Here is a 56124-nt window from a genome sequence, read left to right on the forward strand (position 1 = left end):
GACAAATGAAAACAGATGTAAGCAAAGGCCCCGTGGATATGGGACTTTGTGGTTTTCGCTTACATGTCGGCTTCTTTAAGTGGTTTCCTTAACTCCGCCCGAATGTTGTCCATCGCGGAGTAGAAATCCTTCATCATCACGAGGCCGAGAAGCTTGCCCTTATCGGTCACGATAAAGCGGTCATGATCTTCCGGATTTTCTTTAATTGCCCCCGCCAGTTTCAAAGCAAGGACTTCCTTAAATAACGCGCGGTCCAAATCCACACCGTGAACCTCTTTGAAGTACTTGCGGCTGATTCGGCCGGCAAACAGCTGCAGCAGCAGACGGTACTGAAGAATGCTGCGTTTGCCGAAGACCTTTCTTCTTTCGACACCGTTGTTGCCGGAGCCGATTCGTTCGTTATAGCGGCGCAGAGAGAAGGTGTTGACGTAGAGCGAGTCACCTAAGAAGCTGAAAGCTCCCGAGCCGACGCCCAAATACTCATCGTTGTCGATGACGTACTCGTCAAAGCCTTCATTGTTGGATTTCCCGAAGGCCCACGCCGACAGCTGGGTATAGTCCTCTGTCAGCATATCGAGAATCATACGGTACTGACCGGCCATGATGTCGTGAGGTGCCGCAATGGAATCTTTAACACTGCGCTTCGTCTGGCTCGTCACCATCAGCGGATAGGTCGTGATCTGACGGGGAGAGAGCTTCAGCAGCGTTTCCAAGTCGCGGTGAAGAATCTCATCGGTCTGTCCTCGGAATCCGAAAATCATGTCGACGTTGCAGATCGGGAAAAGTTCCTGTGCTTTTGCAATGTTTTCAAAAACTTCCTGCCCTGTGCCGAACTTATCGCGCTCGGTCATTTTCAGAATGCCGTCATCGAAGCTCTGGACCCCGATAGACATACGGTCTACGAGGCCCTCGAGCATATGGATCTGCGGATCACCCATGATCTGAGGATCGGTCTCAACAGACACTTCCTTGATAGACGGAAACAGCTTTTTAGCCAGCTCCAGCGTTTTGGCGAGCTCGTCCATCAGCACGGTCGTTGTACCGCCGCCGACATACATCGACGTGAAGTCATATCCCATGGCACGAACGGCTTCCATTTCTTTGCGCAGATTCACAAAGTATTCGCGAGCCTTGTGCTCCTTGAAAAGGAATCGGTGGAAAGTACAGTAAGAACACAGCGTCTTGCAGAAGGGAATATGCGCGTAAAGCATATATTTGTGTCCCTCCTGAGGGAGCGGGAACTTCTCAAGTACGCAGCGGTCAAGCGTTAAATCTCGGTCGAGGTAGTACTGCATCACCGCTTCGGTACTCTGCAGAACCCACTTCGGCGCAATCGCTTCCGACTTTCCATGCTTGACGTTGCCTTTGTAGGCATTGCGAATTGTTTCGGTGGAACGTTCTTCCATTGTTTCTACCAGTGTTATTTTGCAGACAGACGGTCGATTATACGGAGGTCTCTTTTAGATACGGCTCTTCTTTGCGCCTTTATACATTTCTTCAATGAGATGTCCGTACCTTGCCTGCATCGGAGAACGCTTGAGTTTCAAGGTGGGAGTCAGCAGTCCGTTATCAATCGTCCACTCATCCAAAGTGAGCGCAATGTTTTTGGGTACAGCGTAGGCCGGGAATGTGCGGCACGCTTTCTTGACCATTTCCAGCGCCTTTTTGCGCACGGCAGGGGCATGAATAGATTCCGGATCCTTCGGATCAACACCCTGCTCTGCAGCAAATTTTTTCCACAAAGTCGGATCTAAAGAAATCAGCACAGCAATGTAAGGCATTCCGTCGCCGACCGCATAGGTCTGGCGGAAAAGCGGTATCGTTTCCAATGCACTTTCAATATCGACAGGAGAAATTTTTTCGCCCGTTGAAGTCACAATGATCTCTTTGATTCTGCCGACAATCTTCAGTCGGCCCTCCCCGTCGTAGGCCCCCTGGTCTCCCGTCTTCAACCAGCCGTCTTCAGTAAAGGCATTCTTCGTATCCTTTTCCCGATCCCAGTACCCTTTCATGACCAGGTCACCCTTGATCTGGATTTCTTCCCGCTCACCCAGTCGGATCGACACATCTTTCAGAGCACGGCCGACAGTGGCCGGATCGTTATCAGTCACGTTATTCCCGCTGATGATCGGGGAAGTCTCGGTCATGCCGTAGCCTTGAATCACCGGAAGACCCAGTCCGCAGAAAACCTTAGCCGCCTCAGGGTTAAGAGAAGCACCGCCGCTGATGGCCACGCGCAGCCTTCCGCCGAATTGAGACTTCAGTTTTTCCGAGATCTTCTTACCGACCGTCGCATTGACCAAGCCGCCAAACATTAAACCCTGAGACCCGGCCGTTTTTATCGAATTTTTTTTGCAGAAATTCTGCCATCCGGCGTTAACGGCCATATGGAACAACGCCGCCTGAATTTTGCCTTTCTTGGCAAGCGCGTCATTCAGCTTGGCGTAGATACGCTCATAGACTCTCGGGACAGAAATCAAAACATTGGGCTTCGCAATCTTGAAGTCTTCTGCAAGGTATTGGAGAGAGCGGTTAAATACAATTGTCGAACCTGTTGCCAGCGCCAAGTAGTAACCTGCCGTTCTTTCAAACATATGAGAAAGCGGAAGGAACGAAAGGAATATGTCGCCGATCTCCGGCTTAACATGAGCGAGAGTTGAACGGACGTTGCTTGTGATGTTTTTATGGGTGAGCATCACGCCTTTGGGCCTACCGGTCGTTCCCGACGTATAAACAATACAGGCCAAATCGTCGACTGTGGGCTGCTCCGGCAAAGGAATGTCCTTAGGAGCTCCTTTGAGCCAATCCTTTAATCCTTGAATGAGCTCGGACGCTTCTGTCAGCTCTTCTGTAATGATGACCTTTTTAATCGCAGAAAGGTCAAACCCGGCTTCCTGGATCTTTTCCCATTTGGACTTCTTGTCAGTCACCAAAACGGATGCACCGCTGTCTTGGAGAATGAAAGCGCTCGAGGCAGGAGTGTCAATCGCGTGAAGAGGAACCGGCACGAGAGAGTTGGCCATAGCCGCCTGATCGAAACATACGGCGTTCACACCGTTGGGCAGAAGCATCGCAACACGGTCTCCCCTGTTAAGCCCCAAATCAGCAAACGCTCTCTGCCAATTTTTTACTTTCTCGCCAAGCTCTTTGTACGTGACTGAGACCCACTCTTTTGTTGCCCGATTAAATTCTCTCAGTGCTTCGTCCGACGGTCCTTTCAGAACACGATTCTGAAAGAAATCACAAAGTGTGCTTAAGCTGTTGAGTGCCTCAGCTCGTTGTTCTTTCGTTTCAGTCAACTCTCTCTCCACACAAATATCCCATAGTACTTTCAGCGTAAAGCTGAAATTCTATTGAAAACGATCGAAATTTTAGGTGTTTTCACCAATAAAAAAGCCCTCGCCGATTAGGAACGAAGGCTTTGAACTTCCGCGATTAAATTAAGGCATAACGCGGGCTTCCCAGCCGCTGGTACACTCCGTCACGTAAGGATAAAAATTCTTACTAGCCTGGCACCAGTACATCGTTTTACCCGGAATCGTTGCTGCGGTGACGACAGGAGCCGTCACAACCGGGGCTGCGACTACAGGCGCGGTGACAACCGGCGCCGTCACCGCAGGGGCGGTAACAACCGGAGCTGAAACCACGGGAGCTGTCACGACAGGCGCGGTATAAGTCGGAAGCGTATAGGTCGGTGCGGCGTATGTCGGCGCTACATAGGAAGGCGCCACATATGTCGGAGCTGTATAGGTCGGAGTCGTGGCGTTTGTAATCGCATTGGCCAATCCCAAGCCTAAACCGAGCACCAGCGTCCCTCCGAGGACGTCTCTTCCGAAATCGTGCCATCGATTATGATGATGACGCGGCGGCGGAGGCGGTCCGCCCCAGCCGGGTCCCCGGAAACCGGGCCCGGGTCCGAATCCGGGACCTCCGGGAGGAGGTCCGGGAGGACGAGCGTCAACAGCCGTACAAACAGCCAGACCTAAAGCTGCTAAGCAGGCTGCAGTTCTTATTAATTTCATTCTCATCGCAAGAACCTCTTAATTGTGTTCTTACGTTTATTTTGACTGCTTAGAAAGCCTTTTGGAAGACTTTTAATCGCCCAAAAATACTAATTTGCAAGCGATTGTTTTTCTTCCAGCTCTTCCCACAAGGCGTACTTTTCTTCGAGCTCTTTAGCAATTTTCTGCATCTCATCTCCGTCAGCCCGAATTTGCTCGGGCGCTTTGCTGCCGTAGGACGGCTGCTGCATGAGCTCTACAAGTTCATTCTGACGATTCTCCAACGCCTCTATCTGCCCGGGGAGCTCCTGAAGAAGTTTGTTTTCTTTGTAGCTGAGCCCCGGCTTTGCGTTCCGGCGTCTCGTCTTCTGCGATTTATCGGCTTGAGCTGCAGCCTCCGCGGCTTTCTGCTCTTCTTTTTCTCTCTTGTCCCGCCACTTGAGCCATTCTTCATAGCCTCCGACATAAGAAGTCCAAACACCGTCTTTATCCGGAGCAATCGTTAGCGTCGCGACGTTATCCATAAAAGACCGGTCGTGTGTCACCAATAAAACCGTTCCCGGATATTCCGCCAGAGTCGCCTCAAGCATCTCGATAGATTCGATATCCAAGTCGTTGGTGGGCTCGTCCATGACCAGGAGGTTAGCCGGCTTTGCAAAAAGTTTTGCCAGCAGCAGGCGATTTCTCTCGCCGCCGGAAAGGCTGGAAACTTTGACATTGACGCGATGCGGCGGGAACAGGAATTCGCCAAGGTATCCGATCACGTGCTTTCGGACGCCGCCGACTTCAACCCAGTCAGAGCCGGGAGAAACGGTTTCCTGCAGTGTCTTCGTAGGATCAAGCTCGCTGCGCAGCTGATCGAAATAGGCAATTTGCAGATTCGTCCCCAATTTCACGGTACCGGAGTCCGGTTGCATCTGCCCCAAAATAATTTTAATCAGCGTGCTCTTACCGACGCCGTTAGGACCGAGCAAGCCCAGCTTGTCACCGCGCATCACGCGAAGCGTTAAATCTTTAATCAGGCAGCGGTCGCCGAAACTCTTACTGACACCCTCGAGCTCAGCCACGACTTTGCCGCTTCTCTCTCCAGCGTCCAAGTTAAGATCGAGTGTGCCGATCCGATCCCGTCTTTGCTCACGTTCAATACGCATTTGCTCCAGACGTCTGACGCGACCCTCGTTTCGTGTGCGTCGCGCTTCGATGCCGCGGCGAATCCAAGCTTCTTCCTGAGTCCAAACCTTATCGAAATCAGCCCTTGCCTTGTCTTCCGCCGCTAACTCCTCTTCTTTTCTCCGCTGATAGGCTTCAAAAGAGCCCGGATAGCTGCGAACTACGCCGCGATCCAGTTCCCAAATCGTATCGACGATCCGATTAAGAAACGCACGGTCATGAGTAATCGTCACGAAAGAGCGAGACTTTTTGAATTCATTCAGGATGATATTTTCAAGCTGACGAATCGCGTCAATGTCCAAATGGTTTGTCGGCTCGTCCAGCAAAAGGAGATCTGCATCTAAGGCGAAAGCAAGTGCCAGGGCTGCTTTTTTCTTTTCGCCGCCGGAAGCCTTCTTCAAGTCAAGGTTTTCATCCAGGTCGAACTTATGAAGAAACTCCGACAAGCGGCTTTGAATCTGCCAGCGCATTTTTTCGTCCGGCAGTTCATCCAGCTTCCCTCTAAGCACCAAAGAGTCCATGACGGTCGGTGCTTCCGGAAAGTAAGGCTCCTGTTCTACATAGACAGCATGCAGGCCGTTCTGTGTATGCAGCTCCCCGCCGTCGAGTTTTTCAATACCCGCAAGAACTTTAAGTAAAGAGCTCTTGCCGGTACCGTTGCGGCCGATCAAACCGATTCTCTGACCTGCTTCGACCGTAAGGTCGGCGTTATCGAGAAGCGGCTTATCGCCCCAGGCCAGATGGCCTTCCATCATCGTCACAAAACTCATAAGCCGGCCTCTTCCGCGCTTTCCGTAAACTGAACTAAATCCTCTTCAGAGGCCTTCCCTGTCTTATTTGGGCTAACGACCGTTTTTACAAGCTCTCGCTTCACTTTGCTTCCGCTGTCTTTATCGAAGCTCAGACGTCCGGTCAGTCCATCGGGAACTTCAATGCGTCGTGCCCAGTCAATCCACTTGGTACCTAAGGTCCAGGCATCTACTCCGACAGAAAACATTTGCAGCTCTTCCAGAGATAAATTCTCTCTTTCTCCCTTGTACTGAGCTACCAAAGTGCTTGTGTTCTCCTCGGCCGGAATCTCTAACGTGATCATTCCGTTCAAATCGTTGGACTGAGTTTTGGCCAGCATGGAGTCTTTCTGATGCATCGGATTGCTGTAACTTGTCCCGAAAACCGGAAGCTCAGGCGGCAAATACGGACGAAGCAGGCTGGCATTTTGAGCATTCATGGCAAAAAAAGCGCCTCTGAAGGCCTTTCCTCGCATTTCCTGACGAAGGTAGGCAATCTGATCGGAGGAAATATGACGTCTTTCTGCACCGGCCCCGGCTTTCACCAAAGCGGCTTCCATGGCTCTTGCCAGACGCTCGTCATACGGATCCTGAGTCGTAAGGATTACAAAATTATTCGCTGCCAGATCTGCCTTTTGAGCGGTGTTTTCCACTGCAATCTTCGCAAGCTGCTCGACTTCGCTCTCTGCAGAAATATCGATACTTAAAAATAATTCCGGCGCCGTTTCTCCGGACGGACGATTGATTGCTACGACCGGCAGCGGAAGATAGGGCATTTCCGATATCGTCTGTACGGCGTCTCGCGAAACAGGTCCGATGGCCAGTACTGCCCCGTCGTCGGCTGCTTTCTTTAATACCGCACCGGCATCCTGCGGATTGCTCAGTTCATACTGAACCAACTCACAGGCACCCGAGGCCGTCGCCTCGCGGCTGGCCGCGAGGATTCCCTGCTGAATAGGAGCCGCGGCTTCGGACAGAACGGATCCTTTAGGGGATACAATCAGAGCGATTTTAGTTTTGTTCTGCGATTGAACCTGCGCATCCGTTGTCGGTCCGATCTCGGATTGCTGAGCCGCAGCAGTCGTTACTGCAGCTGCCGTAATAAGGCTCAGAGATACGCGACACAAAATTCTGTTTACCAACGAGGTCAAGATGGACTCCCGAAAATTCCTCTACGACAATAATGAACTGTTCCAAAGCATCTCGCTCCCCTCTCAGGATCTGCCTGCCCCCGCACTTTACGTCGTGGGTCTTCCGATCGGAAATCTCGGCGATATTACCCTCAGAGCGCTTTTGGTCCTCAGCAAGGCAGACTGTATTGCCGCTGAAGACACCCGGGAAACAAGAAAACTTTTGGAGAAGTTTAATATAGAGTCGCACTTGTTCCCTGTCCATCAGCATAACGAGCACAAGGGTGCAGAAAAGGTTTTAACTTATTTGGCCGAAGGCAAGCGGGTTGCGCTCGTCACGGACGCCGGAACGCCTGCGGTTTCCGACCCCGGAACAAAAGTCGTCGCCCAAGTCAGAGGACAAGGTTATCGCGTCATTCCGATCCCCGGCGCCAGCGCTTCAGTAACCGCAGTCTCTGCGGCGGGAATGGCGCCGGAGGGCTTTACATTCCACGGCTTTTTAAACGGCGGAAAAAAGGAGCGCGCAGGTGAACTTCAAAAGTTAATAAACAGCGGCCGCACTTTTATTCTGTACGAAGCGCCCCATCGCTTAGAGAAATTAATTGATGAACTAAGCGAATCCGTCCCGGCAGATCGAAAAATCACAATTGCCCGAGAACTCACGAAAAAATTCGAACAAATCGACAGCCTCTACGCTCCTGATTTACGCGAATGGCTATCCCGCAATCCTCCTAAGGGAGAATACGTCATCGTCGTCGACGCGGCTTCAACCTCAGCGGAGGAGACGTTAAAAGAAGAAGATAAACAATGGATTGACGAGTTAATCCCGCTCCTTCCGGCTGGACAGTTGTCGGCAATCGCAAGTAAAATTTCCCGCTTTCCCAAAAAAATCATTTACAACTACATAGTCAGCAAGAAGAATTCACTAACGACTATGGATTAATAATTTACCCAATCGTGAGTACTAACGTGTCAAACAGCAAAAAACAGAAAGATCACAGCGAACTGGTCGATGAGAAGGTAGAAGTCAGCACCGTCTCCGAGTCCGACGTAGCCGCCTCAAAAGAAGAGGATCCGTTCCACACCGCAGTGGAATCTATTACCTCCTCTCCGGTCACTTCTGAAAAGGAAGCCGAAGAGTACGTCTCCAATCAAACTTTCGCCGCTGCCAACGAGCATGAGATGCAGGCTTTGATCTCCATTCTCGAGGGCGAGGCCCCGGCTGACCGCAAAGCCATCCTGAAGGCTTTGGTGCAGCGTGAAAAATTAAAAGAAGGCGCCAGCAAGAAGACCGAAGTTAATGAAAACGAATTAAACGAAGACTGGAAGCACGGCGGTTATCCCTACAAGAACCGCATGAGCCGCAAGATCTACGAAAAAGAAAAATATCTTCTTCAGGTCGAGCTTCTGAAACTTCAGAACTGGGTCAAGGAGACTGGACAGAAAGTCGTTATTCTGTTCGAAGGCCGCGACGCAGCCGGAAAGGGCGGCACCATCCGTCGCTTCATGGAGCATCTCAATCCCCGCGGAGCACGCGTCGTTGCTTTGGAAAAACCGACTCAGCGTGAGCTCGGTGAATGGTACTTCCAGCGTTACGTAAAACATCTGCCGACTGCCGGTGAAATCGTATTGTTTGACCGCTCCTGGTATAACCGTGCCGGTGTCGAACGCGTCATGGGTTTCTGCACTGATGACCAGTATCTCGAATTCATGCGCGAGTGCCCTGAATTCGAGCGCTTTCTGACCCGCAGCAGAATCTACCTGATCAAGTTCTGGTTCTCCGTCAGTCGCAAGGAACAGAGAAGACGCTTCAAAGAGCGTCAGGTTCATCCGCTCAAGCGCTGGAAACTTTCTCCGATCGATATGGCCTCTCTCGACAAATGGGATGACTACACCAAGGCTAAAGAAGCCATGTTCCTTAATACGGATACCGTGGCCGCCCCCTGGACCGTCATTAAGAGCGACGACAAGAAACGCGCCCGCCTGAACGCCATGCGTTATGTTCTTCAGTCTCTGCCCTACACCGGCAAAGATATGAATGCTATCGGCGCGATTGACCCGCTGATCTTAGGCCGCGCCAACACGATCTATGAAAAGGGCGAACACAGCGACATTCTTCTTCAGCTGAGTACTCATCTCGCCGAAAAGAATACTGAAACAAAGAAAAAATCAAAATAAATCCGGCGCCGCTTAAAGCGGTGTAGAGACACCAAAGGCCGCAGTCGCGGCCTTTTGGTTTTTCTGAAGACGGAACGTCTAGAACTGAAGTTTGTAGGTTCCCATGGTCTCGGCCATCTGAACGACACGCCCGTCAATGGCGTTAAACACATCCTTAAGCTCAGGCGGTTCGTTAAAGCTCAGGACCGTATCAACCGCAAACACCTTGAAGAAGTAACGGTGAGTTCCGATCGGAGGCTTCGGTCCGATGTAGCCCACGGTGCCTCTGCCGTTTACGCCCTCGCAGGAGCCGGGAAAAAGGTTCTCGAGATCAGCGCCTTCCGGAATGGAAAGATCCTGAGCCGGGAGGTTATAGGCGACCCAGTGAACAAAGGTCAGCTTAGGAGCCTCAGGATCCGGCGCATCCGGATCAACACACACCAGCACTAGAGACTGCGTGCCTTTGGGGATATTGGTGATCTCCAGCGGAGGAGACATGTCGCTCCCCTGCTGAGTATATTCTTTCGGGATCGGTGCCCCCGTCGCAAATGCCGGAGACTGAATTTCAAGTTTCTCCATCCCTCAGTTCCTTCTTAGGGTCTCACAGACTGTTCACGGGTCTTGGAGGACTTGATGGCGCGAACAATGCTGTCGAGCTGCTCGGAAATTTCTTCGACAATATTGTTTGCGGTAACAATGCCGCACAGCTTGTCATCTTTGTCGACAACCGGCAGTCTGCGAATGCCCTGCTCGCGCATTCTTGCTAAAGCATCGACGACGGTTTCGTCGGCGCTTGCGGTGCAAACGGGCGCAGACATGACATCTTCAACTTTTAATCCTTTCGGATCTTTCTCTAATGCCACGACTTCAATGCAAATATCACGGTCAGTGATCATTCCGACCGGCTGTCTGTCGTCATTGATGACAACCAGACTTCCTACATGAAGAGCTCGCATGGCTTTAGAACAATCCAAAACAGAAGTTCCCAGTGGAATTGTGGCAACTGTATGTACTGACAAATCGATAATTTTGATAGAACGAGCTCTCATCTATACCTCTTGCTAAAACCTATTGCCCTTACGCTATGTATTTGATCTTTATAAGGGTTCGGGCACTCACCCTCAACACGGTATCATACCAAACCAAAACGGCTCTAAAGCCATGCGGGACCGCTCGAAAACACGGATCTCCGCGCTAAACCTCCTCCGAAGTTTCAGGAGTGATGCGTTCTTTTTCCAGGTCCTTAAAATCAAATAATGACTGATCCAGCAGATGCGACGGAGCAACTCGGGTCAAACTGCGGAAAATGTTCTCCACTCGTCCCGGCGTCTCTCGATCCATCCTTTGGATAATTTCTTTCATTTCACGTCGGCAGACGTCATCGGCTCCGCATAATTTGGGAATGACATCGTAGCCTTTGATGCGGCACCAGCGAGCCAAATCTTTCTCGCGCAGGTACACGAGCGGACGAATCACAATATGCTCCTTTGCGTCGCTTAACAGCTTGGGAGGCATGGACTTAAGGCGTCCGCCATAAAACATGTTCAGCATCAGCGTGCTGACAACATCGTCCAAATGGTGTCCCAGCGCAATCTTCGTGCACTTCTGCTCTCTTGCCACACGATAGATAATGCCTCTTCTCAAACGCGAGCAAAGCGAGCAGAGATTTCGATTATCCGAATACTTCGACTTCACGATGGAAAAAGTGTCCTGATCCTCAATGTGATACGGAACGCCGATCTTCTCCAGGTGCGCAATAAGTCGGTCCAAAGGAAAGTCGGGAAGATGCTGGTTCAGACAAAATGCCAGCAGCTCGAAGCGGATCGGGGCACGTCCCTGCAGACGCACGAGCGCATCAAGCAGTGCATAGCTGTCCTTTCCTCCGGAGACACACACCATCACCTTGTCTCCGTCTTCAATCAGATTGAAATCCGTAATCGCCTGGGCGCAAAGTCTGACCAAGCGCTTCTCGAGTTTTCTGTTTTCAAACGATAAACGCTCTTTCTTCTCCTCGGAAGGTGCCTCTGAAGCGCTCTCTTCCGCAGTTGAAATGTTTTGTTCCGTTTGATCTTTAAGCTCTTCGATTTTGACGGGTTCCATTATTCAGTCTTAATCCTTTCCTTGTCTTTACTAAAAAATGCTTCAACGCCGATGGATTCGGCTTTTGAATATGCATCGGGTTTCTCACTGCCGATCTGAACTGCGGCCACTTCCGGATATTTCAGCAGCCGCTCGGCCGTTCTCTCAAGCAGGGTTTCCTGCAGATCAATGTGGCCTTCCTGAACAACCGCTTCGATAGCTTCAATGACTCTGTCGTAGTTAAACACTTCCGAGAGTTCACTAACCGGCGCCGCCCCTTTCTCTACATATACGGAGACGTTCAATCTTAACCTTTGAGGCAGAAGCCTCTCGTGCTGATACGCACCGATACGAGCCTTCGTTTCATAGCGATTCAGGCTGATCTTCCAATATTTCCCTGAAATAAGCAACGGATCCGAATTCACTCTGAACTCCCTTTATTTCCTATTTCTGTGTCAAAATCTTTCCATGCGTTGGATATTGACTATTTTCATCGGACTCTGCGTCCTCACCTCTGCGATTCCATGGCTCCAAAAGCTTGGAATCGGGCGGCTGCCCGGCGATCTTAACTTCAAGGTCTTCGGCCATCCGATTCAAATTCCGTTAGCCAGTACCATTCTCATTGCCGTCGTGTTAATGCTGATCGGCAAATTTATCTAATGCCTTATCAATCGCTCGGACGGATGCTTCTTCTATCAGCTCCGGTACTCGAGATTTATCCGGCGCTGCTGCAGAAATCGATCTAAAGTCCAAAGATCGGACCGCCTCGGCTGATATCAGCCATTTTTTCTCAGAATCAATATGATGCGCTTCCTTCAACAGGCGCAAAAGCTGAGCAAACCGCTCCGGGCGCCGCAGCGCATCCTTACGACGAAGAACGGAAAGCACTCCTTTCCCGTCAGAGGCGCACTCAAAACCGTCTCGCAGACTTTCCGAAAAAAGTAATGCAAACTCCGTCAGCTTCTTAGGCATTCGGAGTGCCTCCAATAGGGCCGGAAGTTTATTTGGATCGACGGAAGCGACAGATGCCGCAAATTTTTCTTCTTCCGTAAAGCCGGATGAAAGGCCGTCAAGCAGGCTGCGGGAAAGCTCCGTTTGCTTCCATTCGGGATAGACGCGGCCCATAAAACCGTTCGTCTCGAGTTCGTCAAAGAAAATCGAGGGCTTCGCTTCCTTTAACGCCTTACGAATCTCAGCAGTGACGCGCTCGGGGACTAAAGCATCCACCTCGCCGCTTTCTACCATGCGCTTCAGCATCGCCTTGGTTTCTTCTGCAATACGGAACCATGGCAGCTTCGCACGGAAGCGGCTCACCCTCAAAACCCGCAAAGGATCCTCTTCAAAGGCAGCGCTCACATGCCGCAGGACTCCTTTTTTCAAGTCTTCGAAACCGCCGTAGGGATCAATAAGGTGTCCCTCTTCATCCATCGCCATTGCGTTGACGGTAAGGTCGCGCCGCAAGAGATCCTGCTCCAGCGTAACGGAAGGATCGGCAAAAAAAGTAAAGCCTTTATACCCGTGCCCGCTTTTTCGTTCGGTCCTCGCAAGAGCGTATTCTTCGTGTGTCTTCGGATGCAGAAACACCGGAAAATCATTACCGACGGGAACAAAATTTAATCGAAGCATCTCTTCCGGCGTTGCCCCTGTGACAACCCAGTCTTTGTCGTTGCTCTGTATGGGGTGTCCAAGCTCGGTGAGCAGCTTGTCTCTGACCCAACCGCCTACAATGTATTTCTTGAGAGACATAACTTAGTTCCTAGATACCGCAGGATCGATCATAGTATGGACAAAAAAAGTGAACGTGCCCGAGTATTAAAAGAGAGAAATGCCTTAAGTACGGCAAAACGCGGGGAACTCAATCACGCTTTGTGCAGCTTCCTCAGTGATTTCTTAGATTCTGTGAAAGTTCAGACAATCGGCGCCTTTCTCCCTATCGGCTCCGAACCGGACATCTCTGAGGTATTAAAAAATTGGCTTCGCGCCGGCGCGGCTCGTCAGGTATTCCTCCCTGTGACAGAGGGCAAAACGATGCGCTTTGCATTTTGGGATCCTGCGAAGCCTCTGAAGATCGGCCGCTTCAGCGTGCCGGAACCCACATCGGATCTTTTTTCCGAACCTCCGCTCCTCCTCGTCCCTTGCGTAGCCCTAAATAAACAAGGTTACCGGCTCGGTTACGGAGCCGGCTACTATGACCGCTATCTGGCTGCCTGCGCGGAGAAACCGTTTACCGTAGGTATCTGTTTCTCCGAATTTTGCGGTTTAGATTTTGAAGCCCAGACCTTTGACGCCAAACTCAATGCTGTCATCTCTGATTCGGGCTTCAGCCGCTTCTAACGGTTATTCCTGGGTCAGTTCGTCAAGGGCTGACTGAACCTCAGCCTCGGTAGCCTCTGCGTCAAGCTGACAGAAAATGCCCTTCAGTGCTCCGAGGCCGGAAGCCTTAAAGCTCTGGAGATGGGCGCCGACCTCTTTACCGGATGGAAGACCGCCGGCGGTCAGCAGAGTCTTTCCCTGACCATTGACGAGCTTGAAGTAAAAGAGTCCGTCCTTTTCTCTGTACTGTTTCAGAGAGGCTTTGCTCTTCTTAGCCTTTACAGCAGCCTTCTTCGCCTGCAGCGGTTTAAAGGCCCTTAAGCCCACAGCATTGCGGCACCGGTCCACAAGCGCACGAGCCATCGGACGAATTCTTTCAACGCCTTCGCGAAGGATCGCCTCTACTTTTTCCGGCTCCTGCATGTAGGCTTCATAGCGCTCACGCATCGGACCGATTTCGGAATTAATTTTTTCGAAAACGATCACTTTGGCTTCGCCCCAGCCGAGACCTTCCTGCAGCTTCCTGCGGAATTCGTTTCGCTCTTCATGTGTTGCAAACGCATCGTAAAGAGCAGTAAGAGACGTCGAATCCGGATCTTTAGGCTCTCCCGGAAGCTTCGAGTCCGTCACGATCTTCATAATTGCTTCACGCAGGGCTTTTTCTCCGCCTTCAAAGAGAGGAATTACGTTGTCATAGCTCTTACTCATCTTGCGGCCGTCTAAGCCCGGAAGGATGGCGGTGTCTTCGTCAATCAGCGCTTCGGGCAGCGGGAAAATCTCCTCTCCGTTTCCGTACATCTGATTGAATCGTGTCGCGATGTCTCGGCACATTTCAATGTGCTGGATCTGATCACGGCCGACCGGAATAAAATTGGCCTTGAATATCAAGATATCCGCAGCCATCAGGATCGGATAGCAAAACAGACCCATGGTCACGTTGTTGTCCGGATCTTCGCCTGCGGCTTCGTTGGCTTCGACCTTAGCTTTATAAGCATGAGCTCGGTTCATCAGCCCCTTGGACGTCACACAATTCAAAATCCAATTGAGCTCCAGCGTCTCAGGAAGATCACTCTGACGATAAAAGTGCACGCGTTTCGGATCCAATCCGCAGGCCAGCCAAGTCGCAGCAATCTGGATACGGCTTTTTTCAACGCGATCCGGATCACTTGTCTTAATCAAAGCATGATAGTCAGACAAGAAGTAAAAACTTTCCGTACCTTCAGCCCGGCTTTTCTGGATCGCCGGACGAATAGCGCCGACATAATTTCCCAGATGAAGTGTGCCGCTGGGCGTCACACCGGTTAAAACACGTACTGTCATCTTGATTCCTTTTCTGCTAGAGGTCAAACAATTTATCTTATAAAAAAATGTCCCCGCGAGCGTAACTCCGGGGACTGATTTGAGGGAGAAATTAGGCTAAACCGGCCGCTTTCCGAAGCGCTTGGGCTTTATCCGTACGCTCCCAGGTGAACTCCGGTTCCTCTCTTCCGAAGTGACCGTAAGCGGCGGTCTTAGAGTAGATCGGACGCTGCAGATCAAGCATCTTGATAATGCCGGCAGGTCTCAGATCAAAATGTTCTCTAACCAGTTCGGCGATCTTTTCATCCGGAATGACGCCGGTGCCCTCGGTGTAAACCGTGATGTTCACAGGGTTGGCAACACCGATGGCGTATGCAACCTGGATCTGGCACTGTCTTGCCAGACCGGCGGCAACGATGTTCTTAGCCACATAGCGGCAGGCATAAGCCGCAGAGCGGTCCACCTTTGTAGGATCCTTACCGGAGAAGGCACCGCCGCCGTGAGGGCAGGCTCCGCCGTAGGTGTCCACAATGATCTTACGGCCGGTCAGACCGCAGTCACCCTGAGGTCCGCCGACAACAAAGCGTCCGGTCGGGTTAATCAAGAACTTCGTGTCCTTCAGCATTTCGGGCGGGAACACGGGGCGAACGATCTTATCGATCACAGCCTGAACGAATTCAGGCTTCATCTTGTCGCCTTCACTCATTTCAGGAGCGTGCTGAGTAGAAAGAACGACTGTCTCGACTGAAACAGGGCGGCCGTCCACGTAACGCATCGTCACCTGGCTCTTGGCGTCCGGGCGAAGGTAAGGCATCTCGCCGGTTCTTCTCATCAAAGACTGCTGTTCAACCAGACGGTGAGCGTAATAGATAGGAGCAGGCATCAGCGCGTCCGTTTCGTCACAGGCGTAGCCGAACATCAGACCCTGGTCACCGGCGCCTTTTTCAAGCGGATCGTCCTGAGCTTTATCGACGCCCTGAGCGATGTCGGGGGACTGTTTATCATAAGCAACCAAGACTGCACAGCCTTTATGGTCAATACCGTAGCTGCTGTCGTCGTAACCGATGCGCTTCAATGTGTCGCGAACGATCTTGGTGTAATCCACATTGGCTGTGGTCGAAATTTCGCCGGCGAGCATGACGGTGCCGGTTGTGCACAGAGTCTCAGCGGCAACTCGAGCTGTCGGATCCTGTTCCAGGATAGCGTCGAGAATGGCGTCCGAAATTTGGTCGGCGACTTTATCGGGATGGCCTTCGGATACGGACTCCGAAGTAAAAAGGTATTCTTTTGCAGACTTGTTCATAAGAGCTGACTCCGAAAATTTTTCTAAAAATCATCAATAGGAGGCAGCGTCGCGGAAGCTATCTTCCGGACGCTTTAGCGGAATTTGTTAATCGCCCCGCAAGTTGTCCTTTAACTCGGCGAACGTAGAACTATAATCCTCTGACCTGCGATTATCAAGCAGAAGAAGTCCGTTGCTTAATAATTTAGCAACCTTTTGTTTACAGAAGCTTAATTTTGATCCATGGCAAAGAAATCTGCACTGAATTTACTCATTTCCAAGACCTGTGTCGCGCTGGTCAACGGCATGTCCGGATGGAAACAGACAAGCCGCACGCGTTTAGCTAATTTTCTTGCCTCAGTCACCTGGTACGTGCTTGCAAGACGCAGAAAGATTGCTCTGACGAATCTTCGTCTCTGCTTTCCGGAGTGGTCCGAACAAAAACGTGTTGAAACCGCAAAGGGTGTCTTCCGCAACCTTATCCGCGCCGCGCTAGACCACAGCGTTCTTGCAAAAGGCACCGAAGCTCAGGTTTTGGAAATGGTTAAATTCGAGGGAAAAGAACAGTTCGAAGAGCTCTGCAAGACCGATAAAGTCATCATCGTCGCACCGCACTTTGTCGGATTAGATGCGGGCGGCATTGCTATGAATACAATCGTGCGGGGAGCCTCTCTGTATCAGACCCAGTCAAATCCTGTTTGGGATAAATGGGCTTTTGACGCACGAAAACGCTTCTCTGATCCCGTTCTCATTCCGAAATCCAACTCGGCCATGAAAGAAGTCATTCGCGCCCTTCGGGCCTCCCTGCCTTTCTACTATCTTCCGGATATGGACCACGGTGCGCGCAACTCGGTTTTCGTCCCCTTCTTCGGTGTCCAAGCGGCGACGCTTCCCATGGTTTCGAAACTGGCAAAGTTAACGGGTGCCAAGGTGATTTGGGGTATCGCGGAAACGACGCCTGAAGGCTACGTCATGCACTTATCCAAACCCTTGGAGAACTTTCCGACAAGCGACGCCACAGCCGACACGCTGCGCCTCAACCAAGAACTTGAACAATTTATTCTCAAGCATCCCGATCAATACCTTTGGACACACCGCCGCTTTAAGACCCGTCCGGAAGGAGAACCTTCGGTTTATTAAATAGTTACCTTATTTTTCACGCGGCAAACCACCGCCCCGAAATGAAGCCTGCTAAGTTATAGAGACTTCCAAAAGGCGTACGGTAGAGAAATCGGCGGGATTCATTCTCGGGCAGCGGCCGGAGAAACCCACAGACACAATTCTGAGGACGCCGAAGAAGAGAGCTCTTTCCTTCAATTATCGGAAAGAGAATGTCAGAATGTAGGGTCTAACTATTTTATCGGGCAAGCCGTGAAGATTAAATTCACAAAAATGCATGGAGCAGGCAACGATTTCGTTGTCTTGGACTGCACTAGAGAACCTTTCTCGTTAACTCCTCAGCAGCTGCGCTTCCTGGCTGATCGGCATTTCGGAATCGGCGCCGATCAAATTTTGGTCGTAGAGCCTGCCGAAGCCGGCGAAGCCGACTTTAAATATCGTATTTTCAACGCCGACGGCGGAGAGGTAGAACAATGCGGAAACGGTGCTCGCTGTTTCGTGAAGTTTGTCTATAACAAAGGACTGACCGAAAAAAAACGCATCCGTGCCAAGACCATGAAGGGTGTTATAGAGCTTGAGCTCAAAGAGGACGGAATGGTACGTGTTTCCATGGGCACACCTTCCTTCGAGCCCTCCTCACTGCCCTTTAACCCGCAGGGGCTCCCTTCTCGTGAGATCCGCGGCTTTAAGCAGTGGGCGGTCCGTTATAAAGGCGAACTGGTTTGGTTCTCTGTCTGCTCCATGGGCAACCCGCACGTCACGATTGTCACTGATGATATCGAGTCCGCCCCGGTGAAAGAATTAGGTCCCTTCATCGAAAACCATCCCGCATTTCCTCGTCGAGTAAACGTCGGTTTTATTCAGCCGATCACCGAACACGAAGCCAACGTTCGTGTTTGGGAACGCGGCGCCGGCGAGACTTTGGCCTGCGGCACAGGCAATTGTGCTGCGGCAGCCACCTCGATCGAGCTCGGCGTTCTGAGTTCTCCGATCCTTACTCATAATAGAGGCGGGGATCTCCGTTTGGCCTGGGAGGGAGAAGGCGAAGACGTAGAACTCTTCGGTCCCGCCGTAACCGTTTTTGATAGTGAGATTGAAGTCCCATGAGCGAAAATCCAACCGTAGTCGATTTTGTCATCGACTACCTAAGAGCCAATCCTGATTTCCTTTTACGGCATCCGGAGCTCTTTCTGCATCTCAGCCTGCCCGGTCAAGCACCGGACGGAAGCCGCACGCCGGCGGAATGTCAAAACGAAGCACTGAAAGCCGCGCTTTCCTCCTGCCAAATCAAAGAGGAAGAGCGCAGGCTTCGGGAATCAAGTCTTAGCTCGGATGCAAAAAGCGAAGAAATTATTCGCTTTGCGACCGATTTACTCGCCTGCCACTCGCAGGTTGAGCTTCCCAATCTCGTCCTGAGTTTCTTTATTTCTGAATTCAAGGCCGCTCACGGGCTGCTTCGCCTGTGGCCGGTGAAACCCAATTTCTCTTTCTTCCCGTTTGCGGAACGTTTGGGGCCGGACGTAGAAGCCGCCTTGGATTCAATCGAAAATTTCTATTTAGGCGAAAATTACGGTGACGAGGTGGCCCATTGGCTCAAGATCGACCCTGTTGAAACACGCGGCGTTCTCATTCTTCCGCTGCGCGGCCATACCGGAGCCGTATTCGGCATGATCTGCCTGTGCGATGCGGATGAAAAGAAATTCACACAGGGCACGTCTCCTAAATTTTTGAAAATGGCAGCTAAGGTTGCCGAAACCGCATTAACTCCCCTGATCAATTGAGTATTTCCATGACGAATCAAATTCCTACGATCATCCTTAAACCCGGCAAGGAACGTGCGCTCCTTCGCCGTCATCCCTGGGTTTATGCAACCGGGGTTTCCAAAGTACTGGGAAAACCGAAGAGCGGTGAGACGGTCAGGATTCAAGACAGTAAAGGAAAATTCTTAGCCTGGGGCGCCTTCTCTCCTGAGTCTGCGCTCCGAGCACGCTGCTGGTCATTCCAAGAGGAAGACGTCATTGATGCGGCTTGGATCGAAGCCAGAGTCAAAGCGGCAATTGAGGCACGCAGCTGCCTGAGATCCCGTACCAATGCCATCCGTTTGATTTTCGGAGAAGCCGATTTCCTCCCGGGACTTATTGTTGACCAGTACAACAACCAAGTTGTCACACAGTTCCAGTCTGCAGGCGTCGAGTATTGGCGCTCTGTGATCGGTCAGGCATTGGTGAAATACACCGGATGCTCTCAGGTGTACGACCGTTCTGATGCCGCCACCCGAGCCCGTGAAGGACTCCCGGAGCGCAAGGAAGTCCTCGAAGGCGAAGAGCCGCCTCAGGAAGTCGAAATCGTGGAAGATGGAATCAAGTACGGTGTTGACGTTCGCATGGGACACAAAACCGGTTTTTACGTTGACCAGCGTGACAACCGCGCTTTAGCCCGCAGATTGGCAGAAGAATTCAAACGCGTGCACGGAAGAGGCATGAGAGCGCTCAACTGCTTCTGCTACACCGGCGGATTTTCGCTTGCGCTCAAAGCCGGAGGCGCCGAAGAAGTTGTCTCTATCGACTCTTCTGCCGACGCTCTGCAGATGGCTCAGGAAAATGCCAAACGCAACGGTTTTGACGACGGCTCAATGAAGTGGATCGAAGCAAACGTCTTTGAAGCACTGAGAGAATTCCGCGATAAAGGGGAACAATTTGATCTTGTCATTCTCGATCCTCCCAAGTTCGCATCCAGCCACCACCACGTCGACAAAGCCGCCCGCGCTTATAAAGACATCAACCTCAACGGACTGCGCATCCTAGCGCCCGGCGGTCAGCTGCTGACATTCTCCTGCTCCGGCGCCATTGACGTCGACCTGTTCCAAAAAATCGTGGCAGGCGCCGTCATCGACTCTCGCGTGGAAGCGTGGATGATGGCCCGTCTCGGAGCGGGGATAGACCATCCTCTGCTGATGACTCACCCTGAGGGTGAATACCTGAAGGGCTTGTACCTTCTCTCGCGAGGCCGGGTCTAGTCCCGAAAAAGGCAGAAAACTCAAATTTTCTGCCTTTTATCTTGTTGAAAACTAAAAAACTATTGCAATCTGCTCTAGGTTGCTGTATAACCCACTTTCCCTTATTGGTTGCTTGTAATTGAGAACCTATTTTTAATGCTCGGAGGGGCTATGGAAGACTTAATTCCGGTCACAATCATTACCGGTTTTTTGGGCGCAGGAAAAACCACGCTTCTTAACCGCATTCTCACCGAAGAACACGGTCAAAAGATAGCCGTCATCGAAAATGAATTCGGTGAAGAAAGCATCGACAATGATCTTCTCGTTCAAAGCGAAGATGAAGAGATCATCACGATGAACAACGGCTGCATTTGCTGCACCATTCGAGGCGACCTGGCTGAAAACCTCATCCGTCTGATGGAGCGTAAAAAGGAAGGAAAGGCCAATTTTGACCGCGTCATTATTGAAACGACCGGTCTTGCAGATCCGGGCCCTGTTGCTCAGACTTTCTTCATGGATGAAGAAGTTGCCCAGTTCTACATGGTTGACGGCGTCATCACAGTGGTAGACGCGGTGAACGGTCCGAGAACTCTGGACGAGCAGGCTCCTGCACAGGCTCAGGTCGGATTCGCCGACCGAATCCTCCTCTCCAAGGTTGATTTGGTTCCGCCTTCCGTCATTGAAGATTTATCTGATCGACTTCATCACATGAACCCGCGTGCTCCGATCGTGGAGTGCAACATGGGCAACGTCGACATCAAGGAAGTTCTCGACATTCGCGGCTTCAATCTCGACTCCGTTCTTGAGTTGGATCCCGACTTCTTAAAAGAAGCTCATGAAGAGGGAGAACACCATCACCATCATGAAGACGGCTGCACCTGCGGCTGCCACGACCATGATCATCATGATCACGATGATCACTGCGAGTGCGGAGATCATGATCACGATCATTGCGAATGCGGTCACCACCATCATCATGCACGCCATGATGACGAAATCGCCGCTTTCGTATTCGAGTCCGACAGACCGTTTGACCCGGCCCGACTCGACAACTATATGAGAACGCTCACCCAAGTTTACGGACCTGATATGTTGCGCTATAAAGGGGTGCTTTATATGACAGGTACGGATAGGAAAATGATTTTCCAGGGTGTGCATATGCTGATGGCGGCTGACCTGGGCAACCCCTGGGGCGACACGAAGCCGTCTACAAAAATGGTATTTATCGGCCGCCGCCTCCCAAAGAAGGCGATTATGCAAGGCTTGGAAACTTGCTTGGCTTAACCAAACCTGACTGCCTATAGGAGATGTATTCAATGGCGACAAAAAAGAAAACAACTGTCGAAACTGATAAACCGGCCAAGACAGTTAAGGCTGTAAAAACAACGGCGAAAACAACCGCCGCTAAACCTGCTGCAAAGGCTGTTAAGGAAACTAAGGCTCCGAAGACTGCCGCCTGCAATAAGGCTTTAAAGGAAGCTGCAGAGCTTGCTCCCCTGGTCCAGTCCGCTAAAGACGGAACCGGTGAAAACACATCTGTCGAAGATGCGCAGAAAGCTGCCGAATTCCTGATGAACAACTACGAAAAGAGTTCTGAGGAAAAGATCATTGTCGACGGCATCGTCATCCCGACCCAGGCCGAACTGCTCAACATGCCTGAGTCCGATTACATGAACGAAAGGCAGCAGGCTTTCTTCAAACATCTTTTGCGTGAACGCGAAGCTCAGCTCCGCAGCAACGCCGGCCAAACCGCAGAACATCTGCGTGACAACACCATCATTCCCGATATGGCCGACCGCGCCACAATCGAGGAAGAACACGCACTTGAACTGAGAACCCGCGACAGAGAAAGAAAGCTTCTGAAGAAGGTTCAGGAAGCGCTTCAGCGTCTGGAAAAAGGGGACTACGGCTGGTGCGAGGAGACAGGTGATCCTATCGGTATTCCCCGTCTGCTGGCCCGTCCTACCGCAACACTCTCTCTGGAAGCTCAGCAGAGACGCGAACTTCGCCAAAAGCTGTACGGTAACTAATACGGCCTAAAAATCAAAAGCCGGGCTTCCGCGAGGAGGTCCGGCTTTTCTTTTGACTTAGCGAGGTCAGTTCAGCGGCGTGGCCGAATAGTCACCTGCTTTTGCGAGAGCTGCATTGACGTCTTCAATCTTCAGCGGTTCCTTGACAGTAACCACTGCAATAGCCGGAGACAGCGTCACTTCAACTTTTTCGCAAAGAGGCTCTAAAGCCTTCTTTACGCGAGCAACACAATGCATGCAGTGAACACCGCTAAGTTCAAAACTTTGTTCCATATGATTTACTCCAATACGTATTCTCCTTGGGCATTCTAGTCTTCCACGGTGATACCATTCACTAACTTTGAACCCATTTTGTTGCTCGACTTCAATGAACACGCTTAACAGTCAGTTTGTTCCCGCGCAGTTAAAGGCGGAAATCCTTTCAGAGGCTCTTCCCTTTATTCAGAAATTTCACGGTAAGACGATTGTGATCAAATACGGCGGAAACGCCATGACGGAGGAAAGGCTGCAGAGAGCCTTTGCTCGTGATGTCGTGCTTTTGAAACTCGTCGGAATGAATCCTGTTATCGTCCACGGCGGCGGCCCTCAAATCGGCGATGCTCTGCGCCGAGTCGGAAAACAAAGCGAATTCATTCAGGGCATGCGCGTCACTGATGCAGAAACCATGGAAGTCGTGGAATGGGTCTTAGGCGGACAAGTCCAAGGAGACTTAGTCACGCTGATCAACAGCTTCGGCGGCCAAGCCGTCGGCCTAACCGGCAAAGACGGCGGTCTCATTCGCGCGAAAAAGCTCAAACTGCAGGATATTCACGATCCGACGGTCTTCTATGATGTCGGTCAGGTCGGTGAGATCGAATCCATCAATCCCGCTGTCGTCAAAGCACTTCAGGATGACGCCTTTATCCCGGTGATTTCACCGATCGGCGTCGGAGATGATGAGCTCTCATATAACATCAATGCAGATGTGGTCGCAGGCAAGATGGCCGAAACACTCAAGGCGGAAAAGCTCGTCATGCTGACCAATACGCCCGGCGTGCTCGACAAAGAAGGAAACTTAATTACCGGTCTCACCTCCCAAGAGATTGACGCTTTATTTGCCGACGGTACAATCTCGGGCGGTATGTACCCGAAGATTTCTTCAGCGCTCCAGGCCGCCAGAAACGGCGTAAAAGCGGTTCATATCATTGACGGCCGCGTTGATCACTGCCTGCTGCTGGAAATTCTGACCCCGCAGGGCGTGGGTACGATGATTAAAGGCTAAAACAAAAGTATTTTATGGACGTGTCAACCGAAACAAAAAGCAGAAAAAAATCCTCCGACCGCAAACTGGAGATTCTGCGCACTCTCGTCCGAATGATGACGGAGTCGGAGAATAAGCACATCACGACAAAGTCTTTGGCGGCTGCAATCGGCATATCGGAGGCAGCGCTTTATCGCCATTTCCCGAGCAAAGCCAAGATGTACGAAGAGATCATCGGCTTTGCCGAGAACTATGTCATGACAGCGGTAAACAACATCTCCTCGTCGGAATATTCCGGATTGGAACAGGCTAAAAAGCTCTTCTTGGCCCTCGTTGACATCAAGGCCAAAGAACCGGGACTTGTTTTCCTGTTCTGTGGTGACTCTTTGACCTCCGAGGATCCGCGCTTACAAGGAGAACTTAATCGGTTCTACGGTCAGCTCCAGGCCGTCTTTAAGCAGTCTCTCAGACTGGCCGTTGCTCAGGAAGAAGTTCCCGAAGGCTACGACGTGCTGACGCGCGCCAATATGCTCGTTGCCCTTATCCTTGGCCACTGGCTGAGATTTGCAAAGAGAGACGCCTCGGGCGGCGCTGTCGATCCGGAGAAGCAGGTCTACCTCGTCCTCGGAAAATAACTTTCGCTCCTAAAAACGACGGCCTCGGATTTTCCGAGGCCGTGTTGTTTTGTGATGGTTCCTGCTATTTGACAGGTTCAATCTTCATCTTGATACCGCCTTCCAGCTGGATTTCCTGAGTTCCGGCAGCAGACTGATTCTTCTTCGCGTCTTCCTTCTTCAGGTAGGCAATGGCCTGATTGAGCTGATAGTCATCAGGATCACCGTACTTGTAGAACTTGGGCGCTTTCTTCGGCTTAGAAGAAATCGGCTCTACGGTTTCTTTAATCCCGGAGGCATCAGGCTTGGCTTCCGCAGCGGGCTTAGCTGCCTTTGCTTTATCGTCCTTAGTTTCCGGGACTTCCAAGTGGTTTGCCAGATCTGCCTCACGAATGTCGAGGTCAAGGAAGTTTCCTTCGGCGGTATCTTTGACTTCAACGTCAGGAGAAATTCCTTTGGCCTGAATTGAACGGCCGCTCGGCGTGAAGTAGCGGGCAGTCGTGAGTTTGATAGCGGTATTTTTCGCTTCTCCGCGCAGAGGGATCACTGTTTGTACGGAACCCTTTCCGAAGGATTTCGTCCCCATGATCGTGGCTCTCTTATGATCCTGCAGGGCGCCGGCCACAATCTCACTGGCACTTGCGCTGGCTCCGTTCACGAGAACGACAATCGGCATGGTCTTGGTAATCGCGGGCAGCTTGGCAATAGCCGCATCTTCGCGCACCACCTGGTAATCCTGCGGGGTCGTGAGGAACTCCTTCTTGGCGTCTGCCGTTTGACCCTTGGTGGACACGACGAGCGTTCCCTTCGGAAGGAAAGCAGCAGACACACCGATTGCAGCATTTAGCAGTCCGCCCGGATCGTTGCGAAGGTCAAGCACCAAACCGTTCTTCAGATTGCCGCTCTTATTCAGAGCATCCAGCGCTTTAGCGAGCTCGCTCGCGGTACGCTCCTGGAACTGAGAGACACGGATGTAGCCCATGTGATCATCTAAGGGCTTCGATTTAACCGACTTGACCTTGATCACGGCACGAACGAGCTTAACCGTAATCGGAGTTGAAGAACCTTTGCGAAGCACGGTCAGTTCAATCGGAGTATCCGGCTTTCCGCGCATCATTTTCACGGAGTCATTGAGAGGAAGATCCTTAACGATCTTTCCGTCAATTTTGAAAATAATGTCCCCTGCACGCATATGAGCCCGCGCTGCAGGCGTATCGTCGATCGGAGAAATAACTTTGACACCGGAAGGGTCGGAACTCACTTCAAGACCCAAACCGCCGAATTCTCCCGTGGTGCCTTCCTGAAGTTCGTTGAACGCGTTTTCATCAAGGTAGGCAGAATGAGGATCAAGCCCCTGAAGCATTCCGGAGATAGCTTCTTTCATGAGCTTTTTATCCTCAACGGGATCAACGTAGTACTGCTTTACCGCACCGTAGATATCAGTGAACTGTCTGATTTCATCGAGAGGAAGAACCGTTCTGGCTGCCCTCTCAGGAGCTGCGAGAGAGGCACTGATAAGTGCTCCGGCAATCATGCCTCCGGTCACCAGAAGCAGACCGCGTACGCTATTTTTCATAACTTTTGATTTCGTTAAATTATTTCTTTTAATCAAAGAATTGTAAGACTATCAAATATTGAGCCAACCCGTTGGGTCAATTGGTTTCCCATTGTGACGCAATTCAAAATATAAAACCGAAACCGCGCCTTCATTTTTCCCGGCTCGAGAAATCACATCACCGGCCTTAACTTTGTCTCCGATGTCTTTTTCCAACGTTGCATTGTTGCCATAGACAGTGAAGTAACCGGCGCCGTGATCCAAAATGATCAGGTTTCCGTAGCCTCTCAGGTAATCGGCAAAAACCACCTTGCCGTCCCGTACTGCGTGTACACCTTCATCTCGAGTGACACTGAATACGGTTCCCTGCCATCGATCCGTCTTTCCGGAGACGGTGCGTTTCTCTCCGAAACGCGCAACAACTTTACCCGGTACCGGATTCATGCGCGGACCGGTTGATACGAGAGCCTTCTGCGGCGCCGGAACCGAAGCAGTCTTGGTTTGCTTGCCGCTGCGCTTTGCTGCGGCAGCTGCTCGTCTTTGGGCTGCTTTCTGGGCCTCTGCTTCTTTGCGCTGAAGCGATGCCACTAAGCTTCCCAAACGTTTTTCGTCGTTCTGAAGTCGTTTAAGCGTCATCGTTTGCGAGGCGAGTTCTCGGTTGAGTTTTGCCGCCGTCAACTGACGCTCTCTTCGCTCCTTAGTCAGACGAGTCTGTTCGCTGCGCTCTTCCTGTAAAGTCTTTTGGAGCGAATCACTGGTACGCTTCGATCGCTCGAGCGCCCGACTGAGTTCTTTCTGATTCTTTTCCAGCCGATGAATAGACTCCGTAGACTTTTTCGCCAGCAAAGACAGCATCATGTGGGTCCGCGCCTTCTGATTGGGATCTGACGCAGCCCACTGAGGCTGTCGCTCCAGGGTCAGCAGCTCCAGTCTCTGTCGGTTGATTTCTTCAAGAATTTTCTGCTCATGAGAAAGTTCGTTTTCCAGCCCAAGCACGGTCTTTTCCTGGCTCTTCAGCGTCCGCTCGGATTTTGCCCGCTCGCGCCTCAGCTTCTGCAGAGACTGCCGAACTTCTCGGATTTTGACTTCCGACTGCTTCATCTCCTCTTCAAGTTTTTTCTTGACAGAGCTTTTCTGAGAGATAGAAGAACGCACTTCCTCAATTCGGTTTTGCGTTTCTGCTCTACGTGCCTCGATGGCCGTCTTATCGGCAGCAGGCCTGCGGGAAGCGGCTTTTGAAGTACTTGTCGCTTTACGGACAGCAAGCTGCTTTGCTGTCTTTTTAGGCACTTTCTTAGAGACCTGTTTTTGTGTCGTCCGAGCTTTTGTCGTTTGCTTTGCTGCAGACACAGAACGTCCCTGCGGCTCGGGGGCCGCATAAACGGTCTGGAAAGCAAAGGCAGCCAAAGCGAGCAAAACCGCCGTGGCTGCCGAAAAACGAATTCTCATCAGAATGAGTTTTATTTGCCGGCCTTACCCTGAGCCGCTACTGCTGCCATCTTCTGCTTGATCGCTTCCTGGTCGCCCAAATAGTAGCTGCGGATCGGACGCATATTTTCATCAAGCTCATAGACCAGAGGCACTGCGGTCGGAACATTCACGCCCACAATGTCCTTGTCGGAAATATTGTCCAGATGCTTAATCAGAGAACGCAAAGAGTTGCCGTGAGCAGTGATCAAAATCTTGCGGCCCGCTTTAATGTTCGGGACGATTTCGTTTTCCCAATAAGGAACGACTCGGGCAACGGTATCTGCCAGGCATTCGGTCAGCGGAAGCTCTTCGGCAGGAACATGCTTGTAGCGGGGATCAAATCCGGGCCACATAGGATTGTCTTTTTCCAGAGCAGGAGGCGGAACGTCGTAGGAGCGTCTCCAAATCAGCACTTGTTCGTCGCCGAAGTTGGCAGCCGTTTCTTTCTTATTTAAACCTTGGAGTGCGCCGTAATGACGTTCGTTAAGGCGCCAGTCATGGATGACCGGAAGATACATGGCATCGAGCTTATCGAGCGTAATCCACAGTGTGCGAATGGCTCTCTTTAACACGGAGGTATAGCAAAGATCGAATTCATAGCCTTCGGCCTTCAAGATTTCACCGGCGCGGGCAGCTTCTTCGCGGCCTTTCTCCGTCAAATCAACATCGACCCAACCTGTAAAACGATTTTCGAGGTTCCACTGGCTTTCGCCGTGGCGCATTAAAACGATTTTGTACATGGTCACTTCCAAGCAAGTACTGACAAAAGAATAATTTTAGCAGTGCAGGACGGCGATACAGCCGTCCAAGAAAAAAGCCGGAAAAAACTTCTTCTAATTCTCAGGGATTCAAATATTTATTTGGATTACGAAGTTCAGTTGGATATAATCCCCTCTTTAGCATCCTCAAGGCTTTGCCCGAGGACCCAAGGTTTACTATTTTTGCTTCTCTCAACATGGATTTCATTACTGAAAACATTCTGCTGATCATTACGTTTGTAGGTTCGGCAATCCTTTTGGCTTTTCCGTCTCTTTCCAAATCCAAAAATTCAGGATTAAGTCCCGCCGAAGTTGTCATCCAGGTAAATGACAAAGATGCTCAGCTCGTTGACGTTAGAACTCCGAATGAATACTCCAAAGGCTCTTTAGCCGGAGCGGTTAACATCCCGGCGGCCGATTTGGTTTCCCGCATCGACACACTGGATAAAAACCGTCCCGTGATCCTCGTCACACAAAACGGCAGGCGTGCTCAGCAGGAACTCAAGCAGTTTAAGAGCAAGGGCTTCTCCGACGTCTATGTCTTGGAAGGCGGCCTCGTTGCTTGGCAGGCGGCTAAGCTTCCGCTCACAGGATTGGAAATCAATCGCCGCAGTAACAAGAAGAAAAAGGCCTAAGGCCCGCTGGATTTACAACTTAACTCTACTTATCTGTAAAGGATTAAAAATGGCAGAAAACGAAAACACAACTCCTGAAGCAGCACCTCAGGAAGAAGCTCCTCAGTTTGCCGTTCAGCGCATTTACCTGAAAGACGCTTCTCTCGAAATGCCGAATGCTCCCGAGATCTTCCTAGCTCCCGAAGCTCCTCAGGTCGACATCCAGCTCGATGTCTCCGAACACGCTTTGGCTCAGCCCGATCTCTATGAAGTCGTCGTTCGTGCCACCGTCACCGCCAAGACCAAAATCAATAACGAAGACAGAACCGTCTTCTTGGTTGAATGCAAACAGGCCGGTATCTTCCTTCTGAAGGGCTTCCAGGAAGAACACAAGACTATGGTTCTCGGCATTACCTGCCCGTCCACAATCTACCCGTACCTCCGCAGCAATGTCTCTGATCTTCTGACCCGTGCAGGCATGCCGCCGGTCTACTTGGGCGAAATTAACTTTGAAGCCTACTTTGCTCAGAGAATGCAGGAGCAGCAGGCCGCTGCAGCTGCTGAAGACAAGACCGTTCAGTAATCAACTGTTCTGTTAGTTCGAAAAGCCGTCCTCATTGATTTGAAGACGGCTTTTTTGCGCCTGCAGCTTTAGATGCCGCCTTCAAAGCCGCACTGACGCCAGGCTTCATAGACGGTAATCGCAACGGAATTCGATAAATTTAGGGAGCGGTTGTTGGGACGCATCGGCAGCCGAACCATATGCGCAGGATCAAATAAAGCCCTGACTTCCTGCGGAAGTCCCGATCCTTCCGAGCCGAAAACAAACCAGTCTCCGGGCTTAAAGCTCACTTCCTGAACCAGCTGCTGAGCTTTGGTTGTCATCGCAAACATTCGGTCCCGATCGGGTTTTTCTGCTTCAAGGAAAGCCTCATAACTTGGGAAGCGCTTGATATCCGCATATTCCCAATAATCCAGCCCGGCCCGCTTCATATGCTTGTCCTCAAAGTTAAAACCTAAAGGCTCAATCAAATAAAGCTTGCATCCTGTATTCGCAGACAAGCGAATAATGTTTCCTGTGTTGGGCGGAATTTCCGGGTGGACTAAAACAATATTAAACATCCTTGTCTTCTTTCAAATAAGTTTTCAAGGTCGCAAAAGCCTTTTTCTCCAGCTGTCTTACTCTCTCCTGGCTCACGCCCATTTCTTTGGCGAGATCTGCCAGCGTCGCGCCTTTGCTGCCGTCCTGATCGTTATACAGCCAGCGGGCTTCGATAATGCGTCTCGAGCGGTCATCCAGTTTTTTAACGGCTTCCGGAAGACGATTTTCGATCGTATTTTCGTATGCGCCGCGGGCGATCGTGTTTTCGGGTGTATCCCGCTCGTCCGTCAGCCATTCCGACGGGGCCATACCTTCATCTGTACCACCGCTCGGTTCATCGATTTCGACATCCGAACCAAGCATTCGCTTTTCCATCTCAAAAACTTCAGACGGTTTTACGTCCAGTGTTTCGGCAATTTTTTCCGCTTCGCTGGTACCGAGAAGCTTGGTGTCGTCCTTTAGCTTACGCAAATTAAAAAACAGTTTGCGCTGTGACTTGGTCGTGGCAACTTTAACGAGGCGCCAATTACGGAGAACATATTCCTGAATTTCAGATTTAATCCAGGTCATTGCGAAAGTCACCAAACGCGCACCGTTGTTCGGATTGAAACGTTTGACGGCTTTCATTAAACCGATATTTCCCTCTTGAATCAGATCGCCGAACGGAAGTCCGTAGCCTTGATATTGGCGGGCAATGGAAATTACAAGACGCAGGTGGGACATCACCAGTTCCCCCGCGGCTTCCATATCTCCGTGCTCCTGAAGCCGCACAGCCAGCTCGTGCTCGCGCTCGGCACTCAGAATCGGAGCCTTATTGGCGGCCCGGATATATTCCTCCAGCGAACCGAGCGATGCATCGGGTATCGCAAGCGGGGTCGGTTTGTAGGGGGCAAGAGCCGTGCTCGGGCCCTTTTTCTTTTCATCTGTTGTCATCGAGGAAAATTGTAATCCTCAAGTCAAGCCTTAGAACGTACGCGGGGAAGTTGCCCCGGCAATAAAGTACGAGACGATCACGCTCAACAAGATGGTCGCCAAGGAAACAGACAGATAAACGGCGGCAAAAACAGACCAATGCGGCATCAGCGTCAGCTCAAAAGCTTCTTCGAGCAAGGGGACCGAGGTAAGCGTCGTCGCCAAAAGCAAGACACCTCCGATAATGCACCCGAGCAGCGAACTCAAAGCTGCTGCTATCATCTGCGGACCGCGGACCGCCCAGTCGCTCGCGCCCAACATCAAAAGCAGCTCTCTTTCGCTGCGTAAGAACGCAGAGAGCCTGAGTGAGTTCTGGAAGATCAGCAGGCAAACCAGCGTTACAGCTGGCGCCCCGAAAGCAAACATGCCTAGCGCAATAGCCTCTCTGAGCGAGTGGCGTTTCTTGATCCAGTCAAGATTGGCAGTTACGCCCTCAACGCCCTTTACTTTTTCGATGGCTTTAACCGCTCCTTCGATATCGATGTAGCGTGTATCCAATGGAAACTGCAGAGCCAATATGGTCGGTATTTTTTTCCTGTCTCCGACGAGCTTCAATATATCTTTTTCTAAAACGTCGGTCGGCTTTATTTCTCTAAGCTCGGTAATCGGCGCAAGCGCACGAATCTGTTCCTGTGCCTTTTTGCGCTGGGCATCGGTTAAGGAAGGGTCTAAGAAAACACTTGCTTCGTCTCCCATGACGCCGCGGTGGCTGTCATAGAAACAATAAAAACTCAGTGCTATCTGGCCCAACAGACAAAGTGCCAGAGAAAAAACCACGACGACAAAAATAAAACGCTTCAGGTTGGCTTGAATCGGCCTGCGCACACGGTCTCGCATTGTGATCATCTTTTCTCTCCCGAGAGCTCAACACAACGCAGAGCAGCAATCTCAAACGGAAGCATGTAGCTTGATGTCATCACAATCGGATAACCGACTTGGCTGAGCTTGGTGCAAATATAGAGAAACTCTTCCTGAGCCTGATCATCCAGCCCTTCCAGCGGAGAGTCCGCAAGGATCAAACGGGGCTGGTTAACCAAAGAGCGGGCAATGACAACACGCTTTTTTACGCCCACGGAAAGGCTTTCAGCCCTGGCGTTTAAATAAGGATCCAAACCGCAGAGAGACGCACTTTCCAGTGCGTTCCGTTTAGCGTCGGCCGCGCTCTTTCCCAAAAGCTGAGCCGTCAAAACCAGGCCTTCCAAAACGGTGTAGCCGTTTAAGAGAACCGGATCAGACGGGATTAGCCCCAATCCGGCCCGCCAAGCCCTTTTTTGGCGCTCGCTCATCTTCGTCAGACGCTTGCCCTCAAGGAATACCTCGCCCACGCGCGGAACTCTCAAGGCGGCCATTAAGTTGAGAAGGTACGACTTACCCGAACCGTTGGGTCCCAGAAGGAGAACAAACTCTCCGTCAGAAATCTCCAGCGTTACCGTTCCTTTGGTTTGGTTGTTCCAATCATTAATCGGAACGTCGACCATTCTCACTATCGTCTTCATCGCGCTATCAAGTCAAATTGGTAATCAACTTTGGCCCAGGTAGCCTTTTCTTCTTCAAGCAAATACTCGACCACAGGATGATCTTTCAGCCATGCTCTCGGAACATAAAGACAGAAGGAATGCCCATGGAATGTCGCTTCCAATTCCGGCAGCTCAATCTCCTGGCGAGCATGCGCAACAATAGTGGCTATCCGTAAGCAGAACAGCAGCTCGGCGTTCTGTTTGGTCGCAAGCAGCATTTCAACTTTTTTCAGGTTACCGCGGTGCCCGAGTACCAAGGCCGCCAATTTTTCCTGTTCAGGTCTGGAAAAGCCCGCAATATCGCTGTTTTTGATCAAATATTCGCTGTGTTTATGATAATCGCTGCGCGAGAGGGTTAATCCCGTTTCATGCAAATCAGCCACCCATCTCAGGAACCTTGCACTGTCTTCGGAAGCATGAGGAGACATGGTTTTGAGTAGGTTCACAGCTATGTCGCCGACACGCTTAGCCTGCTCCTTGTCCGCATGGAACGCGTTCATCATTCGCTCGACGGACGCCTCCCGAGGATCACGCTGCAGTTTTCGTCCGGCAAGATCGTACAAGATGCCGTACCGAAGCGCACCGTCGGCAACCTTCATAACATCAATCTTGAGTTTTTTGAAAACCGCGATCAAAACCGCAATGCCGCCCGCGAGCACCTCTCGGCGGTCCTCTTTCAGCCCGTCGAACTTGATCTTGTCGATGCTTTCGGCATGGATAACTTTGTCCTTGAGCTGTTCAAGCGCATAAAGAGTGATCGAGCCGTCGGTAATCCTGAGCGCAGCCAAAATGGAAGAAACGGCACTGACGGTACCAGACGAGCCGAACGCTTCCTGCCAGTTTCCTTTAACAAACCTATATTCGCTGCCGTCCAGAACGGAAGCGGCAGACAAAATGGCGCGCTCCATGCTTTGTGCGGTAATTTTGCGGTCTTTAAAGAAAGTCACCGAGGTATTGACGCAGCCCACGTGGAAGGACTCACCTTCGATCATCTCGTGGCCGCGTCCGATCACGCACTCGGTCGAGGCACCTCCGATATCCACGATCAGTCGGGTTTCGTCCGAGGGCGGAAGCGCAAAGCTGCAGCCTTGGAATACAAGTCTCGCTTCTTCTTTGCCTCGAAGGATTTCAACCTTACAGTCAAGAATCTTTTCTGCGCGCTCAATGAACTCTTGTGAGTTTTTTGCGGCTCTAAGCGTTTGAGTACCGACAGCACGGATATGATTTCTCGGCATCCCGCGAATCTTTTCCGCGATGCGGGCCAGGGCGTTAAGTCCTCTGTTCTGGGCCTCGGGCGTCAGATTGCCGTCTTTATCGATTCCTGCCGCCAAACGTATCGTTTCTTTCCAGCTGCCTTCGGTAATAATGCGCTCGCCTTCAACTCGGGCAATTTCCAGACGGAAGCTGTTGCTTCCCAAGTCTATCGCTGCAAGCTTCATTCTTTTTTCCCGCCGATCTGATCTAAACCGACCAGAGCTGCCGCAAATTCATCGGCTTTGAAAGGCTGAAGGTCGTCAATGGTCTCGCCCACACCGATGTAATAGATCGGCAGCGGTTTTTCGCGAGAATTTGCCAGGGCCACAAGGACGCCGCCTTTGGCCGTACCGTCGAGCTTAGTAATGATCAATCCGGTAAGGCCGGCCGCCTCATCAAATGCCTTGGCCTGCATTAAAGCGTTCTGGCCGTTCGTACCGTCCAGCACGAGAATCACTTCATGCGGAGCCCCTTCCATTGCCTTTCCCTGAACCTTACGGATTCGGGCAAGTTCATTCATTAAATTCGTCTGTGTCGGAAGTCTTCCTGCGGTGTCGACCATCACGATATCCATGCCTTTTTTACGACCGGAAGAAATGGCGTCGTAAGCCACAGAAGCGGGATCTCCTTTTTCCTGCGAAATTACCTCGATTTGATTGCGATCACCCCAGACAGCCAGTTGCTCCTTTGCGGCCGCTCTAAACGTATCTGCGGCTGCCAGAAGAACTTTTTTGTTCAGCTGGGCAAAATGCTTCGCTAACTTACCGATTGTCGTCGTTTTGCCGGCACCGTTAACGCCGCACATCATGATGACAAGCGGCTTATGTTCATCGAAATTCAGGGACGCTTCACACGGTCTCAGGATATCTGCAATGATCTCTTTGAGGGCGACTTTCACTTCGTCCTGTGTTTTGAGGCCTTTCAGCTTAATTCTTTCTCTCAGCCGCTCAAGAATCAGAGCGCTGGTCTCCACGCCGATGTCGGCGGAAATCATTTGGAATTCCAAATCTTCCAAGAACGCTTCATCAACGACACCGCCGGTAAAAATACCGACCAAGTTGACTTGTGTTTTTCTTAAACCTTGCTTTAACCGGGCGAACCAACCCGTTTTCTCTTTTGTTTCACTCATTGGCGTACGTTTTGAATAAAATTCACTTATTTCAACACGAGAGTTTAGCAATGCCGGCAACCAACAGCGGTAAAGTTAGGATCATCGGGGGACAGTGGAAGCGCACCAACATCCCCGTTTTGAATGCCGACGGTCTCAGGCCTACCGGAGATCGGCAGCGCGAAACGCTCTTCAACTGGCTGAGCTTTCTTCTCGGAGACTTCGAGGGCCGCAGCGCATTAGACATGTTCGGAGGCTCCGGCGCCCTGTCATTTGAATTCTTAAGCCGCGGCGGCAGCCGTGCCGTTTTATGCGAGATGAACCGCCGTGCCGCTCAGTTCATCAAACAAACCGCCGAAAAGCTCGATGCCGAGGGTCTCACGATTATTGTCGGCAACTCGCTGACAGATCCCCGCGTCTCGGAACTTTCTCCTTATGACCTAGCCTTTATTGACCCGCCTTTTGCGGCTGACCTTCAGCTCAAAGCATTGAAACGCTGTGTACCGATGCTCGCCTCGGACGGACTTATATATGTCGAGTCGCCTCAGGAAATTTCCGATGAAATTCTGACTTCTCTGTCTCTTACCGCCGCACGCCGTCTCAAAGCCGGTGCCAGCCGCATGCTTTTGGCCCAAAAAACTGAGAATCCGTCATGATTACTGCAACCTACCCCGGAACGTTCGATCCCCTGACTAACGGACACTTAGACCTGATTCGTCGGGCCTGCTGGATTTTTCCGAAGCTCATTGTTGCAGTGGCGGAAAGCAAAAGAAAACATACGCTCTTTACTTTGGAAGAGCGCGTTCAGATGGCCAAAGAAGCCGTCAAAGGATTCCCGAACGTTGAAGTAGTAGGGTTCGAAGGGCTTTTGGTTGACTTCGTCCGCCGTCACGGCTCAACCTGCATCGTCCGCGGGGCCCGCGCCGTCAGCGATTTTGAATACGAATTCCAGATGGCCGGAATGAACCAAAAACTCATGCCGGAAGTTGAAACGATCTTCCTCACGCCGGCGGAACAATTTCAGTTCATCAGCGGAACATTTGTCCGAGAGATCGCCATGATGGGCGGCGATGTCAGCGGATTTGTGCCCCAAAACATTCGCGCCGCCCTGGAAAGAAAGCGTATCGAACTTAAGCAAACCTCTCTTTAATGAGTTCTGCACACCTCCGTGCTGCCTGCTCGCGTTCTGCCAGTACTTTGGGATCGGTTTCTCTTCTTCGCGGACTCCAGTAGCTGTCCGGGAACGCGGCATCGTCCGGGAAACGCGGAATCAGGTGCCAATGCAGGTGCGGCACCATCGTTCCGAACTGCGCCCAGTTAACTTTCTCAGGATGCATTGCCTCGATAACGGCCTCTTCCAATCGCGTCAGGGCATCCCACATAACCAGCCGGTCCCCGGGATCCAGATCGGAAACTTCCTTCAGATGGTCCTGCCAAATCAGCCGGAAGTAGCCCGGAAACTCAGGGTCGTCTACCCGAATAATGCGGAACTTATCGTTCTCGACAATGACGTGCTCGCCTTCGGGAGCACAAAGGGGGCAGTTTTGCGTCATAACAATACCTTTTCAATTCCGCCGTCTTTCAGCTTGTTCACCGTCTCGTAGAGCCAATTGTCACCGTACTTCGATCTCATCATTTCGACAACGAGGAACTCGGCGGTTGTATGTGTCGCCTCAGAATAACGGTTCATACCCTGCAGGCATCCCGGGCAAGCCGTCAGTACTTTGATCTTGCCTGAGAAGCGATCTGTCTTGAGCTTCTCTGCGGCTTGGTTCAGGCTCAGTTCTTTAGCCGTTCTCACCTGGCTTGCAATATCCGGTCGAGAAACCGCAAACGTACCGCTTTCTCCGCAGCACCGTTCGGACAATTCCACCTTAGAGCCGTCCTTGGGATGAATCAGGCGGTTGACCGTCTCAATAGGCACACCTTCTTTGAGCGGTGTGTGGCAGGGATCGTGGTAGATGTAGCGAGTGTTGTAGGCGCCGTTTACGCTAATGCCTTTTTCCGCCAGATAGTCGTGGATATCCATCACGCGGCAGCCCGGGAAAATAGATTCAAAGTTGTATTCCCTCAGCTGATGCAGACAGGTGCCGCAGCTTACCAGTACGGTGGAGATGTCAGCATAGTTCAGCGTATTGGCTACACGGTGGAAAAGCACGCGGTTACGCGTCACGATATCATCACCCTTTTTGCTCAGCCCGTTGCCTTTCTGCGGGTGCCCGCAGCAACGGTAGCCCGGAGGAAGGACAACCTGCACGCCCATGTCATAGAGCATTCCCAACACGGCAATAGAAACCTGGCTGAACAGCTTTTCATTGCCGCAGCCGGGGAAATAAAACACCGATTCTCTTCCGGACTTGGGACTGGCGATCTCCTTATTCTTGATCACCGGGATATAGGTGGATTCTTCAATGTCAAGCAGACGGCGAGCCGTAGTATGAACCTTGTCCTCAGGCAGCTTCCGGTTTACTAGGTGGATGACTTCCTCTCTCAGAGTCGGTCGTCCTGTACTGAATCCGGGATGTTTCAGACTCTTCGCTGCCGTGAATTTCAGCGCATCCGCTGCAATTCGCTGCGCCTTAAAACCGTATTCCACCATGCCTTTGCGCATGGCACGAACAGCCAGGGGATTCTCCAGCTCGAGGAACTTCAGTCCGGCCGCTTTCGCCGGGTCAAAACGTTCTTTGCCCTGGCCATGCAGCATGTCTCTCATCAGCATGGTGACGTGACCGAAGTCAATCTTCACCGGACACGGTTTCTGGCATTTCTGACAAATCGTGCAGTGGTCGGAAACGTCTCCGAACTCAGTGAAATGTTTCAGCGAAACACCGCGGCGCGTCTGTTCTTCATAAAGGAAGGCTTCCAGAAGAAGTGACGTTGCGATGACCTTGTTTCTCGGCGAGTAAAGCAAGTTGGCATTCGGAACATGTGTGGTGCAGACAGGCTTACACTTGCCGCAGCGAAGGCAGGTCTTAATCTCGTCGGCAATCTGCTTTGCTTCGCTCTTCTGCATGATCAGTGATTCATGCCCCAACAGATTGAAGCTGGGTGTATAGGCAATCGATAAATTCGCCTCGGGACGAAGTTTTCCGCGGTTGAATCGGCCGTGCGGATCAACTTCGTCTAAATATCGATAGAACTCATCAAACTGCCCCGGCTCGACAAACGAAATCTTGGTCATACCGATACCATGCTCGCCGGAGATTGCACCGCCTAACTTCTTAGCGACTTCCATGACATAAGCCACACCTTCGTTAGCCGTCTTAATCATCTCGACGTTGTCGGAGTTCACCGGAATATTGGTATGAACATTGCCGTCTCCGGCATGCATATGAAGCGCAATAAAGACTCGGCCTCTCAGCACACGATCGTGAATTTTCACGATCTCGCTTCTCACCGCTTCAAAGGCATCGCCTGCGTAGATGTCATTGAGTTCGCGGAGAACTTCTTTCTTCCATGAAATCCGCAGGTAGTGGTTCTGAACCAAGTCCAGCAGCGTTAAATCATCGAGATTCTCAGGCAGCTTCGATTCACAGCGGCGTCCGAGCTGTTCAAGGGCTTCAAGAGCCTCTTTAGCCGGCGTGTGAAGATGATTGAGGACGTACTCCCATTCGTCATGAACTTTTCTCAACAGCGCCATCGCAAGCGGCAGCTTTTGCGCCAGAAGCTCTTTCTCGGTGTAGCCTTCCGACGAAACGGCAAGCTTGCCGAGTTTGATCGGGCCGCCCAAGTAAGTAGCCACGGCGTTGAGCATCTCAAGCTTATTGCGGATGGAACAGCAGATATTGAAAAGTTCGCAGGCATCGGTGTATTCGCCGATCTTGTCCAGCGGAATCACGACGTCTTCATTCAGTTTAAAGGCGTTGGTATGCTTCGAGATCGCTGACGTCTTGGAGCGCTCGGCCCAGTATTGGTGACGGGCTTCGGGTGTCTTGGCCACAAACGTATCGCCGTTGCCGGCAATCGCGATCTTCTTCACTTCCTCGATGTACTTAGAAATCGTCGCATCATCGTTGCCGATGATGTCTCCGACAATCACCATCTTAGGATAAATTCCCCGGCCGCTCTTCGGCGCGTAGTTAATCGCATGCAGGTAACGGTCATCCAAGTGTTCCAAGCCGGCAAGCATGACGCCCTCTGGATGGGAGTCAAAGAGCTGAGAGATTTGGTAGATCGCTGGACCGGCGTTACCGGCGGCGCCGTAAAACTCAAGACAAACGGTCTGAGTGCATGCCGGCATCTTGTGAAGAATGAAGCGAGCCGAAGTAATAATGCCGTCGCACCCTTCTTTCTGCAGACCGGGTAGACCGCCCAAATACTTGTTCGTCACATCCTTGCCCAGACCCGGCGTCCTGAACTTGGGACCTTTGAGTCGGAAGGTCTTTTTACGGATGATCGGGGCTTTCTCGGGCGATTTATTACCTTGTTTCCACACTGCCTCAAATACGACGTCTTCCTGCAGATGGATTTTGCCGAGGTTGTGGTTCACGCGCGTGACTTCCAGCCAGTTTCCGTCCGGGTCCACCATTCGGTACCAATAGACGTTATCGACCGTCGTACCCCACAAAACCGCTTTCTTGCCGCCGGCATTCTCAGCGATGTTGCCGCCGATCGTACAGGCATAGTTGGAGTTCGGATCAACAGAGAAAACCCAGCCTTCTGACGCGGCCTTTTCCGCAACCTTCTTATTCACCGAACCGGCGCCGGCCTCAATCGTAGCCACTTCTTTGTCGAGCCCTTCAAGCTTGCGCATCTCTACATCCGAAATACGGTTCAGCTTTTCGGTATTGATTACGGCCGAGCGAGAGTGCAGAGGCACGGCTCCGCCGGTATAACCGGTACCGCCCCCGCGGGGAATAATTACAAAATCAAGATCGATCAGCGCCTTAACGATGCCCGGTACCTCATCCTCGGAGTCCGGATAAATGACCACAAAAGGATATTCCACACGCCAGTCGGTTGCGTCCGTCACATGGCTGGATCGAGAAAAACCGTCGAAACGAATGTTGTCGGCACGAGTGTGCTTCTTCAGCTTTTTGAGAACCAGCCGGCGAAGATCCCAGGAGCGCTCAAAGGAGCCCTTGAACTTTTCAATCATCACCAGCGCAGTCTCCATCAAAGCTGCGACTTTTCGGGCCGAAACTTCATCGAGCGTCGGAAGCTGCTCGCGAATCGAATTAATTCGGTGGTAGAGCGCTTCAATCAGAAGATCACGTCGTTTCTTATTGAACAGCATGTCTTCCTGCAGGTAGGGATTTCTTTGAATCACCCAAACATCGCCCAATACTTCATAAAGCATTCGGGCGGATCGTCCCGGCTTACCCGACACGCGAAGTTCGTTTAACAGCTGCCAGGCCTCTTTGCCAAGCAGCCGCGTCACAATATCCTTATCCGCAAACGAGGTGTAGTTATAAGGAATCTCTCTTAAACGATTTTGCAGTTCAATCTTTTCGGCCATGGTTCTTCGTTGGTATCGGCTTACGGCTGGTTATCAGAATCTACATTGTGCAAGATTTTTTCTTCCAAGTAATAAACCTAACTCGTCTTTTTCAATTTCAGTGGGATCCGGTGGTATGTTTAAAGAATCTTCAACCACTTTTCACATCCCAGTCGACATGTTAGAGCAAGAATACCTTCGACGAATCCTCAAAGCCCATGTTTACGATGTGGCTAAAGAAACGCCGCTGCATCAGGCAAAACTCCTCTCTGCACGTACCGAGAACAAAATCCTTTTAAAGCGCGAAGACCTCCAGAGCGTCTTCAGTTTCAAGCTGAGAGGCGCCTATAACAAGATGGCAAACCTCACGCCGGAAGAACGCGCCCGCGGCGTGATTGCTGCAAGCGCCGGAAACCACGCTCAGGGCGTTGCCCTGGCCGCCAGCAAACTCGGCTGCCGTGCTGTCATCGTGATGCCGATTACGGCGCCGGCCCTCAAAATCAACACAGTCCGCAGATTGGGCGGCGAAGTCGTCCTCTTCGGTGAGTCCTTCAGCGACGCCGCCGCTTATGCAGAAGAGCTTCAGGTTAAAGAAGGTCTGACACCGGTGCCTCCTTTCGATGACCCGGACGTCATTGCAGGTCAAGGCACTGTGGGTATGGAAATTATTCGTCAGGCCCAAAACGCTAACGGCAATATCGATGCAATTTTTGTTCCCGTCGGAGGGGGCGGACTGCTTGCCGGTGTTGCCGTTTACGTTAAAGCGCTCTATCCCAATATCAAGGTCTTCGGCGTCCAAACTTATGATTCGGACAGCATGAATCAGTCTCTTAAAAACGGAGAAAGAACGTTAGTCCCCGATGTCGGCCTTTTCTCCGACGGCACGGCAGTTAAGCTCGTCGGCAAAGAGACTTATGAGCTTTGCAAGAATTTTGTCGACGGCATCGTGTTGGTCGATACGGATGAAGTCTGCGCCGCAATCAAAGATGTTTTCCAAGATACAAGAAGCATCCTTGAACCTGCCGGCGCCCTTTCCGTTGCCGGCATCAAGCACTACATCAAACAAAACGGCTGCAAGAACCAGACGTTTGTCGGTGTTCTGTCCGGCGCCAATATGAACTTTGACCGTCTGCGCTTCGTCGCGGAACGTGCCGAACTCGGTGAGCATCGTGAAGTCCTTTTCGCAGTCACGATCCCGGAAAAGAAGAACTCCTTCCGTTCGCTAATTTCGCTGCTCGGCAGCCGCAACATCACCGAGTTCAACTATCGTATTTCGGATGCGGCCGACGCTCAAATCTTCGTCGGTATTCAGACCGAACATCGAAGCGAGGCTGCGGAAATCAAGAAGCTGTTTGAAGACCAAGGCCTTCCCGCACTGGATATCACGGAAAATGAACTCGCTAAAACGCACCTGCGCTACATGGTGGGCGGCCACTCAAAATTAGCGACCGACGAGCGCGTTTTCCGTTTCGAGTTCCCGGAAAGACCCGGAGCTCTGTTCAAGTTCCTTAACTCTTCCGGAGCCAACTGGAATATTTCTATGTTCCATTATCGGAATCAGGGCGCTGACTACGGTCGAATTCTGGCCGGACTGCAGGTCCCCGAAGAAGACTATGGACGCTTTGACGAATTCCTGAAGAACCTCGGGTATTCCTACGTTGAAGAAACGAATAATCCCGCTTATAAACTGTTCTTAGGATAGTAGAAGGAGAATGAAGCGGAGACCGCTCCGCTTCCCGCAGCGGACTGAATATGAGCCTGACAAATAAGGAAAACGTAGACAGAGTCATGCAGGGGCTTCCGCCGGAAGCACGCGCGGCTTTAAATGTCATGTCGCAGATGCAGCAAAGACCGCCGGAGGATGTTCTTCGCGATGAGATCAAGAACTACATCGAAGGCCGCCTCCCGAGAATTGACATCGAAGGTGCTATCAAAGCGCTGCAGTCTCGTTCGTATCAAGCGGGCTACATCATCGGTTCGCTTCGGAAATTTGCCCGAAACTGGAATCGGGAATAGAAAAACTTAGGTTCACTCCAAAGAAAAACGCCGGCGATCCGGCGTTTTTCTTTATGTCTAGCTTTAAGCCTTAATCCACAATGTGGATTTCTCCGTTTTCTTCGGCAAAGTGGAGGTCGTATTTCTTCTTACCGTTAACTTCCTCGACCCAAACCGCCACGGGTTCTTCTTCCTCGAGGTTTGCGTTAATGAAGCGCTCGGCTTCCAAACGGGTTGCGAAGTTTTCGCAGCCGCTCGGATACTCCACAATGATTTGGGTAACAACGTCTCTTCTCATCCCATCACTCCTCATACTGCGAAATCAAATACGCCACCGATGCCGTCTGTTTCTTGCAGTATTCAATATGCAGCGACTCGTTGGGGCCATGTGCGTTGGAGTTCGGTCCTAAGGCTCCTGACACCATAAACTGAGCATGGGGCCATTTCTCGGAGAAGAGCTTCACCAGAGGAATGGAGGCTCCCAACCCCATGTAGGCAGGCTTATTTCCCCAGTACGCTTCAGAGGCCTTCTCGAAGGCTTTAGAAATCCACTGGGCCGACGCTTTGGCGGACCAGCCGTTGCTCGCTACCGTAGGAACATATTTCACATCGGCATTAAAAGGCGGTTCGGCCGTGATGATTTCTTCCAGCGCTGCCGAAGCCTTTTCGGCGTCCACATCGGGAGGAAGTCTCATGCCGATTTTCACGGTCGTAAAGGGACGCATCACATTGCCGGCATTTTCAACAGACGGCATGCCGTCTACGCCCGTGACTGTTAATTCCGGGCGCCAGCTGCGGTTAAGCAGCGCCTCGCAGGCGTCTTTTGTGAGCGGTTCGGTCTTCCCGTGCCACGGATAGGCCGCAAAAATACGGTCGCCCAGGCTCTCTGCCACGCCTACGTTCTGTTTGTGGATTTCCTCACTGATCTTGGTCTGGAAAACCTTCGGAATAATTTCACCGGTTCTGCTGTCTTCGATACGATCCAGCAGACGGCGGACAATCATGAAACTTTCCGGAACAATTCCGCTCGCCTCTCCGGAATGCACGCCGACATTCAGGGTCCGAACTTCTATCGTGCCCCCGAGCATACCTCTGAGCGATGAAGTCACCCACAGTCTGTCGTAGTCGCCGCAGCAGCTGTCCAAAGCGATCACCAGTCCGATATCGCCGAGCTTCTGTTCGGCTTCTTTCAAATAAGACTCATAGTGGCGCGAGGAAGATTCTTCACAGGTTTCAAACAAACCGACACAGCGCGGATGCGGGATTTCTAATGTCTGCAGCACCTTCACTGCGGCCAGAGACGTGTAAAAGGCATAACCATCGTCAACAGCACCGCGTCCGTACAGACGGCCGTTTTGAATGACGGGCTCCCAGGCACTTTTATCCGGGTCCCAGCCTTCGTTGGGCGGCTGTTTGTCCAAGTGCCCGTAGAAGAATACTGAGCGCTCGAACTTTTTATCCGAGGTTGCATCTACCTCAATGAAGAGACACGGAGTGAATCCGTCGTCTTTAATAATTTCGCAGCGAAGGCCTTTGATGCCTTGTTTCTCAGCCCAAGCCTTTGCTTCCTCAAGAGCTTTCAGAAGAACGCCGTTTTCTTCCCATTTTTTATCAAAATCGGGCGAAAGCGCCGGAAGTCTGATAAATGATTTGAGCGCTTCCTCAACCGAAGTGTCCCACTCCCGAGTCACTTCGTTATAAATTTTCTTCAGCATGAACTCTATTCCTTCAAAGTAAACGCTTTGATGTTCAACGCATCTCGAATAATCGCCACAGCAGATTTAGCCTGCTGTTCGGTCATGGACTTACCGGCAACGACTTTGTACAAGCCGTTTGTCGAGCGGATGCTCACGTCGGAGCCTATTTTATCGCCGAGGGTTTCGATGAAACGCTTCTTCAGAGCAATAGCATTAGCTTCAGAACGGAACACCCCAAGCTGCACGGCATAGTTGCCCTGAGGAACTACGCCGGAACCTTTGAGCTTTTGTTTCTCGTCGGAAGCCTGCTCTCTAATGGAGTGAATGACCTCCTCGCGAATCTCATTTTCGAAAGTCCCCAGCGTCGTCGTACTGTCCGCCCCGGCAACCGTATATACGCCTTCGGGAATCAAATGACGGTCGGAGCTGGGCACTGCGGCTTTTTCAATTTCAACCTTATCCGCAGTAACCGGAGAGGGGCTTTCCATCAAGTTGCCGCTTTGCGTGGCCAAGGCTTCTATCAGCGCTTCTCCCGGATCTTTGCGTTCTCCGACCGGAGAAGAAGTCTCCTTCTTGTCCTTTGGGATTGCCGCCAGGACCGTCGTTAACAGCGGACTTCCTTTCTTCCATTTGCCGGAAGCAATCTGCGCTCTGGTAATTCGTTCAACTTTGACGCGTGCGGTCCCCTTTCCCGCGTAGCCCAGCTTTGTCGCTGCGGCGTACGACAGGTCAATGACACGGCTGTGCAGGAACGGCCCGCGGTCGTTGACGCGCACAATCACGGACTTTCCGTTTTCTAGATTAGTTACTCGTGCGTAACTCGGAAGCTCCATCGTCGTGTGTGCCGCGGACATTTCGTACATGTTGTAGATTTCGCCCGTGGAAGTCTTTTTGCCGTGGAACTGTTTTCCGTACCAAGAGCCGTAACCGACCTGAGTCAGCGGTTTATCTCCGGTCATGGGCACATACCGCTTTCCCATTACCGTATACGGTCGGTTGGTCGAAGCGATCGGTTTTTCAACTTTAGGCACGGCATCTGCACGACTCATCCCGAAGGTCTCCCATTCTTTGGGAGGACCGTCTCGATCGTAGTATTTACCGCTGTTTTTCTGCGTTCCGCAGCCGCTTGCAAGCAGTACACACACGGCCGCTGCGCACACCCCGAGGATTCTTACATTCATAAGATCTCTAAGTTGTTTTTAATTCAATTAAGAACGGTAATCGTCGCCGTACAAAGAAACTTTGATGCGCCGCTGTGCTGAGATTTTCATCAGCAGTCCGCAGCAGATTCCGAGAATCAGCAATGCCGTTCCGCCGTAACTCATGAATGGCAGCGGAACCCCCACAACCGGGAGAATACCGCTCACCATTCCCATATTCACGAAGGAATAAATGAGGAAGATCGTTGCAATCGCGCAAGCCAAGAGACGTTCAAAAACGGTGTTGGCCACGGACGCGATGTACAGCGCTCTCATAATCAAAAGAGTGTAAAGGCCTAAGAGACAGATGTCTCCGAAAAATCCGAATTCCTCGGAAAAAACAGCAAATAAGAAGTCACTCGTTCTCTCGGGAATGAAATCCAAATGCGCTTGGGTACCGTTCATCCAGCCTTTCCCGGTCATTCCGCCGGAACCGATGGCAATGATCGCCTGCAAAGTGTGGAACCCGGCGCCGAGCGGATCGGAGCTCGGGTCCAAAAGCGTGAGCACGCGCTGACGCTGGTAGTCGTAAAGCGAATTCCAAACAATCGGCAAAGCGACCAGAACGCCGGAAATCAACAGCAGCAAGAATTTCCAGCTTAAGCCGGCAAAGAAAATCACTGCGAATCCGGAAGCCAGCACCAGAATAGAAGTACCTAAGTCCGGCTGCTTCAAAATTAAGGCGACGGGGAGCGCCAGCATCACAAAGGCCACCAAATAGTCCCACCATTTGAGCACACCTTCCTGGGCGGTCAGCCGGATCTGGAAATACCATGCAATCAGCAGAGGAGTCGCCAGCTTCATAATCTCGGACGGCTGGATTCGGATCACGCCGATATCAAGCCACCGGGTCGCGCCCTTCGTATTGACCCCGAAAAGCAGCGTAGCGACCAAAAGCACCAACCCGACGATATACGCCGGTACAGCTAGGTTTCTTGTCCATTTGAGCGGCATCGTCGCAAAAAGCATCATCGCTGCCCCTGCAGCTGCAAGATTGCGGATTTGACCGTCAATTCGCCAAGGGAAACTGTAGCCGGCCGAATAAAGTGCCACAAAACCCCACGCACTCAGGATCAGTACGATCACCATTAAAGGCCAGTCAATCGACCAGATGATCCCGAGCAATCCTTTGAGGATACGGATGTGGAAAGGTTCACGTGTATGTGCGTTCATTCTTTATTCCCTTTTACCGTACCCGAGGCGGCAGCCTGAGGTTTATCTGCCGGCTTTACCGCTTTTTTGACTGCTGCCGTGCTGCGAGCCTTGGTCTGCTGACTCTTTTCTTTTCCGGCCTCCTCAGTAACGCCTTTATTCTTATTCTGTTCGATCAAGTAGTAATCCAAAACTTTCCGCGCCAGCGGTGCCGCAGCTGCTGCACCGAAGCCTCCGTTCTCAACCATAATCGCGAGCGCAATCTTAGGCTTATCAACCGGAGCAAAGGCAATAAACAAGGAGTGGTCGCGATGGCGCTCTTTAATTTTGTTTTTGTTGTACGTTTCGCCCTGCTTAATGCCGAGCACCTGAGCAGTTCCCGTCTTGCCGCCGACTGTATAGGGAGCGCCTGCAAAAATTGCTCTGCCGGTTCCCTTTTGAGTCACATCCTGCATGGCCCGCTTAATAAAGTTCACGTTTTCTTTCTTCAGAGGGATCACATCGACCGGATCCTTCGCCACGATCTCTTCTTCGCCGGTCTTTGAATTAATAATCTTCTTGACCAGATGAGGCTTCATCACGATGCCGTCATTGGCCAGAGTAGCCACGGCGTGCGCAAGCTGGAGAATCGTAAATGCGTTATAGCCCTGTCCGATACCGATGGAAATCGTGTCTCCCTGCGCCCAGCGCTGCTTAAACCGTCTTTGTTTCCATTCTCGGGACGGGAGAATGCCTCGAGCCTCGCCGACTAAGTCGATGCCCGTGATCTGCCCGAATCCGAAAGGCTTCATGAAATCATGGATTCGGTCAATGCCCATGTCCTGGGCCAGCGAGTAGTAATACACGTCAGAAGAAACAACGATCGACCGATGCATGTCGACCGGACCATATCCGCGGCCCCGGGTGGAGTCTCGGAACACGTGGTTTCCGAGCTGGAAATGACCGTTGTCGTTAATCACGCGTTTGGGATCACGAACTTTCATTTCCAGCGCCGCCAAGGCCATGAAAGGCTTGAACGTCGATCCGATCGGATACGTTCCGCGAAGCGCACGGTTCATGAGCGGCTTGTCTTCGTCCTGATTAAGACTGTCCCAAGTTTCCTGGTCAATGCCGTCGACAAAAAGGTTCGGATCGAAGCTCGGGTTTGAAACAAATGCCAGAACGTCTCCGGTAGCCGGTTCAATCGCAATCACCGTACCGCGCCGATCGCCGAGCTCTTTCATGATCTCGCGCTGCAGTCCCATGTCCAGCGTCAGCACAAGGTTGTTGCCGCTTTGGGGCTGCGTCATCGATAAAGATCGGATCGGGCGGCCGGAAGCGCGTACCTCGATTTGCTCGAATCCGGGCTTGCCGTGCAGTACGTCTTCGTACGAAAGCTCAATACCCGTTTTGCCGATATTGAGTGTCCCCGTGTAATCGTTTCCTCGGCCGCTCTCTTCAAGTCTTGTCTGATCTCGCTGAGAGATTCGTCCGATGTAGCCGACGACATGTGCCGCATCCTTTCCTGCAGGATAAAAGCGATGCATGCGAGATCGCACCTCAACACCCGGGAAGCGCCAAGACTGAGCGGTAAACCTCGCAACTTCTTCGTCGGTCAGACCGCTTTTAACCGGAACCGGACTCAGGCGCGGCAGCTCGTCCTTAAGGCGGTTGAATCTGCGGATATCTCCCTTAGAAATAGAGATAACCTTCTGGAGCTCTTTAATTGTTTGGTTAAAGTTAGGCGTCTTGGCCGGCGTGATTTCCAAGGTGTAAATCGGATCATTCGTGGCTAAAACTTCCCCGTTTTTATCCATGATGATGCCGCGGCGCGGAGGATGGGCCGTCTCCGTCTTGCGGTTGGCCTCGGCCTTCGTCACAAGCTCGTCGTACTGGAAAATCTGCAAATAGGCAAAGCGGCTGGCGAGAATTAAATAAAGCAGGATCGTCACGAACAGAAAAAACCAGCATCTGCGCGTGAACTGCTTTCTAAATTTTTGCTCCAGCTCGAGATTGCGTCGTTCCATAGTGCGCATTAAGCCCCGTAATTAGGAACCCATCGGCGCGCGAGGAGCCAGCACCACGCCGGCCAAAATACGACACTCAGCAAACCTTGAGCAAAAACAGACCATGGCCCGAAACCGTTTCCAAAGCAGAACGCTTCAATCGTCAGAAGAATCGCGGGAATATAGAAAATAGGAATCAAGGAGATGGACTGCGCAATGCTGCTTAACCAGCTCAGGCGCACGCTCATCAATTCCGTAAAGAAAACTACCATGCAGTAGGTAAGCGCATGCTGTCCGAACACTGCTCCTGTATCTGCGTCGGTCAGCAGACCGAAAAGAAATGCCAGCCAGTAATAGATGCGCTGCGGCTGATGGATCGTCCAGAAAACCAGAGTCAGAACCAAAAAGCTCGGAAAATACGGTAAATGCGACAGCGGAAGCAGATCCAGGCACCAAGAAAGAATCAAGGTGCCGTATACCCACCAGCCTGATGCAAAAGCGGGGTCATAGAAAGATTTGTTCGGGCGGCGACTTTTAAAACCCTTAGAGAACTCACTCATCGCTTGGGCTTCCTTCTAACCTGACCGTCGCCGGCATTCTCTTCCTCTTCATCCAGATCCGGCAATTCGACCTTCGTATCCACGTAGAGGACAAGAACGTATTCGCTCGTGCCGATAGATTTGGGAGAAGAAACGGTCACATCAATGTAACTGCCGGAGTCGCCCGGTTCTACTTTTGTCACGACGCCTACCGGAATCCCTTTGGGATAGATGCCGTCAAGACCGGACGTAACCACCTTTTCGCCAACCTTAATTTTGTCGGAGAACGGAAGATCGCGGCTCTGAAGCGTCGTTCCGTCCCCGCTGCCGCGGACAATCCCGCGAACGTGCGAAGTCGTGAAGAGGACCGGAACTTCCTGATTTTTATCCTGGATCAGCTGGACTTGACTGGAGTTGGGAGCCACATGAATGAGCTGACCGGCCAAACCGGCTTCTGTGACGACAGGCATCCCGACCTCAAGACCGTCGTTGGATCCGCCGTCAATTTGATAGCGCTGAGTAAAGCCGTCAGAAAGCGCGCGGCGAACTTCAAACATTCCTGTTTTAGCCGTGTACAGCGTTTTTTGCTGGAGCATCTCTTTCAAAACGCGATTCTCTTCGCTCAAGGTGCTCATGCGGTAGCGCTGCATCTCGCTTTCGGCAAGACGCTTCTTCAGCTCTTCGTTTTGGGCGATTAGGGAAGATTTGGAACGCAGGTAGCTGTCTGCAAAATCGACGCCGCGCGCAGGAGAGGCAACGCCGTTGTGAATCCAGTCTGAAACCCAGGCAAAACCGGAGCGCACCGGCTCCATCACCTGCATTTGATGGTCGACAACCATCATCAACACCGAGATCGCGACAAAGAAACCGAAGCTCGTGAACGAAGAAGCGCGGGGCGCATTAAATTTCAGGTGTTTTGACGGCCCGACCATACCTTTTGATCGGTTGGATTAACCGAAGCAGAAAATAGAATCTTCGATCTTACCGATGCCTTCAAGTGCAATGCCGCAGCCGCGGACAACACAGCTCAGAGGATCGTCGGCAACGACGACCGGCAGTCCTGTTTCTTCCATCAGGAGGCGATCCAAGTCTTTCAGCAGCGCACCGCCGCCGGTCAGCATCAGACCGCGAACGGCAATATCGGCACCGAGTTCCGGAGGTGTCTGTTCCAGTGCTTTTTTAACAGCGCCCACAACCTGATTCAAAGGCTCTGTCAGAGCTTCAAGCACTTCGTTGCTGGAAATCGTGAAGGAACGAGGCACACCTTCGGCCAAGTTGCGGCCCTTAACTTCAAATTCTCTGACTTCGCTGGAAACGAAAGCGGAACCAATTTCTTTTTTGATTCTTTCAGCCGTCGGTTCACCGATCTGCATACCGTAGTTGCGGCGAATGTAGTCGATGATGGCCTGGTCAAATTTGTCGCCGCCCACGCGTACGCTGCAGGCGTAAACAATACCGCCTAAAGAAATCACGCCGACTTCGGTCGTACCGCCGCCGATGTCAATGACCATCGAGCCTGCGGCTTCGCTGACGGGAAGTCCGGCGCCGAGGGCTGCGGCCATCGGCTCTTCAATCAGATAAACCTGTTTTGCGCCGGCTGCTTCTGCGCTTTCTTTAATAGCGCGGCGTTCAACCTGCGTGGAACCGTAGGGAACACAAATCACAATACGGGGGCGCGGAGTGAAAATGCTCGGGGTATGCACTTTCTTAATGAAACTTTTGAGCATCTGCTCGGTAACGGTGAAATTGGCAATCACACCGTCCTTCATCGGGCGGATGGCATCAATATTTCCGGGAACGCGTCCGAGCATGTTTTTAGCTTCCTGACCCACTGCGCGAACGTCGAGCTTGCCCGAATTGCTTTTATCGGTGCGCACTGCAACTACGCTCGGTTCGTTAAGAACCATTCCCTTGCCACGGCAATAAATGAGAGTGTTTGCCGTACCCAAGTCAATTGCTAAATCGTTAGAAAAATAATTTCTAATACTGCCGAACATCAAATTCCCCTTGCAGCCTCTCTTTGGCACATATTTCGTAACTGCCTTTACTGCTTTTAGTAACACGTAAGGCAAACGTAAATGATAGACTAAAAAAGGTATTTTAGAGTCCGGGAAAGAGTTTCTTGTTACTTGCAGAAACAAGACTTTTCGGGGCATCCACTTTTGCAGGAAATCCATGTCACTTACTATCAATGACGTGCGACGCATCTCCGATCTCGCACGTATCGATTTGTCTGAAGAGAGTGCTAAAAAGCTCATGGGCGAGCTTAATGACATTCTTTCCATGGTCGAGCAGATTCAGTCTGTCGACACAACCGGTGTCGCTCCCATGCCGCACCCTTTCGGTGGTGTTCAGAGACTTCGCCCCGATGATGTCACCGAGCACAATCGCCGAGAGGAAAATATGCAGAACGCTCCCGACGAAATGGACGGTTTATTCTTAGTACCGAAAGTCATCGAATAACATGAAAGAACTTACACATGCCTCCGTGGCAGAGTTGAGCGCTCTTCTTTCTAAAAAAGAAGTCTCTGCAAAAGAAATCGCTCAGGCTTATCTCGACAAAATCGAGGACAAAAAATCCTTAAATGCATTCCTGGACGTCCGTCCGGAAGTTACTCTGAAAGAAGCGGAAGCCGCCGACCGTAAAATCGCCGAAGGCACCGCTTCTCCGCTGACCGGCGTTCCCATTGCACACAAAGATATTTTTGTCACACGCAACTGGGCGAGCACCGCCGCGAGCAAAATGCTCGAAAATTACATGAGCCCGTTTGATGCTACCGTGGTTGAACGTATTCAGGAAGCCGGCCTCGTCTGCCTCGGCAAAACCAATTGCGACGAATTCGCAATGGGCTCAACTACGGCCAACAGCGCCTATGGAAAGACATTCAATCCCTGGAACGAACATGTCGTTCCAGGCGGCTCTTCCGGCGGTTCCGCTTCCTGCGTTGCCGCGCGACTCACACCGGCAGCGACCGCTACCGACACGGGCGGATCGATCCGTCAGCCTGCAGCCTTCTGCGGCGTCACCGGTATTAAGCCCACGTACGGCCGTCCCAGCCGCTGGGGCATGATTGCATTTGCCTCCAGCTTGGATACCGCCGGCGTTATCGCCCAAACGGCAGAAGACTGCGCTTTAGTTCTTTCTCAGATGATCGGCTTTGATAAGCGCGACTCCACGAGCATCGAGCTGCCGCCTGAAGACCTGACGATCGGCCTGAACGACGGCGTCAAGGGGCTGCGTATCGGTGTGCCTCGCGCTTGGATTGATAAAGCTGCTCCGGCCCTTAGAGACTCCATCTATGCCGCATTGAAGGTATATGAAGATCTGGGTGCTGTTTTGGTGGATATCAAATTGGAAAAAGCCGACCTCGGCGTTCCTGTCTACTACATCATTGCACCGGCGGAAGCCAGCTCCAACCTCGGACGTTTCGACGGTGTTCGCTACGGTCACCGCGCTCAGAACTACACTGACCTGCTCGACATGATTAAGAAGAGCCGTGACGAAGGTTTCGGCCCGGAACCCAAGCGCCGCATTCTTATCGGTACTTACGTTCTTTCTCACGGCTACTACGACGCTTACTACATTAAGGCTCAGCAGGTCCGCCGTTTGATCGCCGAAGAATTCGATCACATCTTTGCAGAAAACTGCGACGTGATTGCCGCCCCGGTCTCTACCGATGCTGCTTTCCGCTTCGACGACAAGAGCGATCCGCTTTCTCTTTACCTGAGCGACCTTTACACCGTCCCCGGTTCGCTGGCCGGCCTTCCGAGCATGAGCGTTCCCTGCGGTATGAGCCCGGATAACCTTCCGTTCGGTCTCCAGCTGATTGCCCCGAAATGCAAAGAAGCTCGTCTGCTCCGCACTGCCCACGCCTATCAGAACGTCACCGATTGGCATAAGGCTGTTCCTGCCGGATATTAAGAAAGGATTACAAAATGGAATGGGAAGTTGTTATCGGACTGGAAACACACGTCCAGCTGTCCACTAAATCTAAAATCTTTTCCGGAGCGTCTGCAGCCTTCGGCGCAGAGCCGAACACTCATGCATGCCCGATCGACCTTGCCCTCCCGGGCTGCCTTCCGGTGCTCAACCGTGAGGCCGTCGAAAAGGCGATCCGCTTCGGCTTGGCCATTAACGCTAAAGTCGCCAACCGGTCGGTTTTTGACCGCAAACACTATTTCTACCCTGACCTTCCGAAGGCTTATCAGATCAGCCAGTTTGAACATCCCGTCGTTATCGGCGGCGAACTGACAATCCAGGTAGAAAATCCCGACGGCACAACCTACGCAAAAACCGTTCACCTGACACGCGCACACTTGGAAGAAGATGCGGGTAAGAGCGTTCATGGCATCGTTCACGGAAAGACAGGCATCGACTTGAACCGCGCCGGCACCCCGCTTCTCGAAATCGTCAGTGAACCGGAAATGCGCAGCTCGGCCGAAGCTGTGGCCTACGCCCGCGCTTTGCATGAGTTGGTGACTTGGATCGGTGTGAGCGACGGCGACATGCAGAAAGGCAACTTCAGATGCGACGCCAACGTATCCGTACGCCCCAAAGGACAGAAAGAATTCGGAACCCGCTGCGAAATTAAAAACCTCAACAGTTTTAAATTCCTGCAGGCCGCGATTGACTACGAAGTCCGCAGACAGATTGAACTGATTTCTGAGGGCGGCAAAGTCGTTCAGGCAACTCGCCTCTACGACCCGGACAATGATGAGACCCGAGAAATGAGAACCAAGGAAGATTCCATGGATTATCGCTACTTCCCGGATCCCGATCTTCAGCCGCTGGAAATCTCGGATGAATGGATCGATGAAGTCAGAGCCACAATGCCGGAACTGCCCGGCGCTGCCCTGAACCGTCTGATCCAGGAATACGGTATCAACGAAGCCGACGCGATTCAGCTTACGTCACACCGTCCGCTCACCGTCTATTTCGAGACGGCCGCTGCGAATGTGAAGGATAAGAAGGCCGTTGCCAACTGGATTCGCGGTGAAGTTTTAGCTAAGCTCAACGCCGCCGAGCTCACCATTGAAGAAAGCCCGGTCTCTGCCGAACAAGTCGGTCAGATCCTTAATCGCATGAGCGACGGCACGCTCAACCAGAAGGGCGCTCGTACGGTCTTCTCTGCGATTTGGGAAAAGAAAGGCGACAATGTCGACGCCCTTATCGAAACACTCGGCTTGAAGCAGATTTCGGACACCGGTGCCATTGAGGCCGCTATTGACGCAGTTCTGGCTGCTAATCCGAAGATGGTTGCCGAATTCAAGTCCGGCAAGGAAAAAGCCTTCAATGCTTTGGTCGGTCAAACTATGAGAGCCACCAAAGGAAAAGCCAATCCCGCTCAGGTTAACGAAATCCTGAGAGCGAAACTGGCTCAGTAAACCTTTGGGTCATTGACAAACAGGACGGCATCCCCGTCCTGTTTGTTTTTGGTTATTTGCTGCCGTATTTACGGCGATATTCGGAAATCGCTTCTTGATAGGCGGAAAGTTCGGGATCTTTGGTTTCTTTGAGGAAGGACATCAGGTCGGAAAGATCTGCGATTGCAACCACCGGCATGGCATAGCGCGCCTTAACATCTTCTACAGCGGAGCGGTCGGCTACTTTTTCTGCTGTTCCCGCACATTCCATGCGATCCAGCGCTAAAAGAACGCCCGAAGGATGAGCACCGCAGGCTTCAATGATTTTGACGGATTCTCCGACCGACGTACCGGCAGAGATCACATCATCGATGATCACGACGTGACCTTTAATCGGGGCTCCGACGGTATTTCCGCCTTCGCCGTGATCCTTGACTTCCTTACGGTTATAAGCAAAAGGAAGATCGTATCCGAGTTCAGCCATTCTCATGGCAACTGCAGCGGCCAAGGTAATGCCTTTATATGCCGGTCCGAAGATCATGTCGCACTCGATACGCCCTTCTTCCATGGCCTTGATCAAAGTGCGGGCGTAAAAGTCCGCAAGTTTTGAGAGCATGGCACCGGTATTAAATAAACCCGCATTGAAGAAATAGGGCGACAGGCGGCCGGCCTTAGTTTTAAATTCTCCGAACCTTAATACTTTAGATTCAATACAAAACTCAATAAATTTATGCTGAATGCTGGACATAACGAAGTCACCGAGAAATTAAGACTTAAGTGGCGGATATTCTAACGAGGCGTATTGCGCAAAAACAATCGGTTCGAAATTCTTTTCCTCAGAGTACGGTCCTTGGAAGCCGACATTTCTCCTGGCCGCGGTAAGATTAGACATTCTGAAAAAACGGACCGGCAAGTGCTTAAGATCATCACCATCAATACCAACGGCATCCGCAGTGCTGTCAATAAAGGCTTTCATCTCTGGCTGGCAAAACAGGATGCCGACATCGTCTGCATCCAGGAATTAAAAGCTCAGCCGGACGAAGTGCCGGACGAGATTAATTTGGACGGTACTTTTTATCGTTACGTCCACTGCGCTGAAAAGAAAGGCTATTCCGGCTGCGCGATCCTTACCCGGAAAAAACCGGACGAAGTCATTATCGGATTCGGCAACGAAGAATTTGACCGTGAAGGACGATATGTTGAAGCCCGCTTTAACAATTTAATCGTCGTCTCTATTTACTTTCCTTCTGGAAGCTCCTCTGAAGAACGTCAGCAGGCCAAATTCCGCTTTCTTGATGTCATCAAAGGCCGCTTAGATGAGCTGCTTCGTGACGGTCGGGACGTTGTCTTATGCGGTGACTTCAACATCGCACACAAAGAAATTGATATTAAAAACTGGAAAGGCAATTTGAAGAATTCCGGCTTCCTTCCGGAAGAGCGTCAGTGGATCACGGATCGGCTTCGTGAAGGCTGGCAGGATGTCTTCCGGCGCCTGGACCCGCGGCCGGATCGCTTCACATGGTGGAGCAACCGAGGACGCGCCAGGATAAATAATGTCGGGTGGAGAATCGACTATCAGTTTTCAACACCGGCGATTGCTTCCACCGCGAAAGAAACCGATATCTATCGGGACGAGCGCTTCTCTGATCACGCCCCGCTTACCGTCGTCTATGACTTTAATTTGCAATGATTGCTGAACAAATACTTTTCTCACAGGGGTTCGGAACCCGTCACGAATGCACGGGACTTATCGTTCAAGGCCGATTTCGTGTTAACGGCACTGCAGTGACCGATCCGGATGAGGATATCCCGACGGAAGACCTGACCTTTGAGGTCGACGGAGTCCAATGGCCTTTCTTTGAAAAAGCCATCATCCTGCTGAACAAACCCGAGCACTACGAATGCTCCCTGAAGCCTATCCATCATCCGAGCGTGCTCTCGCTGCTGCCTCCGCCTTTGCGCGTCAGAAAAGTCCAGCCGGTGGGCCGTCTCGACGAAGACACCACGGGACTGCTTTTATTGACGGATGACGGAAAGCTGATTCATCGACTTACGCACCCGAAAAAACACGTCACCAAAATCTATCGGGTCACGCTTAAACATCCGGTCACAGAAAAGCAGATCGCTCAGCTCCTCAAAGGCGTGCAGCTTGCAGACTCGCCGGATATCGTCAAAGCCGTCAGCTGTGA

The 56124-nt window shown here is 51.6% G+C and carries 56 protein-coding genes (1 of these 56 only partly in view); 23 read left to right on the forward strand and 33 right to left on the reverse strand.

What is annotated here, in order from left to right; translation table 11 throughout:
• Nucleotides 1-59 precede the first annotated feature (59 nt).
• The 5 genes from HMPREF9439_RS01370 to HMPREF9439_RS01390 form a co-directional block, all read right to left on the reverse strand.
• Nucleotides 60-1406 (reverse strand): coproporphyrinogen III oxidase family protein, encoded by a 1347-nt coding sequence (locus HMPREF9439_RS01370; RefSeq protein ID WP_008810232.1) that lies wholly within the window; start codon nucleotides 1404-1406, stop codon nucleotides 60-62.
• A 54-nt stretch (nucleotides 1407-1460) separates the two neighbouring features.
• Complete coding sequence (locus tag HMPREF9439_RS01375) at nucleotides 1461-3299, reverse strand: AMP-dependent synthetase/ligase (protein WP_021867811.1); 1839 nt, start codon at nucleotides 3297-3299, stop codon at nucleotides 1461-1463.
• Between the two features lie 141 nt (nucleotides 3300-3440).
• Nucleotides 3441-4022, reverse strand: a complete 582-nt coding sequence (locus HMPREF9439_RS01380; RefSeq protein WP_240141147.1) for a hypothetical protein — start codon at nucleotides 4020-4022, stop codon at nucleotides 3441-3443.
• 89 nt (nucleotides 4023-4111) lie between these two features.
• On the reverse strand, nucleotides 4112-5941 hold the full coding sequence (locus HMPREF9439_RS01385) for an ATP-binding cassette domain-containing protein (RefSeq protein WP_008863424.1): 1830 nt from the start codon (nucleotides 5939-5941) through the stop codon (nucleotides 4112-4114).
• Entirely contained in the window at nucleotides 5938-7110 is a 1173-nt protein-coding gene (locus tag HMPREF9439_RS01390; RefSeq protein ID WP_008810236.1) for a penicillin-binding protein activator, read from the reverse strand. Before HMPREF9439_RS01390 ends, HMPREF9439_RS01385 begins: the two co-directional genes overlap by 4 nt.
• Before the next feature lies 1 nt (nucleotide 7111).
• Between HMPREF9439_RS01390 and rsmI the strand changes: the two genes are divergently transcribed.
• Together rsmI and ppk2 are read left to right on the forward strand one after the other, a co-directional pair.
• Entirely contained in the window at nucleotides 7112-8032 is a 921-nt protein-coding gene (gene rsmI / locus HMPREF9439_RS01395) for a 16S rRNA (cytidine(1402)-2'-O)-methyltransferase (RefSeq protein ID WP_008863426.1), read from the forward strand.
• A gap of 26 nt (nucleotides 8033-8058) precedes the next feature.
• A complete protein-coding gene (gene ppk2 / locus HMPREF9439_RS01400) occupies nucleotides 8059-9267 on the forward strand; it encodes a polyphosphate kinase 2 (protein WP_008863427.1) in 1209 nt (402 codons plus the stop codon).
• A 78-nt stretch (nucleotides 9268-9345) separates the two neighbouring features.
• Here ppk2 and HMPREF9439_RS01405 read toward each other — a convergent pair whose 3' ends face one another.
• The 4 genes from HMPREF9439_RS01405 to HMPREF9439_RS01420 all read right to left on the reverse strand — a co-directional run bounded on the left by HMPREF9439_RS01405 (nucleotide 9346) and on the right by HMPREF9439_RS01420 (nucleotide 11750).
• Entirely contained in the window at nucleotides 9346-9825 is a 480-nt protein-coding gene (locus HMPREF9439_RS01405) for a YbhB/YbcL family Raf kinase inhibitor-like protein (RefSeq protein WP_008810239.1), read from the reverse strand.
• Nucleotides 9826-9839: 14 nt separating this feature from the next.
• On the reverse strand, nucleotides 9840-10295 hold the full coding sequence (locus HMPREF9439_RS01410; protein ID WP_008810240.1) for a CBS domain-containing protein: 456 nt from the start codon (nucleotides 10293-10295) through the stop codon (nucleotides 9840-9842).
• Nucleotides 10296-10440: 145 nt separating this feature from the next.
• Entirely contained in the window at nucleotides 10441-11346 is a 906-nt protein-coding gene (ttcA, locus tag HMPREF9439_RS01415; RefSeq protein WP_008863429.1) for a tRNA 2-thiocytidine(32) synthetase TtcA, read from the reverse strand.
• Nucleotides 11346-11750, reverse strand: coding sequence for a dihydroneopterin aldolase (locus tag HMPREF9439_RS01420; RefSeq protein ID WP_008810242.1), 405 nt, complete (start codon nucleotides 11748-11750; stop codon nucleotides 11346-11348). Before HMPREF9439_RS01420 ends, ttcA begins: the two co-directional genes overlap by 1 nt.
• A 43-nt stretch (nucleotides 11751-11793) precedes the next feature.
• Here HMPREF9439_RS01420 and HMPREF9439_RS01425 point away from each other — a divergent pair, with 43 nt between their 5' ends.
• Nucleotides 11794-11985: a DUF2905 domain-containing protein gene (locus tag HMPREF9439_RS01425; protein WP_008810243.1), complete on the forward strand. Its 192-nt coding sequence runs from the start codon at nucleotides 11794-11796 to the stop codon at nucleotides 11983-11985.
• On the opposite strand, the gene HMPREF9439_RS01430 is transcribed toward HMPREF9439_RS01425, so the two are convergent.
• Complete coding sequence (locus HMPREF9439_RS01430) at nucleotides 11959-13071, reverse strand: tRNA nucleotidyltransferase/poly(A) polymerase-related protein (RefSeq protein ID WP_008863431.1); 1113 nt, start codon at nucleotides 13069-13071, stop codon at nucleotides 11959-11961. The genes HMPREF9439_RS01425 and HMPREF9439_RS01430 overlap by 27 nt on opposite strands.
• A 36-nt stretch (nucleotides 13072-13107) precedes the next feature.
• On the opposite strand from HMPREF9439_RS01430, the gene HMPREF9439_RS01435 reads away from it, so the two are divergent.
• Nucleotides 13108-13659, forward strand: a complete 552-nt coding sequence (locus HMPREF9439_RS01435; protein WP_008810245.1) for a 5-formyltetrahydrofolate cyclo-ligase — start codon at nucleotides 13108-13110, stop codon at nucleotides 13657-13659.
• A 3-nt stretch (nucleotides 13660-13662) separates the two neighbouring features.
• On the opposite strand, the gene HMPREF9439_RS01440 is transcribed toward HMPREF9439_RS01435, so the two are convergent.
• Together HMPREF9439_RS01440 and metK are read right to left on the reverse strand one after the other, a co-directional pair.
• Nucleotides 13663-14958, reverse strand: coding sequence for a tryptophan--tRNA ligase (locus HMPREF9439_RS01440; protein ID WP_008863432.1), 1296 nt, complete (start codon nucleotides 14956-14958; stop codon nucleotides 13663-13665).
• Between the two features lie 91 nt (nucleotides 14959-15049).
• Nucleotides 15050-16240, reverse strand: a complete 1191-nt coding sequence (metK, locus tag HMPREF9439_RS01445) for a methionine adenosyltransferase (protein ID WP_008810247.1) — start codon at nucleotides 16238-16240, stop codon at nucleotides 15050-15052.
• A gap of 222 nt (nucleotides 16241-16462) precedes the next feature.
• On the opposite strand from metK, the gene HMPREF9439_RS01450 reads away from it, so the two are divergent.
• The 6 genes from HMPREF9439_RS01450 (at nucleotide 16463) to dksA (ending at nucleotide 22363) form a co-directional block, all read left to right on the forward strand.
• The gene (locus tag HMPREF9439_RS01450) at nucleotides 16463-17359 is read left to right on the forward strand and encodes a lysophospholipid acyltransferase family protein (protein ID WP_008863433.1); all 897 of its coding nucleotides are present in this window, start codon (nucleotides 16463-16465) and stop codon (nucleotides 17357-17359) included.
• Nucleotides 17360-17590: 231 nt separating this feature from the next.
• Nucleotides 17591-18445 (forward strand): diaminopimelate epimerase, encoded by an 855-nt coding sequence (dapF, locus tag HMPREF9439_RS01455; protein WP_008810249.1) that lies wholly within the window; start codon nucleotides 17591-17593, stop codon nucleotides 18443-18445.
• Nucleotides 18442-19119, forward strand: coding sequence for a DUF484 family protein (locus tag HMPREF9439_RS01460; RefSeq protein ID WP_008810250.1), 678 nt, complete (start codon nucleotides 18442-18444; stop codon nucleotides 19117-19119). Before dapF ends, HMPREF9439_RS01460 begins: the two co-directional genes overlap by 4 nt.
• 8 nt (nucleotides 19120-19127) lie before the next feature.
• A complete protein-coding gene (locus HMPREF9439_RS01465; protein WP_008810251.1) occupies nucleotides 19128-20354 on the forward strand; it encodes a class I SAM-dependent rRNA methyltransferase in 1227 nt (408 codons plus the stop codon).
• Nucleotides 20355-20504: 150 nt separating this feature from the next.
• Complete coding sequence (locus HMPREF9439_RS01470; RefSeq protein ID WP_008810252.1) at nucleotides 20505-21617, forward strand: CobW family GTP-binding protein; 1113 nt, start codon at nucleotides 20505-20507, stop codon at nucleotides 21615-21617.
• A 284-nt stretch (nucleotides 21618-21901) separates the two neighbouring features.
• Nucleotides 21902-22363, forward strand: a complete 462-nt coding sequence (dksA, locus tag HMPREF9439_RS13580) for an RNA polymerase-binding protein DksA (protein ID WP_008810253.1) — start codon at nucleotides 21902-21904, stop codon at nucleotides 22361-22363.
• Between the two features lie 66 nt (nucleotides 22364-22429).
• On the opposite strand, the gene HMPREF9439_RS01480 is transcribed toward dksA, so the two are convergent.
• Nucleotides 22430-22636, reverse strand: a complete 207-nt coding sequence (locus HMPREF9439_RS01480; protein WP_008810254.1) for a heavy-metal-associated domain-containing protein — start codon at nucleotides 22634-22636, stop codon at nucleotides 22430-22432.
• A gap of 94 nt (nucleotides 22637-22730) precedes the next feature.
• On the opposite strand from HMPREF9439_RS01480, the gene argB reads away from it, so the two are divergent.
• A complete protein-coding gene (argB, locus tag HMPREF9439_RS01485) occupies nucleotides 22731-23624 on the forward strand; it encodes an acetylglutamate kinase (RefSeq protein WP_008810255.1) in 894 nt (297 codons plus the stop codon).
• Nucleotides 23625-23638: 14 nt separating this feature from the next.
• Entirely contained in the window at nucleotides 23639-24238 is a 600-nt protein-coding gene (slmA, locus tag HMPREF9439_RS01490) for a nucleoid occlusion factor SlmA (protein WP_008810256.1), read from the forward strand.
• Nucleotides 24239-24302: 64 nt separating this feature from the next.
• Here the strand turns inward: slmA and HMPREF9439_RS01495 are convergent, their stop codons facing one another.
• The 3 genes from HMPREF9439_RS01495 to gpmA are packed head-to-tail and all read right to left on the reverse strand — an operon-like array spanning nucleotide 24303 to nucleotide 27982.
• The gene (locus HMPREF9439_RS01495) at nucleotides 24303-25793 is read right to left on the reverse strand and encodes a S41 family peptidase (protein ID WP_008863437.1); all 1491 of its coding nucleotides are present in this window, start codon (nucleotides 25791-25793) and stop codon (nucleotides 24303-24305) included.
• 51 nt (nucleotides 25794-25844) lie between these two features.
• Nucleotides 25845-27221, reverse strand: a complete 1377-nt coding sequence (locus HMPREF9439_RS01500; RefSeq protein WP_008810258.1) for a murein hydrolase activator EnvC family protein — start codon at nucleotides 27219-27221, stop codon at nucleotides 25845-25847.
• Between the two features lie 11 nt (nucleotides 27222-27232).
• A complete protein-coding gene (gene gpmA / locus HMPREF9439_RS01505; RefSeq protein WP_008810259.1) occupies nucleotides 27233-27982 on the reverse strand; it encodes a 2,3-diphosphoglycerate-dependent phosphoglycerate mutase in 750 nt (249 codons plus the stop codon).
• A 215-nt stretch (nucleotides 27983-28197) separates the two neighbouring features.
• Between gpmA and HMPREF9439_RS01510 the strand changes: the two genes are divergently transcribed.
• Both HMPREF9439_RS01510 and secB read left to right on the forward strand, forming a co-directional pair.
• A complete protein-coding gene (locus tag HMPREF9439_RS01510; protein ID WP_008863439.1) occupies nucleotides 28198-28635 on the forward strand; it encodes a rhodanese-like domain-containing protein in 438 nt (145 codons plus the stop codon).
• Between the two features lie 49 nt (nucleotides 28636-28684).
• Nucleotides 28685-29197 carry a protein-export chaperone SecB gene (secB, locus tag HMPREF9439_RS01515; protein ID WP_008810261.1) on the forward strand — a complete coding sequence of 171 codons (513 nt, stop codon included), beginning with the start codon at nucleotides 28685-28687 and terminating at the stop codon, nucleotides 29195-29197.
• Between the two features lie 68 nt (nucleotides 29198-29265).
• On the opposite strand, the gene trmL is transcribed toward secB, so the two are convergent.
• From trmL to ftsY, 6 genes are read right to left on the reverse strand one after another with little or no spacing between them, the layout of a single operon-like run.
• Nucleotides 29266-29736 carry a tRNA (uridine(34)/cytosine(34)/5-carboxymethylaminomethyluridine(34)-2'-O)-methyltransferase TrmL gene (gene trmL, locus HMPREF9439_RS01520; RefSeq protein ID WP_008810262.1) on the reverse strand — a complete coding sequence of 157 codons (471 nt, stop codon included), beginning with the start codon at nucleotides 29734-29736 and terminating at the stop codon, nucleotides 29266-29268.
• Nucleotides 29729-30649, reverse strand: coding sequence for an RNA polymerase sigma factor RpoH (gene rpoH, locus HMPREF9439_RS01525; protein WP_008810263.1), 921 nt, complete (start codon nucleotides 30647-30649; stop codon nucleotides 29729-29731). The genes trmL and rpoH overlap by 8 nt, the downstream gene beginning before the upstream one ends.
• A gap of 30 nt (nucleotides 30650-30679) precedes the next feature.
• A complete protein-coding gene (locus HMPREF9439_RS01530) occupies nucleotides 30680-31534 on the reverse strand; it encodes a cell division protein FtsX (RefSeq protein ID WP_008810264.1) in 855 nt (284 codons plus the stop codon).
• On the reverse strand, nucleotides 31531-32184 hold the full coding sequence (locus HMPREF9439_RS01535) for an ATP-binding cassette domain-containing protein (RefSeq protein ID WP_008810265.1): 654 nt from the start codon (nucleotides 32182-32184) through the stop codon (nucleotides 31531-31533). Before HMPREF9439_RS01535 ends, HMPREF9439_RS01530 begins: the two co-directional genes overlap by 4 nt.
• Nucleotides 32181-33644, reverse strand: coding sequence for a Ppx/GppA phosphatase family protein (locus HMPREF9439_RS01540; RefSeq protein WP_008863440.1), 1464 nt, complete (start codon nucleotides 33642-33644; stop codon nucleotides 32181-32183). Before HMPREF9439_RS01540 ends, HMPREF9439_RS01535 begins: the two co-directional genes overlap by 4 nt.
• Complete coding sequence (ftsY, locus tag HMPREF9439_RS01545; protein WP_008810267.1) at nucleotides 33641-34588, reverse strand: signal recognition particle-docking protein FtsY; 948 nt, start codon at nucleotides 34586-34588, stop codon at nucleotides 33641-33643. Before ftsY ends, HMPREF9439_RS01540 begins: the two co-directional genes overlap by 4 nt.
• 50 nt (nucleotides 34589-34638) lie before the next feature.
• On the opposite strand from ftsY, the gene rsmD reads away from it, so the two are divergent.
• Nucleotides 34639-35223: a 16S rRNA (guanine(966)-N(2))-methyltransferase RsmD gene (gene rsmD, locus HMPREF9439_RS01550; RefSeq protein WP_008810268.1), complete on the forward strand. Its 585-nt coding sequence runs from the start codon at nucleotides 34639-34641 to the stop codon at nucleotides 35221-35223.
• A complete protein-coding gene (gene coaD / locus HMPREF9439_RS01555) occupies nucleotides 35220-35717 on the forward strand; it encodes a pantetheine-phosphate adenylyltransferase (protein ID WP_008863442.1) in 498 nt (165 codons plus the stop codon). The genes rsmD and coaD overlap by 4 nt, the downstream gene beginning before the upstream one ends.
• Here coaD and HMPREF9439_RS01560 read toward each other — a convergent pair.
• Both HMPREF9439_RS01560 and HMPREF9439_RS01565 read right to left on the reverse strand, forming a co-directional pair.
• On the reverse strand, nucleotides 35698-36120 hold the full coding sequence (locus HMPREF9439_RS01560; protein ID WP_008810270.1) for an HIT family protein: 423 nt from the start codon (nucleotides 36118-36120) through the stop codon (nucleotides 35698-35700). The genes coaD and HMPREF9439_RS01560 overlap by 20 nt on opposite strands.
• Nucleotides 36117-40025 carry a DUF3683 domain-containing protein gene (locus HMPREF9439_RS01565; protein ID WP_008810271.1) on the reverse strand — a complete coding sequence of 1303 codons (3909 nt, stop codon included), beginning with the start codon at nucleotides 40023-40025 and terminating at the stop codon, nucleotides 36117-36119. Before HMPREF9439_RS01565 ends, HMPREF9439_RS01560 begins: the two co-directional genes overlap by 4 nt.
• Before the next feature lie 115 nt (nucleotides 40026-40140).
• Between HMPREF9439_RS01565 and ilvA the strand changes: the two genes are divergently transcribed.
• Together ilvA and HMPREF9439_RS01575 are read left to right on the forward strand one after the other, a co-directional pair.
• Nucleotides 40141-41706, forward strand: coding sequence for a threonine ammonia-lyase, biosynthetic (gene ilvA, locus HMPREF9439_RS01570; RefSeq protein WP_008863443.1), 1566 nt, complete (start codon nucleotides 40141-40143; stop codon nucleotides 41704-41706).
• A 50-nt stretch (nucleotides 41707-41756) separates the two neighbouring features.
• Entirely contained in the window at nucleotides 41757-42020 is a 264-nt protein-coding gene (locus HMPREF9439_RS01575; protein ID WP_008810273.1) for a hypothetical protein, read from the forward strand.
• Between the two features lie 70 nt (nucleotides 42021-42090).
• Here HMPREF9439_RS01575 and HMPREF9439_RS01580 read toward each other — a convergent pair whose 3' ends face one another.
• The 8 genes from HMPREF9439_RS01580 to HMPREF9439_RS01615 are packed head-to-tail and all read right to left on the reverse strand — an operon-like array spanning nucleotide 42091 to nucleotide 50568.
• Nucleotides 42091-42297, reverse strand: coding sequence for a hypothetical protein (locus tag HMPREF9439_RS01580; RefSeq protein ID WP_021868493.1), 207 nt, complete (start codon nucleotides 42295-42297; stop codon nucleotides 42091-42093).
• 4 nt (nucleotides 42298-42301) lie between these two features.
• Nucleotides 42302-43714 carry a M20/M25/M40 family metallo-hydrolase gene (locus HMPREF9439_RS01585; protein ID WP_008810277.1) on the reverse strand — a complete coding sequence of 471 codons (1413 nt, stop codon included), beginning with the start codon at nucleotides 43712-43714 and terminating at the stop codon, nucleotides 42302-42304.
• Nucleotides 43715-43719: 5 nt separating this feature from the next.
• Nucleotides 43720-44877 carry a septal ring lytic transglycosylase RlpA family protein gene (locus HMPREF9439_RS13540; protein WP_008863444.1) on the reverse strand — a complete coding sequence of 386 codons (1158 nt, stop codon included), beginning with the start codon at nucleotides 44875-44877 and terminating at the stop codon, nucleotides 43720-43722.
• A 27-nt stretch (nucleotides 44878-44904) separates the two neighbouring features.
• A complete protein-coding gene (rodA, locus tag HMPREF9439_RS01595; RefSeq protein WP_008863445.1) occupies nucleotides 44905-46068 on the reverse strand; it encodes a rod shape-determining protein RodA in 1164 nt (387 codons plus the stop codon).
• Nucleotides 46065-48062: a penicillin-binding protein 2 gene (mrdA, locus tag HMPREF9439_RS01600; RefSeq protein WP_008810280.1), complete on the reverse strand. Its 1998-nt coding sequence runs from the start codon at nucleotides 48060-48062 to the stop codon at nucleotides 46065-46067. Before mrdA ends, rodA begins: the two co-directional genes overlap by 4 nt.
• Entirely contained in the window at nucleotides 48062-48592 is a 531-nt protein-coding gene (gene mreD, locus HMPREF9439_RS01605) for a rod shape-determining protein MreD (protein ID WP_008810281.1), read from the reverse strand. Before mreD ends, mrdA begins: the two co-directional genes overlap by 1 nt.
• Nucleotides 48589-49503, reverse strand: a complete 915-nt coding sequence (gene mreC / locus HMPREF9439_RS01610) for a rod shape-determining protein MreC (RefSeq protein WP_008863446.1) — start codon at nucleotides 49501-49503, stop codon at nucleotides 48589-48591. The genes mreD and mreC overlap by 4 nt, the downstream gene beginning before the upstream one ends.
• 18 nt (nucleotides 49504-49521) lie before the next feature.
• Nucleotides 49522-50568 (reverse strand): rod shape-determining protein, encoded by a 1047-nt coding sequence (locus HMPREF9439_RS01615; RefSeq protein ID WP_008810283.1) that lies wholly within the window; start codon nucleotides 50566-50568, stop codon nucleotides 49522-49524.
• 178 nt (nucleotides 50569-50746) lie between these two features.
• Between HMPREF9439_RS01615 and gatC the strand changes: the two genes are divergently transcribed.
• From gatC to gatB, 3 genes are read left to right on the forward strand one after another with little or no spacing between them, the layout of a single operon-like run.
• Nucleotides 50747-51034 (forward strand): Asp-tRNA(Asn)/Glu-tRNA(Gln) amidotransferase subunit GatC, encoded by a 288-nt coding sequence (gene gatC / locus HMPREF9439_RS01620; RefSeq protein ID WP_008810284.1) that lies wholly within the window; start codon nucleotides 50747-50749, stop codon nucleotides 51032-51034.
• Between the two features lies 1 nt (nucleotide 51035).
• Nucleotides 51036-52493 (forward strand): Asp-tRNA(Asn)/Glu-tRNA(Gln) amidotransferase subunit GatA, encoded by a 1458-nt coding sequence (gene gatA / locus HMPREF9439_RS01625; RefSeq protein ID WP_008810285.1) that lies wholly within the window; start codon nucleotides 51036-51038, stop codon nucleotides 52491-52493.
• Between the two features lie 14 nt (nucleotides 52494-52507).
• Nucleotides 52508-53956: an Asp-tRNA(Asn)/Glu-tRNA(Gln) amidotransferase subunit GatB gene (gatB, locus tag HMPREF9439_RS01630; protein ID WP_008810286.1), complete on the forward strand. Its 1449-nt coding sequence runs from the start codon at nucleotides 52508-52510 to the stop codon at nucleotides 53954-53956.
• 52 nt (nucleotides 53957-54008) lie between these two features.
• Here the strand turns inward: gatB and pyrE are convergent, their stop codons facing one another.
• Nucleotides 54009-54683 (reverse strand): orotate phosphoribosyltransferase, encoded by a 675-nt coding sequence (gene pyrE, locus HMPREF9439_RS01635; protein WP_008863448.1) that lies wholly within the window; start codon nucleotides 54681-54683, stop codon nucleotides 54009-54011.
• 165 nt (nucleotides 54684-54848) lie between these two features.
• Here pyrE and HMPREF9439_RS01640 point away from each other — a divergent pair, with 165 nt between their 5' ends.
• Together HMPREF9439_RS01640 and HMPREF9439_RS01645 are read left to right on the forward strand one after the other, a co-directional pair.
• Complete coding sequence (locus HMPREF9439_RS01640; protein ID WP_040603350.1) at nucleotides 54849-55625, forward strand: exodeoxyribonuclease III; 777 nt, start codon at nucleotides 54849-54851, stop codon at nucleotides 55623-55625.
• Nucleotides 55622-56124: the 5' portion of a pseudouridine synthase gene (locus tag HMPREF9439_RS01645; protein ID WP_008810289.1), read on the forward strand. Its footprint extends 193 nt past the window's final position; the window shows 503 of its 696 coding nt (coding positions 1-503); its start codon is at nucleotides 55622-55624; its stop codon lies beyond the right edge, outside the window. Before HMPREF9439_RS01640 ends, HMPREF9439_RS01645 begins: the two co-directional genes overlap by 4 nt.

This window comes from Parasutterella excrementihominis YIT 11859 (assembly GCF_000205025.1).
Classification (GTDB): domain Bacteria; phylum Pseudomonadota; class Gammaproteobacteria; order Burkholderiales; family Burkholderiaceae_F; genus Parasutterella; species Parasutterella excrementihominis.

Bases quoted from the DNA above. Each gene is read 5' to 3' on its own strand.
- HMPREF9439_RS01370 (WP_008810232.1), bottom strand. From the start codon at position 1,406: ATGGAAGAACGTTCCACCGAAACAATTCGCAATGCCTACAAAGGCAAC.
- HMPREF9439_RS01380 (WP_240141147.1), bottom strand. From the start codon at position 4,022: ATGAAATTAATAAGAACTGCAGCCTGCTTAGCAGCTTTAGGTCTGGCT.
- HMPREF9439_RS01385 (WP_008863424.1), bottom strand. From the start codon at position 5,941: ATGAGTTTTGTGACGATGATGGAAGGCCATCTGGCCTGGGGCGATAAG.
- rsmI (WP_008863426.1), top strand. From the start codon at position 7,112: ATGGACTCCCGAAAATTCCTCTACGACAATAATGAACTGTTCCAAAGC.
- HMPREF9439_RS01405 (WP_008810239.1), bottom strand. From the start codon at position 9,825: ATGGAGAAACTTGAAATTCAGTCTCCGGCATTTGCGACGGGGGCACCG.
- HMPREF9439_RS01410 (WP_008810240.1), bottom strand. From the start codon at position 10,295: ATGAGAGCTCGTTCTATCAAAATTATCGATTTGTCAGTACATACAGTT.
- ttcA (WP_008863429.1), bottom strand. From the start codon at position 11,346: ATGGAACCCGTCAAAATCGAAGAGCTTAAAGATCAAACGGAACAAAAC.
- HMPREF9439_RS01425 (WP_008810243.1), top strand. From the start codon at position 11,794: ATGCGTTGGATATTGACTATTTTCATCGGACTCTGCGTCCTCACCTCT.
- HMPREF9439_RS01430 (WP_008863431.1), bottom strand. From the start codon at position 13,071: ATGTCTCTCAAGAAATACATTGTAGGCGGTTGGGTCAGAGACAAGCTG.
- HMPREF9439_RS01435 (WP_008810245.1), top strand. From the start codon at position 13,108: ATGGACAAAAAAAGTGAACGTGCCCGAGTATTAAAAGAGAGAAATGCC.
- HMPREF9439_RS01440 (WP_008863432.1), bottom strand. From the start codon at position 14,958: ATGACAGTACGTGTTTTAACCGGTGTGACGCCCAGCGGCACACTTCAT.
- metK (WP_008810247.1), bottom strand. From the start codon at position 16,240: ATGAACAAGTCTGCAAAAGAATACCTTTTTACTTCGGAGTCCGTATCC.
- HMPREF9439_RS01450 (WP_008863433.1), top strand. From the start codon at position 16,463: ATGGCAAAGAAATCTGCACTGAATTTACTCATTTCCAAGACCTGTGTC.
- HMPREF9439_RS01460 (WP_008810250.1), top strand. From the start codon at position 18,442: ATGAGCGAAAATCCAACCGTAGTCGATTTTGTCATCGACTACCTAAGA.
- HMPREF9439_RS01465 (WP_008810251.1), top strand. From the start codon at position 19,128: ATGACGAATCAAATTCCTACGATCATCCTTAAACCCGGCAAGGAACGT.
- HMPREF9439_RS01470 (WP_008810252.1), top strand. From the start codon at position 20,505: ATGGAAGACTTAATTCCGGTCACAATCATTACCGGTTTTTTGGGCGCA.
- HMPREF9439_RS01480 (WP_008810254.1), bottom strand. From the start codon at position 22,636: ATGGAACAAAGTTTTGAACTTAGCGGTGTTCACTGCATGCATTGTGTT.
- argB (WP_008810255.1), top strand. From the start codon at position 22,731: ATGAACACGCTTAACAGTCAGTTTGTTCCCGCGCAGTTAAAGGCGGAA.
- slmA (WP_008810256.1), top strand. From the start codon at position 23,639: ATGGACGTGTCAACCGAAACAAAAAGCAGAAAAAAATCCTCCGACCGC.
- HMPREF9439_RS01495 (WP_008863437.1), bottom strand. From the start codon at position 25,793: ATGAAAAATAGCGTACGCGGTCTGCTTCTGGTGACCGGAGGCATGATT.
- HMPREF9439_RS01500 (WP_008810258.1), bottom strand. From the start codon at position 27,221: ATGAGAATTCGTTTTTCGGCAGCCACGGCGGTTTTGCTCGCTTTGGCT.
- gpmA (WP_008810259.1), bottom strand. From the start codon at position 27,982: ATGTACAAAATCGTTTTAATGCGCCACGGCGAAAGCCAGTGGAACCTC.
- HMPREF9439_RS01510 (WP_008863439.1), top strand. From the start codon at position 28,198: ATGGATTTCATTACTGAAAACATTCTGCTGATCATTACGTTTGTAGGT.
- secB (WP_008810261.1), top strand. From the start codon at position 28,685: ATGGCAGAAAACGAAAACACAACTCCTGAAGCAGCACCTCAGGAAGAA.
- trmL (WP_008810262.1), bottom strand. From the start codon at position 29,736: ATGTTTAATATTGTTTTAGTCCACCCGGAAATTCCGCCCAACACAGGA.
- rpoH (WP_008810263.1), bottom strand. From the start codon at position 30,649: ATGACAACAGATGAAAAGAAAAAGGGCCCGAGCACGGCTCTTGCCCCC.
- HMPREF9439_RS01530 (WP_008810264.1), bottom strand. From the start codon at position 31,534: ATGATCACAATGCGAGACCGTGTGCGCAGGCCGATTCAAGCCAACCTG.
- HMPREF9439_RS01535 (WP_008810265.1), bottom strand. From the start codon at position 32,184: ATGAAGACGATAGTGAGAATGGTCGACGTTCCGATTAATGATTGGAAC.
- HMPREF9439_RS01540 (WP_008863440.1), bottom strand. From the start codon at position 33,644: ATGAAGCTTGCAGCGATAGACTTGGGAAGCAACAGCTTCCGTCTGGAA.
- ftsY (WP_008810267.1), bottom strand. From the start codon at position 34,588: ATGAGTGAAACAAAAGAGAAAACGGGTTGGTTCGCCCGGTTAAAGCAA.
- rsmD (WP_008810268.1), top strand. From the start codon at position 34,639: ATGCCGGCAACCAACAGCGGTAAAGTTAGGATCATCGGGGGACAGTGG.
- coaD (WP_008863442.1), top strand. From the start codon at position 35,220: ATGATTACTGCAACCTACCCCGGAACGTTCGATCCCCTGACTAACGGA.
- HMPREF9439_RS01560 (WP_008810270.1), bottom strand. From the start codon at position 36,120: ATGACGCAAAACTGCCCCCTTTGTGCTCCCGAAGGCGAGCACGTCATT.
- HMPREF9439_RS01565 (WP_008810271.1), bottom strand. From the start codon at position 40,025: ATGGCCGAAAAGATTGAACTGCAAAATCGTTTAAGAGAGATTCCTTAT.
- ilvA (WP_008863443.1), top strand. From the start codon at position 40,141: ATGTTTAAAGAATCTTCAACCACTTTTCACATCCCAGTCGACATGTTA.
- HMPREF9439_RS01575 (WP_008810273.1), top strand. From the start codon at position 41,757: ATGAGCCTGACAAATAAGGAAAACGTAGACAGAGTCATGCAGGGGCTT.
- HMPREF9439_RS01580 (WP_021868493.1), bottom strand. From the start codon at position 42,297: ATGAGAAGAGACGTTGTTACCCAAATCATTGTGGAGTATCCGAGCGGC.
- HMPREF9439_RS01585 (WP_008810277.1), bottom strand. From the start codon at position 43,714: ATGCTGAAGAAAATTTATAACGAAGTGACTCGGGAGTGGGACACTTCG.
- HMPREF9439_RS13540 (WP_008863444.1), bottom strand. From the start codon at position 44,877: ATGAATGTAAGAATCCTCGGGGTGTGCGCAGCGGCCGTGTGTGTACTG.
- rodA (WP_008863445.1), bottom strand. From the start codon at position 46,068: ATGAACGCACATACACGTGAACCTTTCCACATCCGTATCCTCAAAGGA.
- mrdA (WP_008810280.1), bottom strand. From the start codon at position 48,062: ATGCGCACTATGGAACGACGCAATCTCGAGCTGGAGCAAAAATTTAGA.
- mreD (WP_008810281.1), bottom strand. From the start codon at position 48,592: ATGAGTGAGTTCTCTAAGGGTTTTAAAAGTCGCCGCCCGAACAAATCT.
- mreC (WP_008863446.1), bottom strand. From the start codon at position 49,503: ATGGTCGGGCCGTCAAAACACCTGAAATTTAATGCGCCCCGCGCTTCT.
- HMPREF9439_RS01615 (WP_008810283.1), bottom strand. From the start codon at position 50,568: ATGTTCGGCAGTATTAGAAATTATTTTTCTAACGATTTAGCAATTGAC.
- gatC (WP_008810284.1), top strand. From the start codon at position 50,747: ATGTCACTTACTATCAATGACGTGCGACGCATCTCCGATCTCGCACGT.
- gatA (WP_008810285.1), top strand. From the start codon at position 51,036: ATGAAAGAACTTACACATGCCTCCGTGGCAGAGTTGAGCGCTCTTCTT.
- gatB (WP_008810286.1), top strand. From the start codon at position 52,508: ATGGAATGGGAAGTTGTTATCGGACTGGAAACACACGTCCAGCTGTCC.
- pyrE (WP_008863448.1), bottom strand. From the start codon at position 54,683: ATGTCCAGCATTCAGCATAAATTTATTGAGTTTTGTATTGAATCTAAA.